This window comes from Arthrobacter glacialis, from assembly GCF_002909415.1.
In the GTDB taxonomy this organism is placed as follows: Bacteria; Actinomycetota; Actinomycetes; order Actinomycetales; family Micrococcaceae; genus Specibacter; species Specibacter glacialis.
This window is the reverse complement of record NZ_PPXB01000001.1, coordinates 114367-172037: the sequence shown is the minus strand read 5'-3', so window position 1 is coordinate 172037 and position 57671 is coordinate 114367. Positions and strand designations below refer to the sequence as shown.

The window sequence follows — 57671 nt, the reverse complement described above, 5'->3', positions numbered from 1 at the left end:
TCCCGCACACCGTGGGCAAAAGTTTCGGCGTAGTCGTTCTGCCAGCGGAACGGCGGGTGCACCACCACCACCTCAGCACCAACGTCAACAGCCATCTGGGCCGATCGCTGGATCTTGTTCCAGGCACTGCCCCACACCTGCTGGGTGAGCAGAAGTGTGGGTGCGTGGATGGCCAGGATGGGCTGGTCGTAGCGTTCGGCCAGCCTGGTCAGGGCGGCGGAATCCTGGCTGTCACCATTGTGCGTGACAAGGACTTCCACGCCGTCGTAGCCCAGATCAGCCGCCACGGCAAAGCCGTCATGCACTGAAAGCGGGTACACCGAGGCGGTGGAAAGTGCCACGGGAATGTGGGCCCGCGGGGCGCTGTTAGCTGCCGCCTGGTTGTGCTCCGCAGGCGAGTCTTTCGGTGTTTGAGTCATATCCGCCTACTTAGTTTTTCGAGTTCATCAGCTTGGCAACGTGGGCTGGCGGGTCCAGCGGGCCGTCAAAAACCAGCTGGTCCAAACGCCGCAGGATCAGTCCTTCACGCAGGGCCCACGGGCTGATCTGCATGGTTGTCACACCAAACATCTCCATGGCCGTCTGCGCCACCAGCGCCCCCGCCAGCACTTGCTGGGCCCGTGGCGCGGAAACTCCTGGCAGGTGCAGCCTGTCCGCCGAGGACATGGCCGACAACCGCTGGGACCACAGCCCCAGATCACTCATGTGCAGTTCGCGGCGCACATAGGGTCCCATGGACGACGGCGCGGCCCCCGTGATGCGTGCTAGCGCCCGGAACGTCTTGGAAGAGCCGGTGACGATGTTGGGCGGGCCGAGCAGTTTTGTGGCTGCGACCGGCTCCCGGAGCGTGGCTTTGATGTGTTTGCGCAATAGTTTGATGCTCTTGGCCGTGGGCGGATCCTCGGCGAGCCATTCCCGGGTCAGCCGCCCTGCTCCCAAGGGTACTGAATGGGCCTGGTCAGGGAGTTCATTCTCGCCTTGTGAGATTTCAAAGGAGCCACCTCCAATATCCAAGTTCAGGATGGTCCCGGCATCCCAGCCGTGCCAACGGCGCACGGCAAAGAACGTCATGGCCGACTCTTCTTCACCCGTGAGCTCAGTCAGGCGGACAGTTGTCTCATGCTGCACCCTATCCAGCACTGCCGCACCGTTGGTGGACTCGCGGATGGCTGAGGTGCAGAAGGCCAAAAGGTCCTTGGCCTTGTGTTTGGCGGCAAACTCCCATGCCTCCAAGATGAACTCAATGAGCTCGCTTTGGCCCTCATCGGTGATGTTGCCTTGCTCATCAAGATGCGCCACCAGGCTCAGCGGCCGTTTGTGCGAGGCATACGGGACGGGTTTAGCCCCCGGTCGTGCGTCAACAAGGAGCAGGTGAACGGTGTTGGAGCCAATGTCGAGCACGCCTAATCTCATATGCCCATTATGGGGTGGCGGGTGGAAAAGCAAAAATGTTCCGTCTCGGGCACGGTCATCACGAGGCGCACGGGCAACGCCCCGGTACCGGCGATGCTGGCGTGGGGCAGAGCAAAGGCCGCCCGGCGTGCAAAGCAATAGTTGAATTGCCTTGCACGCCGAACGGCCTGTGTCTTTAGGTGCTGCGCGGTTTACTTATGCATTCCCGCACGGCGTCGGTTGCTCATGAGAACAACTGCACCAAGCAGAGCCATCAGTGCAGCGCCGCCCCACAAAGCTGTGGCGCGGGTGCCTGTGTTGGCCAGACCGTCCTTGGTAGAGTCCGACGACGTTGCAGCGGCGGAACTCGTTGCCCCACCAGTGGCGGTGGTTGCTGCGGCGCTGGCCAGGACAGTGAAGACTGCCTCAACCACACGCTTGGACGTTTCGCCGCTGAGCGTAACCGTGTGCTCGCCCACAGTGAAGTTGGCTGGCACATTCCAGGTGAAGGAAACGTTGCCGCTGGCATCAGCCACGCTCACACCCAGATCCACGGGATCGCTGTGAACGGTTCCGCTGACTTTCTCGCCGGGCAGGAAGCCTGAACCGGTGAAGGTTAGCGCCTGGCCCTGCTGAACATCGTCTGCCTCAACAGAGGCCGGCGGAGCCGTGGTGGCAGGAGCCGTGGTGGCAGGTGCCGTTGTCGCCGGAGCCGTCGTGGCTGGAGCCGTCGTGGCTGGAGCGGTCGTGGCTGGAGCCGTTGTTGCCGGAGCCGTCGTGGCTGGAGCCGTTGTTGCCGGCGCAGTGGTGGCCGGCGCCGTCGTAGCCGGAGCCGTCGTAGCCGGAGCCGTTGTCGCCGGAGCGGTCGTGGCGGGAGCCGTTGTCGCCGGAGCGGTCGTGGCGGGAGCCGTTGTCGCCGGAGCGGTGGTGGGAACCACAGTCGAGTCAGCCGCGTCAACAGTCAACTCAGCCAGGGAGGTCCACGGCTGGCCCGACTGCTCGGACAGGGCCTTGACGGTCACGAACTGGCCCTTGGCGGGAGCAGCCAAAAGGACTGTCTGCATGGTGGAGACATTTGCGAAGGTTCCCGAGGCAACCTTTGTTCCCACTTCAGCCGCGGTATTGCTGACGTAGATCTCGTAGTCCTTGATGCGGCCGTTGATGGCGCCCGAGGATGTGCCCTGGCGTGGCAGTGCGTTGATGGCGCAAATGCTCATCTCCTTGCCAAGGTCGACCTTGATGGTGTGCGGCAAGGGCGCGTTGGAAGGCGTCCAGGCTGTTCCCCAGAAGGTGTTGGGGTTGCCGTCAATGGCGTTGGAACCGGGGGTGATTTCGCCTCCGGCGTTGTTGAAGTTGTCAACCACTGCACCAACGGGGCGCAGAGGGGCAGCCGAGCAGGTCAGCAAGCCTGAGGCGCTTGAGTTGCTGACGCGTGATTCAGCACCAACCTTGTAGGTCGTGGATGCGGAGACAGTAAAGTTTCCAAAGGCTGTTCCTGCCGACGGCGTTGCCGTGAACGTTGCCGTTTTAGCAGTTCCGGCGGCAACATCGCCCACGGGGAACGACGCCGGGGAAATGGTCCAGCCAGCAAGAGGCGCCGGGGTGACAACGGCAGCTGTGATGTTGGTGGCTGTCCGGTTGTCCACAGCAACTGTGATGGTGGCAGGCGATCCGGCCACTGCGCGGGCCGGAGCCGTGACGGTGGTGGAGACTTCGCCTGTCAGCGTGAAGACGCTGGCTGCGAGGACGTCGGCGGCCTGCTGTGTCAGTGCTCCTGCTGCATTGACGCTCAGCGGCATCTGGGTGATGGCGTTGCGGATCTTGTAACCGTTGCCAACCTTGATGACTTCCCACTTTTGCAGGTTGTTCACGTTGCGGTTAGCCGTGGTGCAGTCGGACAACGACGGCGCCAGGTCCTGCTGCATGGGGGCTCCGAGCCAGAGCACCCCGCCAGCCATGGCTAGGCACTTGCCGTTGGACGCTGTCAGCTTGTAGTAGTGGTCAGTGGTTGCTTCAAGCATCCAGGTCTCACCGGCTGCGGTAGCTACGCTCACGCCTGCTCCGCTGACGTTGACTGACTTGCCGGCTGTGGAAAGCGTGTATCCGCCGTTGCCTACGGGAGTCCTGTCATAGCTGTCATAGCCGGGTACACGACCCAGGTTGTTGGTCAGCGTGCTGAACTTGGCGAAGTCGGCTGTGGGCTTGGGGCCGCCCCACGTGGCCTGGGCCAGGAAGCGGGTGGTGGCGAAGAGCTGCTCTTCAACCATGGATTCGGTGGCAGCGGCTGTGTCATCGGGCCAGGCTGTAAGTTTGGCGCCAATGACCTTGCCCTTGCCGGGAACGTCGGTCACAGTGGTGCCGCCGTCGAAGGTCTTAGGGGTCCAGCCTGAGTTCCACAGGTTGGACAGATTCACGTTGTAGGCGCCGGGGCGGTTGAAGTAGAGTGCCTGGGCGGAGTTTTGCACATCATGGCCGGCATCGAGCAGGGCTTGGGGCTTGGGGGTGCCACCGGCGTTGTACCAGTGCTCCACCACAATGTCCTTATCCAGCGGGATGGTGCTGGACGCCGGGACGCCGTCATTCCAAATGCGCAGCTTCTTGCCCTGGGCCTTGACGTGGGCGTTGACCTTGTTCATGAACCAGATGAACACGTCTCCGGGTCCTGAACCGGCCGGGAAGATTGCAGGGTTGGCTGCAACGAAGGCCGCAAACTGCGGATAGTTGGCGTAGCTGTCGCCCATCATGTATTCGTCGCCACCCATGTGCCAGTAAGGCTGATCCGGGAACGCTGCAGCGTACTCGTCGGCCAGCTTGGTGACCATGGTGAAGGCCTCGGGCTTGCTGATGTCGAGCTGGTTTTCCTTCTTGTTCCCGCCATTGTTGACCAGCTGCAGCTCGGGGTAGTTGTAGAGCCACGGACGCATGTGCCCGGGAGAGTTCACTTCAAGAACCAACTCAATGTGATACTTTTTGGCCCACGCGGAAATCTGCGCAGCCTCGGCCTTGGTGTAGTAGGACCAGAAGTTCGCCTTGGGGTAGGCGTCGGACTTGAGCTTGGTTTCCAGCCACAATTGGTTCAGCTTGTTGTAGGCCATGTCCTTCATGGTGCGTTCCAACGACTCCATGGAGATGTTCATCTGGCAGGCGCACAGGCCAACGCCGCGTTCGGCGTACTGCGGGACATCAATGGAGCTGCCCTTGTTGACAGTATTGCCCTGGGTCAGCAGCTGCAGGATGGTCTGGGCGCCGTAAAAGGCGCCCGCGGCCTTGGCCCCGGTGACCTTGATGGTGTTGCCCACCGTGAGCTCGTAGCCTTCTTCACCCAGCACCGCACTGCGGTTGGCATCCACGGCGACTTCAATATCACCGGCAATGGCTCCGGTGGTGCCCGTTGTGACGGTGCGCCCCAGCACGGCCGTGAGCTGCGCGGCAAGTTCGCCCGTCAGCGTGGCGTCGGCACCGATCACCTTGGCACCGGCCCCCAAGGTGAACTGGCCGGTGGCGGATGTCCAGGTGGTCAGTCCGGGGATGGTTTGCGGCGCTCCGGCCGGTGTCAGCGGGACTGCTCCGGACGGTGCAGCAACTGCCAGCACGGCCGGGGCAAGTGCGGGCGCAACAACTGCGTTGGCGCCTGGCAATGCTACGGCGGCGGAAGCTAGGGTCAGTGCGGCCGCGGTTAGCGCGGCAACAACGGCTCTACGGCCGGTACGATGGCGAATTTTCATATCTCCCCGTGAAAGCTGGAATGGTCTTGGTGGGCAGCAACGCCATGCCGTGAAGCTCACCACCACATGATGTGATGGGGCGCACAGTGAATGGGCTACGTGAGCTATGTTACGGGTCTCATTGGCGAAAATCCATATGTTACCGATCTCATTTCTAGGCATTCGCACATTTTCAAACATTTTCGAAAGTGTAGCGTCACCGTATGCACCTCGACAAACGCCAACAGCCCCAAACACCGGGTGGTGTTCGGGGCTGTTGAATGGTGCGGTATAGCTACTTTTTAGCGGGCGCCTTTTTCTTGGCCGGTGCTTTCGCCGCAGGCTTCTTGGCAGGCGCCTTGGCGGTTCGCTTGACGGGCCCGCGCTCACGCTTGTCGGCGAGCAGCTCAATGGCGGTTTCCCGGGTCAACTGCTCCACCTCAGTTCCACGCGGAACAGTGATGTTGGTGACACCGTCAGTGATGTAGGGGCCAAAGCGGCCTTCCTTGACCACAATGTTCTTCCCGGAGACGGGGTCCTCACCAAACTCAGCGAGCGGCGGTACGGCCGTGCGGGCGCCACGCTGCTTGGGCTGAGAGTAAATTTCCAGCGCCTGCTCCGGCGTGATGGTGAAAATTTCTTCCTCAGTACCGATGGAACGGGAGTCCGAACCCTTCTTCAGGTAAGGGCCAAATCGGCCGTTCTGAACCGTAATCTCAACACCCTCGGCGTCGGTGCCCAGCACGCGAGGCAGGCTCATGATGGCCAGCGCCTCATCCAGCGTGACAGTGTCCACAGTCATGGTCTTGAACAAGGAACCGGTGCGCGGCTTGGCCTTGACGGGCTTCTTTGGCGGCTTCGGCTTGCCGTTCTTGTAGTACTCGATCGGCTGGTTGGCGATCTGCTCTTCGGTCATTTCCGGGATGACTTCGGTGACGTACGCGCCGTAGCGGCCGTTCTTGGAAACCACTGTGTGACCGCTGGTGGGGTCAACACCCAGTACGCGTTCCTCGGGTGCTGCTGTGTCCATGAGTTCCTGCGCCTTGGCGGGCGTTAGCTCGTCGGGAGCCAAGTCCTCGGGGACGTTGGCGCGGGCTGCCTCAATAATTTCCCCGGTCTTGGGATCCACAGTGGGAACTGTGCTCTCCAAGTACGGACCAAACTTGCCAACGCGCAGCACCAACGTGTCGGTGATGGGCATCGAGTTGATCTCGCGGGCATCAATCTCGCCCAGGTTGTTCACAATGCTCTGCAGGCCTGCGTCGTGGTCGTCGCCGAAGTAGAAGCGCTTGAGCCACTCCGAACCCTTGTCCTGACCATTGGCGATCTTATCCAGACCCGTTTCCATGCCGGCCGTGAACTCATAGTCCACGTAGTCGGTGAAGTGCAGTTCCAGCAGGCGCACCACGGAGAACGCAATCCAGCTCGGAACCAGGGCCGAGCCCTGTTTGCGGACGTAGCCGCGGTCCATGATGGTGGACAAGGTGGAGGCGTACGTGGACGGGCGGCCAATGTCGCGCTCTTCCATTTCCTTGGTCAGGGACGCTTCGGTGAAACGCGGCGGCGGGGAGGTGTCGTGGCCGTTGGCCGTGACGTCCGCGGCGCTCAGGGCATCGTTTTCCTTGACGTTAGGCAGGCGGCGGTCCGAGTCATCGGAGTCGTTGCGGGACTCATCCCGGCCTTCCTCATACGCGGCCAGGAAGCCCCGAAAGGTGATGACGGTACCGGAGGCCGAGAATTCGGCGTCTTGGCCGTCAGCGGCGCCACCAACAGCCTTGGCGCCCAATTTGATGGTGGCAGTGGAACCCTTGGCGTCAGCCATCTGGGAGGCGACAGTTCGCTTCCAGATCAGTTCGTACAGCTTGAATTCGTCGCCGCGCAGTGCGCTGGCCACCTGTGCTGGGGTGCGGAAGGAGTCACCGGCGGGGCGGATGGCCTCGTGGGCTTCCTGGGCGTTGGAGCTCTTATTGGCGTAAACGCGCTTGGCCGCGGGCACAAATTCGGGGCCGTACAGCTCCGAGGCCTGGCGCCGGGCTGCGTTGACGGCTTCATCGCTCAGCGAGGATGAATCGGTACGCATATACGTGATGTAACCGTTTTCGTACAGTCGCTGGGCGGTTGACATGGTCGATTTGGAGGAGAAGCGCAGCTTTCGGCCGGCTTCCTGCTGAAGGGTCGACGTCGTAAACGGCGGGGCGGGGCGGCGCGTATACGGCTTGTGCTCCACCGAGCGGACGGCAAATGCCACGTCCTGCAAAGCGGTGGCGAGGGCTTTGGCAGCAATCTCGTCCAGGTGAGTGACATTCTTGCCGGTCAGCTCGCCCTTGTCGTTGAAGTCGCGGCCCGAGGCCACACGGCGGCCATCCACGGCAGCCAACTTGGCGCTGAAGGTTTCGCCCGTTTCAGGGGTAAAAGTCCCGGCCAGGTCCCAGTAGTTGGCCGAACGGAACGCCATGCGCTCACGCTCACGCTCCACCACCATGCGGGTCACCACTGACTGCACACGGCCGGCGGAAAGCTTCGGGGCAACCTTGCGCCACAGCACCGGGGACAGCTCGTAACCAAACAAGCGGTCCACCACGCGGCGGGTTTCCTGGGCGTCCACCAGGTCGGTGTCCAGTTCGCGCAAGTTGCCCAGGGCACGCTGGAGCGATTCCTTGGTGATTTCAGCAAACGTCATACGGTACACGGGCACCTTGGGCTTGAGCACCTCAAGCAGGTGCCACGCGATGGCCTCGCCCTCGCGATCCCCATCAGTTGCGAGGTAAAGTTCATCGGCGTCCTTGAGCTGCGCCTTGAGCTCGGCCACCTTCTTCTTCTTATCCGAAGAGATGACGTAGTAAGGCTTGAAATCGTTCTCAAGATCGACGGCGAACTTGCCGATCGAGGACTTCTTCAGTTCCGCCGGAAGCTCCGAAGGCTGCGGCAAGTCACGGATATGACCGATGGAAGCTTCGACGACGAAACCCTCACCAAGGTACTTGGCGATGGTCTTGCTTTTGGCAGGGGACTCTACGATTACGAGCTTTTTGCCAGTCTTGGGCTTGCTTGCTGCTGCCTTGGTGGGCACGGTACTCCTACAGGGAAGGAAAGGGGGACGAACGGCGTCCTCAAGAGCCTAGTTCACCATATTTTTACCGTGAACGCGTATTGCTTGGGAAACTGAGTCCGAAATTTGTTGCCCGACCGCAGCCACCGTTCTTCCCCTGGCAAGGGCAATCGGAGCGGGCTTGTAGGACCTCTGGCCCCAAGATTCTGCCGCAGCGAAGGGCCGCGCCTCAGCGAGCGGGCGGCCCAGCAGCGCCGCCCGCCACGGTTCACTGGTGCCCAGAATCACGGCGCTGTACCGCCGACTCAGCCGAGAGGGGTAGGCCGGGGCACATTAGGCAGGCAGGAGGAATCCGTCCCGGACCAGATTGCGGACATCGTGGCTGAGGCCGCGGGCAAATTCCTCGTCGTCGCGTTCCAGCAGCACAGCGAGGGCGCCGACAATTTGCCCAACGCTCAGATCGCCGTCGCACGCCGAGACAAACCCCGCCAATTCGGTGCTCATGAGGTTGGTGCGGCGCAAGCCGGCACCCTGGCGCAGCAAGATCACGCCGGGGTGTTCGGCGCCGGGCTTTTGGTGGCGTTCCTCCGTGACATCCTCGGCCACCAAGAGATACTCATTGCCAATGTCCGGATGCTGCGCCAACCACTGCTGGCGGTCCAGGGCTGCGGCCAGATGCGGCCCCACGGGCTGTTCAATCGGGTACAGAATTTCTTCACAGCGGGTTTCCGCTGTGGACTCCGCAGCTGCCTCTTCGATTGCCGGCCGGCGCAGCAAGATGTAGCCGAAGCCGATCCCCGTGACGTTGCGGGAGGCGAAATCGAGCAGGTACTCCTCATAAGCGTCGGCGTAGGCCTGCGAATCGCGGCCCTGTGAGGCGTCCTGCAACCAGGTTTCGGCGTAGCCGCCGGGGCTGATTTGTTCACGCTGAATGAACCAGGCCTCTGTGCCCGGTGCCAGCCACTGCGCAGGGCGGGCCGACCACGCTGCCCCCGCTCCGCCGTCGGAGGACTCCTGCGCCACGATCTCCCAATTGCCCAGCATCTGCGCCATGCCGCCGGGATTAAGGACGGTGGGCAGCTCCCGGACCAATGTTTCAACAATGGCGTCGCCAGCCATCCCGCCGTCGCGATAGGTGAACTGATCACTGCTGTTTTCACCTCCGTGCCTCGGGGTAATGACGAACGGCGGGTTGGAAACCACCAGGTCAAAACGCTCACCGGCCACAGGGTCCAGCAGACTGCCCAAGCGCAAGGAGACACGCGCCTGCTTGTTGTCCGGGTCAAAATCGGCGCTGGTCAGCCCAAGCGCCGGCGCGTTCAGGACCAGGTTAAAGCGGGTGAAGGCCAGGGCCCGTTCTGAAATGTCAGTCGCCACAACAGTTTTAGCGTGATGCAGCAGGTGGAAAAGTTGGATGCCGCAGCCCGTCCCCAGATCCAATGCCCGCTCCACCTCACGGCGGATGGTGCCCTGGGCCAGGGTGAGGGACGCCTGGCCGATACCCAAAACGTGGTCCTTGCGCAAAACGCCGGGACGCTGGTGGGCGCCAAGATCGCTGGCCACCCACAGATTGGTGTCCTGCCCGCCCTCTGTCGCTGCGGGCCAACCATAGGGGCGCAGATCAACGGCTGCACGCACCATCGCCTGATCGTGCGCTGACTCCACCAATCCCAATGCGGCCAAGGAGTCAACATCAATGCTGGGAAGGGCCTGCGTCAGCGCCTCCGGCGAAACACTCTGGGCCAGCAGCCACAGCCGGACCACCACGGCCAGTGGCTCGGCGCTGGTGCGCAGCAGCAGCGCCGCCGGCACCGTCTGGTCGCGCCCCAGCGCTTGATGGGCGTCCTCGCCCAGAAGCGCCGCCACACCATCCACGGTGTAGTCAACGGCCAGGAGGTCACGGGCCAAAGCTTCAAGGAGAGCGTCTTTGTCGCTGCGAGGGGCGTCGGGGACGGTGGCGAAATCAGTCATGTACCCAGCTTAACGAGTCCCGGACGGCCCGCCGGTCGAGCTTGTTAGTCGGTGCAGCCCTGCGGGCATTGCAGGGTGTCCGGGGCGCTGGCGCAGTCGGCACAGTAAAGATTGAGGTTGCGGCAGCTGGGGTTTGAGCAGTTTTCAAACTTGTTGCTGGGGTTGTTGCAACGAATACAGTGGCCGATTTCCTTGGCCTCGTCGCTGAATTCCATGTGCATGCGCTTGTCGAATACGTAGAGCGAACCCTCCCACAGGCCCTTGTCCTTGAAGGTTTCCCCGTAGCGGACAATGCCGCCATCCATCTGGTAAACCTCTTTGAAGCCGCGGTTGACCATGAGGGAGCTGAGCACTTCGCAGCGGATGCCGCCGGTGCAGTACGTGACCACGGGTTTGTCCTTGAGGTCGTCGTACTTGCCGGAGTCCAGTTCCTTGATGAAGTCGTGGGTGGTGTCGACGTCGGGGACTATTGCGTTCTTGAATTTGCCGATTTGGGCTTCAAAGGCGTTGCGTCCGTCAAAGAACACCACTTCTTCACCCTTGGACTCTTTGTCCGCAACGAGTTCGTGCAGCTCCTCGGGCTTGAGATGGGTGCCACCACCCACCACACCGTTTTCATCGACCTTGAGTTCACCGGGGGCGCCAAAACTGACTATTTCCTCGCGTGCTTTTACGCTCAGGCGGGGGAAGTCGTCTCCCGCGCCGTCGGACCATTTGATGTCCATGTTCCTGAATCCGGGGTACTCACGGGTGGTTTTCAGGTACTGCTTGAGGTCGTTGATGTCTCCTCCAACAGTGGCGTTAATGCCGTCCTTGGAGATGATGATCCGGCCCTTGAGGCTGAGCTTTTCGCACAGGGCACGCTGCCAGAGCTTGATGGCCTCTGGATCGCTAAGAGGGGTAAAGCCGTAAAAGAGCACAATCTTGTTCATTGACACATGTTAAATCCTACTTTGTGCCACCAAATGGCCCCGATTAAGCGTCACACCCGGGCCGCGGGCATAGGCTGTTCATATGACGGATGGTGCCACGGAACTGCAGCGACATTTGGCTGCATGGTTTACCGCTTGGACGTCCCTGCGCAGCTACCCGGCGAGTGCTGGACCAGGCTACTTGGCAGCGTTGCGGCTGGACCGCAAGGGCGGCTGGGAGTACTTCGTTGCCGCCCCCGATCCTGCTTCATTCGCCACCGTTGCCGCTGAAGTTATCAGGTCTCCCCGGCGGGCCCTGTGCATCATTGGCAGTGATGTGCACGGCTATGTAAAACAAGCCCATCGGGCCGGTTTGGGGATGATTTCCAACTCGGAAAAGTTGATGATCCTGGCCATGGAAACCCAGGACAATCAGGATCCCTTCCTCGGGGACCCCGAGTTGTCACTTGTGGTCAAGAAAATTGGTGGCAAACACAGCGATACGGCATGCCAAGCCCGTTTTTCCGCAGCGATTCTTCGTGGGCAAACCATTCTGGCCACCGGGAAGGTGGGTATTTTTGGCGACTATGCCGTTTTTGATCAGCTGGAAACTCATGCACTGCACCGGCGCCGCGGCTACGGCATGTTGCTTATCAGGACGCTGGCCGCCAGGGCCCAGGAGTATCCGGTCACCACGGGGCTGATACTGGCCAGTACCGACGGGCAGCGGCTGTATTACAAGCTCGGTTGGCGCAGCCTGGGCTCCGTGACGGTTCTGGTGCCCAAGGCGCGCCTGCTGGAGATGGCAGCCAGTGCTTAGCCCGCGTGCCCCGGGCTGAGCGCGGAGCTGAGACTTGGTTGTTCAGCGCCCCCTTTGAGGGGGCGCGCTTGCCTTAGGGCCGAACCAGTGGAGCTGTTGTCCTTGCAGCACGCCCGGCCAGCCGCTTCTTCAAAAAGATCAAGGGCAAGAAGATCGCACCCAGGGTGGTGGTTACCCAGACCAAAAGGGCCGCCATGATCCAGGTGGTAAATCCACTGATGTGCAGCCCGCCAGGGAACATCTGCGCCAACAACAGGGCCACCAAGGTTGAAATCAGGCCAATTCCGCCCAGTGCGGCAGGGACGTAGCGGTTGGTCATGCGGGCAATGAAGGGCGTCAGGATGGACTGGGCCAAGGCAAAAACCACCACTGCCACAAGGAATCCGCTCCATTCAAGGCCAAAATCGGGCAGCAGCCAGGCCGCAACCAAGAGGCCCAGTGCTGAGGTGCCCACGTAAATTGCTGCTCGAATCAGGAAGATGATCATGAGCGTAATTATAGGAACAGGAATTCGCCGTGGACATGACATTTGCTCTTCAACGCATCGATTGTTACCACATGACCTAGCTGGCCATGCGGGCATGACCCTGCCGGAGTCTCATCCGGCATGTCCTGCCCGCATCATGGCGCGGCCACCCGGCAGCATGGCCAACCCATCAACGAGGCACACTGGCCAGCGGTGGCACAATGATGAAGTGTCAACCAACAATTCGCTGATCTCGCTTCTGGGCCGGGGAACCAACCCGCCCCAACTGCAGCATGTGCGCAGGATCCCGGCCCGGCAAGCCGTCAACGAGCCATGGCCGGAATGGGTCCACCCCGACCTGGTCAGCGCATACTCATTGCTGGGTGTTGCCCAGCCGTGGCGCCACCAAGTTCAGGGAGCCAACGCAGCCCATGACGGCCAGCACACTGTTATTGCCACCGGCACTGCCTCAGGAAAATCCCTGGCCTACCAGCTGCCCGCCTTAGACGCTGTCCACAGGGCACAGTTGAGGGTGAACGCAAACCCAGGCCTGTTGGAGACCGAGGGTGCCGTGGCGCTGTACCTGTCACCGACCAAGGCTCTCGCAGCCGACCAGCTGGCGGCACTGACCTCGCTGCACCTGCCCACCCTCCGTGCAGCGACGTACGACGGCGACACGGCCCCGGCCGACAGGCGCTGGATACGCGATCACAGCAATTTCATCTTGTGCAACCCTGACATGCTCCATTTTGGTGTGTTGCCCAACCACACCTGGTGGGCCCGCTTCTTCAAGCGCCTGCAGTTCGTCATCATCGATGAGGCCCATAGCTATCGAGGCGTTTTTGGCTCCCATGTTGCGGTATTGCTGCGGCGGTTGCGCCGCATCTGCGCCCATTATGGGTCCTCCCCCACTTTCATTGGCGCCTCAGCCACCTCGGCTGATCCCGGCACCTCTTTTGCCCGCCTCATTGGCGCCCCTGTCACGACCGTCACCGAAGACTGCTCACCGCACGGAGCCACCACTGTGGCCCTGTGGGAGCCGGAGCTGACTGATTTTGCCGGCGAAAACGGGGCCAAGTCCCGGCGTACAGCCATTGCCGAAACATCGGATTTGCTGGCCAACCTTGTCTCCTCACACGTGCGCACCATCGCCTTCATCAAGTCGCGGCGGGGCGCCGAAACAATCTCCACGGTGACCAAACGGCTCCTGGACGACGTGGACGTCAGCCTCCCCTCTCGTGTTGCCGCCTACCGATCCGGCTACCTTCCGGAGGAACGCAGGGAGCTGGAAAAGGCCTTGCGCGCCGGAGATCTGCTGGGAATTTCGAGCACCTCGGCCTTGGAACTGGGCATTGACATCTCCGGTTTGGACGCTGTTTTGGTGGCCGGCTGGCCGGGCACCCGGGCGTCGTTCTTTCAACAAATCGGCCGAGCGGGAAGGGCGGGCCAGGACGCGCTGGCAGCCTTCGTGGCCAGCGACGACCCCTTGGACACCTTCCTGGTGCACCACCCCGAGGCCATTTTTGACAGGGCGGTGGAGGCCACCGTCTTTGACCCGTCCAACCCGTATGTGCTTGGCCCGCATCTGTGTGCGGCGGCTGCCGAGCTACCCATCACACACCAAGATTTGGCCATTTTCGATGCCAGCACCCCAGCATTGCTTGACCAGCTGGTGGCTCAGGGATATTTGCGCAAGCGCCCTGCCGGCTGGTTCTGGACGCATCCCCAAAGCGCTGCCGCCATGGTGAGTCTTCGTGACGACGGCGGTGGCCCCATCAACATCATTGAGGCTGACACTGGCGCCCTGCTGGGCACCATGGGTTCACCGCAGTCCCACTACCAAGCACACACCGGCGCCGTGTACGTCCATCAAGGGACAAATTACGTTGTTCTTGAACTCAACGAGGCCGAGCACTGCGCACTTGTCCGCCGGGGCACCCCCGACTTTTACACCACGGCCAGGGACGTCACCCAGATTGAGGTGCTCGAATCAAGCAAACATGAGCTGTGGGGGCCCGTCGAGATGCACTTTGGCTCTGTCCAGGTGCGCACCCAAGTGGTTTCCTTTCAACGCAAGGCGCTCATCTCCAACGAGGTTCTGGGTGAAGAACCCCTCGAACTGGAGGCACGGGACCTTTTCACCAAAGCCGTCTGGTTTACCCTGGATAACGCCACCATGCTTGCCGGCGGACTTGTGGAACCGCAATTTCCGGGTGCCCTGCATGCTGCTGAACACGCGGCGATAGGCCTGCTGCCGCTGGTTGCCTCCAGTGACAGATGGGATGTGGGTGGGGTATCCACAGCCATGCACGCCGACACCGGTCAACCAACAATCTTTGTCTATGACGGGCATCCCGGCGGGGCCGGCTTCGCCGAACGCGGCTTCGATATGGCGCGGATTTGGCTGCGGGCCACGATGGAAGCAATTCAGGCTTGCGAATGCCCCTCCGGTTGCCCGTCCTGTGTGCAATCCCCGAAGTGCGGCAACAAAAACAATCCCTTGGACAAAGCCGGTGCCGTTTCGCTGCTCAAGGTCATTCTCAACAACGCTCCTTAGCGGATCCTCATCCCGCCAGTCACGGGGTTGCCGGCTCCGGAGGCGGCCCAGCCCTGGCCTGTCCGTGCGCTGGCCATGGCAGGGGTGCTTGGAAGGCCACTTTCACCTGGACTGAGCCAGTCCCCAAGAGCCTGCATTCCAATAATGTGGCGCCGTGGAGTGCCGACACTTCGGCAGCGATCTGGCAGGGAACGCCCGTGCTGAGCCCCCTGTACGCGTCAGCTGCAGCGAGGGCAGCCAAATCCGCTACTGTTGCAGCCTTCCCTGCTGCGGCGGCGGCTTGGCCCAGCCACAGCACCAAGGCAGTCAGCAAAAGTAGTGCCAGCGCCAGCGCCGCGGCCAACACAGTCCCGGCGCCTTCCTCACCCGTAGTCATGATGCCCACCCCACTGGCCAATGGTGGTGGCCGCGCACAGGGCTGCTGGACTGAACTGGCAATGAGGCGCCTTGACCCACCTCCACAATGATGTTTTCGAATCCATCGTTCCAGTCCCCCGCAGTGGCGCGGATGCCACGATGAGTTGTGTCAAAGCCATGGGCTCTGCCTTTTCAACTCTGGCACTAGCTTGGGCCGACTGCATCCAAGGAACCAGGCCTGACAGAACCCCGTCCACCTTCCCGTAAACAGTGACTGTGGCGTAGGCGCCGGAACTGCTCAGAGAAACGCTGGCCTGCTCCCCTGCCACCCGCGAAACGAGGTCAAGAACCAGGGCCGGAGAGTCACCGCGGGCCAGGGCCCTGGCGCCGGCCCTGGCTCCCTCTTCCAGCCGCAGCTGCAGCATGCCGGCGGATACGCCCAGCAGTAGCATCGCCAAAAGCGCTGTGATGGCTGGCAGGACCACCGCGATCTCCGCCGTCACGGATCCGCGCGTGGCCGTCATGGTGCTGCGACGTCCGCGCTTGGACCTGTGGGGCTGCGCACTGTGGGTCGTGCAGCGGTACGATGATGTCGATTGCATGGCCTTCGTCCCGGCTCTCCGATCTCGGTGGTGTCTAAAAACTCAGGGCCGCACGAATGATGTTGAGCAGGAACCCGCGCACTTCATCGCTTTTGAGAATTACCACCAACAGGCCGGCAAACCCTACTGCCGCCAGTGTGGCTATGGCGTATTCAGCTGTCGCCATCCCTGCTTCCAGGCTCCTGTGGGCCACATGTCTGCCCTCTGCCACCGGACGAATTCTGGTGTTCACGACAGGGCGATTCCTGATTGCTCCGGGAAAGATCTCACGAACGTTCTCGGCGACGAACGTGCCATCTGCGCCGAGGATCTGCCCCTGTGCGGATTCATTACTATTCATCTGAACTCCTTGATATTCCACAACTGCTGTCTGCAGTTTTTGATGCAAATACGTCTTTGAGCTCCGCCGCTGGCGTTGGGAACGTTCAGCGATGTGTGGGCTGGTAGCTCCAAGCCTGCTCCAGTCCCCACGCCCATAAAAGGGCACTTGTGCAATCCGTGGACTAACCCTTCACTGGCTGTGCCTGTGGATGAATGAAGCGGGCCTTCGCAGCCGATTCCTGGCGAACGTCCATGTCACAGGGCTGGAATCATGGCCATCACCACAGGCACCACACCCAAGGCGATGAAGGCTGGCAACGAGCAAAGTCCTAGTGGAACAACGAGTTTGACACCCAAGGCTGCTGCCCTCTTCTCAGCCTGGCGGCTGGCGGTTCGCCGGTACTGCTGCGCCTGGGCATGAAGCAGGGGCGCCGCCGCCGCTCCCGTCAATGCAGCAAAGCTGAGGGCAGTATGGATCTGGGCTACGTCAGGGCGCCCCATGTTTCCCTCCCACGCGTTGTGCCAGGACGCTCCAATCTCCAGTCCTGCCACCACACGCAGCAAACTCTCACGAATGTGCTCCGCCGAAACACCAGCAACCAGGCGCAGTGCGCCCGGCACTGTGAGCCCGGTATCCAGTGCTGTGCCTAGAAGTTCCAGCAGAAGCGGCACGTCCTCTATGCCGGCGGCCGGTTCATCGGACCCGCCGGGTTGTTGTCTTCGATGCTTGCGCCCGGCAACTCCGGGCACCAACTTTTTCGCCTGTGAATTCTGCCAAGTCGGACCTGAGGGATCATGATGACCCTGGGCACGCATCGCAGCCACGGAACTTTCCCCCCAGAGGCACCACGATGCCACCATGGAGAAGGCCAAAACCAGAATTGATCCCGTCATGGCAACCTGCGTATGCGGTGCTGGGATCCACCAGTTATGTTGGCGGTGCGAATTCTCCGAGCTGTGGGCGGAGCCGCCGCTGTGGCGATCATTTTGCTGGACCAAGCCCAACCTGCGAGCGCAAAAGTCACACCAACGGCGAGCACCGTCCAACCAATCGGCCCACCTAGGAGCGCCCCGAGGGGGTCCACCCCCATCGACATCCCGAGACCGAGCCCAATAAAAGGCAGCCAGCTCAACAGGCGCACCGTGGCTCGTGGGCCCGCCAGTGCGGTTTCCCGCAAGGCTGCTGCGTCTTGTTCGGCCTCGATGGCTGCAGCTAGCCGATTCAGAACTCCTGTCACGCCCGCACCGCTGGCCTCACACACCTCAAAACAGGCAGCCAGCTCCAACCAGGTTCTGTGCTGCTCAGCCGTCAGCGCAGCGCCCCGGGCTGTGGGATGCCCACGCTCATTGGCGAGTGCCGCTGTACAGGCCTCACGTATTGATGCAGATGCTGGCAGCCCCAAGGTGCTGGCCCGTTGCACGGCCAGGACCAACAAGATGGTCGCGTCAGCAGGCTGTGGTGGACCGTTGATCCGCAGTTGAGAAAGTGTAGGTGGTGCCTGCGAGGGACCCGTGGACCACAGGTTCCTTCCACTGCCCCCACGCTCGCTTGTTGCACCGTCAGCTCCCACTGTCAGCACGTGGCCTAGCGCTCCCCAGAGAACTGGTCCTGTCCTTCCAGCCGCCAACAGTGACGCCAATTGACGGACCAATCGCGGTAAATCCTCCGGCGGAGCGTGCTTGTTCCGAATACGGGGAATCTGGCGAGTTCTGCCCACGACCGGCGGCTTCCGCCAGGCGGAGGTGTCAAGAGTAAGGAGGATGCCGGCCGCGCACAGCAAGACCAGCATCAGTATTGCCCTCACGGTGGCACCACTCGTTGTGGTCCTGCGGGGGTTAACACGGACGGTACATCAAAGTTTTCGGTTATGCCCAGGCGCCCGGCAAGCGAGGGCCAGCCACTGCCTTGAACAAGTTGATCAGCCAGCTCCGGCCTAGTGACATCAGCTCGAGGCAGTGGTGTTGCCTGGACATGCAGAGTTAGCGCAGGCACCACGGTCAGCTGGCGGTCGCGGAGTTCCACCACAGCAATTTCTGCGGCAACCCTGCGTCCTTGGATTCTTTCAAGATGAATGATGACATCAAGGGCACTGGCGCCCTGCAAATACACTGCCTCAGGGCTCATGGATGCCAGGGCCCCCAGCGCCGTGAGCCGTGCGGGCACGTCACGGGCACTGTTTGCATGAATGGTGCCGCCGCCACCGCTGTGCCCGGTGTTCAGTGCCATGAGCAGTTCCCGGACTTCTCTGCCCCTGCATTCGCCCACTATCAAACGCCCGGGGTTCATGCGCAAGGCTTGACGCACCAACTCCGCCAAATCCACTGCTCCGGCACCCTCTGCGTTCTCGTGACGGGCTTCCAACGTCACCACGTGGGGATGCTCCGGCTCCAACTCGGCAGCATCTTCTATCAGGACAAGCCGTTCCTGTGCGGGGCACAGACCAAGGAGAGTTGTTAGCAATGTGGTTTTGCCGGCTCCTGTGGCCCCACTGATGAGGAAATTCAGCCGGCATTCAATGACCTTCTGCAGGACACGAGCCAGCCTCGGCTCCACGCTTCCCGTGGCCATCAACTCATCCAGGGTTAGAACAGTTTTGTGTTTCATGCGAATGGACAGCAGCGTTCCGGTGGCGGAGATGGGAGGCAGTACCGCATGAACCCGGTAACCGGAGGCAATCTTCACATCCACGCACGGGCTGCTTTCATCCAATCTGCGACCCCCGCTTGCCACGAGACGCACGGCCAACGAGCGCAGCTCCCCCTCATCGGAAAACCGGACCGCGACGCGTTCAGGGCCCATCCCGCGATCAAGCCACACGGAGTCCGGTGCATTGACAAAGATGTCGCTCACAGCAGGGTCCCTCACCAGCGCCTGCAAGGGGCCCAGGCCATTGAGTTCGGCCGTGATCCTGTCCATGGCCACCAAAGATCCTGCGGCACCGAGCAACCGCCCGCTTTCCCGCACGGCAGCTGCCACCTGAAGGTCCGTCACAGGCCCTGCGTGGGCCAGAACTGTCCTGCGAACCACGTCGAGCAGCTCAGCATCCACCAGCTCCGGCCCGGCGGAACTATCCCAGGGGTTCCGGGGGAAGTTCTCGTTGTGTGCTGACGCACTCATGACTGACTCCTGCCCCGGGACCGGCGGGCCAGACTTTTGTCCCCTGCCATCCACTCAAGCGCGCTGGCCACCAGCATCCGTACGCGCCGTCGTCGCAACAACTCTGGGAGTCGCTGCGAGTCCAACGCTGCAGCCACTCCCCGCAGGCGCGGAAACTCGCCCACCAACGGCAGGCCCATAGCATCGGCCACCATGGCCGCGTCGAGGCCCTCCGCCACCGGGCCACGGACCACCACGGCAACCGGCATGGGCGGCAGCGAGTCCATCATCGCCAGCGCAGCCGAAGCAGCCCGCGTTCTTGCCGGGACCACCACAAGCAGTCCATTGCAGTGAACTGCAAAAGTCCTGAAGGCCTCGGGTGTTCGGCCCACGTCAACCAAGACCAGACCAAATGCTCCCTGAGCCGCCCGCATTACTTCAGCCACCGCAGACTGCGCTTGAGGCGGGGCTTGGGGCCCTGCCGTCAGGGGTACCCGGGATTGGTGTGCGGCCACGGGCCGGCTCCCCGCTGAGGCAGGACCCCTCATAGCCACGGTGCCTTCTGTGTCCGGCCGCCCCGTTGAGTCCCACGAGAGGAACGTCAAGGGGCCAACGTGGGGAAGTGCGGCAGCCAGTTGTTCAGGATTGATGGATCCGGAAACGCCCAGCAGTTCCGGCCAGCGCAGCCCCGGAATATCCTGCGCAGACATGGCAGCGCTCAAATCTCCTCCCCACCTGTCACCATCGATCAACAGGGTTCGGGTACCGCGCGCAGCAGCTTCGGCAGCCACCAGCACTGCCAATGTTGAAGCACCTGCCCCGCCACAACCTCCCACAATGCCCACCACCCCAGCCCCCGGAGAGGGACTGTGCAGACACGCCAAGTAGTCGGCCAGCCACTGCGCTGAATCCGGCAAAATGGCTACCCTATCTGCCCCGAGCCGTGCTGCCTGGCGCCACATTTGCCCTGCATCGTGGGCAAACCCCACAACAACGGTTGGACCACGCCAACCGGCGAGTCCCACCTCAACAACCGAATCGACCAGTACCGCCGCAACATCATCCCACTGCACAGGCAACTGCTCCAGGTCCTGCCCAATCAGCAGCTCAACCGCGCCTGCCGCACTGACCCGCCCCACTTCACCCTGCAGTTCCGGCGTGGCCGACAGCAGCAGCACAGTGGTGTCGCGGCGTGGGAGCCAGGGGTCCCCCGCCTTCCCGCGGGGCAGGCTTTTGCTGCTTCTCATAGGACAACTGTGACCATGCAGCGCCTGGGTCTCCAGAGCCCAAGGACAGAATGTGGACAACGGGGCACCATAGGGTGGCTGTGGAGGAATTAAGCAATCCGCCAGTGGAGAATAGAAGCTATGTACGCATTGCTGGCCATAGCCCCCGACAGTCCCACTGTGGTGGTTCAGCTCAGGCACGACGACGGCACGCCCGCCGCCCCCGCCAGGGCCGTGTCCCGAACGGGTCTCGGCGAGCTGGTGCGCAACATTGAGCACGAGCACCGTCCCCGCTGGGTATGGGACCGGGCAGCGCATTGGTATCCGGAGCTGCTGGCAGCCAACGTTCGGGTTGAAAAGTGCCACGATTTGACCCTCTGCCAGAACATCTTGCTGCACTCAGAGTTTGCTGCGACAAGCGACTACCACCGGCAGTTCACCCCCGTACCACCGGAAAACGAGTCCCTCCAGCGAGGAATTTCCCGCGGCGGGATCAACACCGGCCAGGAAAGCTTGTTTGACGCACCCCCGGCCATTGCTGCCCACAGGGCGTGGGACTTGGACACCGTGGCAAAGGAACTTGGGGCCCAAAAGGCCGCCATTCATTCATCCACAAGCCCCTCCCGGCTCACACTTTTACTCAGTGCAGAATCTGCCGGCGCTTTAGTAGCTGCTGAGATGCAATATGAAGGTATCCCTTGGCGGGAAGACCTACATAGGAGGCTGCTGCATGAACTGCTCGGACCCGAACCCAGCATCCACACGCACCCGGAAAAAATGGAAGCCCTGGCAGGGGAACTGCGCACCGCCCTCAACGCACCATCACTGAATCCTGATTCTCCACAGGAGCTGATGCGGGCTCTGCACCGGGCCGGGATCGACGCCAAATCCACCAGAAGCTGGGAACTGATGGAGTTCAAGCACCCTGCCATCGAATCCCTGCTGGCATACCGAAAACTCAGCAGACTTTTCACCACGAATGGCTGGAACTGGCTCGAACAATGGGTTCATGACGGACGTTTCCACTCTGAATACGTGGTGGGTGGTGTGGTGTCCGGCCGCTGGGCATCCCGCGGTGGTGGTGCCATGCAGATCCCGGCACAGATCAGGGGCGCGGCCGTGGCCGATCCCGGCTACTCACTCATTGTGGCCGATGCTGCGCAATTGGAGCCCCGCGTGCTGGCAGCCCTGGCCCAGGACACGGCCATGGCAGCGGCGGGCCAGGACGACGCCGGGAACAACAAGGACTTGTATGCCGGAATTGCGGCGCAAGGATTTGGCGGCGACCGCAGCATGGCTAAAATTGCTTTGCTGGGCGCCATTTACGGCGCTACCTCCGGCGAATCGGGGCGCCTGGTGCCGCAATTGGCGCGCATGTATCCCCGCGCACTGGACTTTGTGGAACGGGCAGCCCGGGCCGGGGAACGTGGCGAACGCGTGAGTACCTACTTGGGCCGCAGCACCCCGCCCACCACCACCGAGTGGCACGACAGCCAGCGAAGCGACTCGGCCCAGGAGCAACGCAGGGCTGAATCGGCGGCCCGCTCCCGTGGCCGGTTTACCCGCAATTTTGTGGTTCAGGGGACGGCTGCGGAATGGGCCTGCTGCTGGTTGGCGGAATTACGACGCCGGTTGCGGGCTCTGCCGGCCGCCTCACCAACCGTCGGCGACAGTCCGGCGGGTGGGGGCGCACCGGCGTTGGTGTTCTTCCTCCACGATGAAGTCATGGTGCACTGCCCGGACGCCTTGGTGGAGGAAGTAACCCAGATTGTGCACGAGTCGTCCAGGGCCGCCACCGAACTGATCTTCGGCAAGATTCCGCTGGAGTTTCCCGTCAACGTCAGTGTTGTCCAGTGCTACGCTGACGCCAAGTGAATCAGGGTGGCTGTACGGCCACCCGCAACGGCAAAAGCAACCCGTGAGAGGCCCCGCATGAGCGATGCCCAGTCAACGCCCGCCACAGCACCGGCCGCACCCCTACTCCGGGCAGCCCGTGGCACGCATCCTGAACAAGTTTTTTGCAACGGCAGCATCCTCACCATGGACGGCCCGGCCCCCAAGTATGTGGAAGCGTTGGTCATCAGCGGCGGCACGATCGTTTTTGTTGGCGACGAATCGACGGCACGGGAGCGTTTCCCCGCCGCCGAACCACGTGATCTGGACGGGGCAGCCCTGCTCCCCGGGTTCATTGACGCGCACAGTCACTTTTCTGCAGCTTTTGACCTTGCCGACAGGGTGAACGTGGGCCCGCCATCCCTGGGCCACTGCACTGACATTGCCACAGTTCTGCAAACACTGGAGGCGTTCAGGGTCAGCCGCAGCATTGGCCCCGGCGAGTGGCTCATCGGTTATGGCTACGACCAGGAGGCCCTGACCGAAAACCGGCACATCACTGTCAACGACTTGGACGCGCTCTTCCCCGACGCCCTGGTCATGTTGGTGCACGTTTCCAGCCACGGCGCCGTCTTGAATTCGGCGGCCCTGCAGTGGGCGGGCATCAATGCCACCACGCAAACGCCCAGCGGCGGTGTCATCGCCCGGCTGCCAGGATCGCAGGACCCGGCGGGGCTGCTCATGGAAACGGCGTATATGAACCTCGTGGTGAGCAAGCTGCCGGTTCTCAGCCCGGGGGACAAGCTTCGCCTGCTCGACGCCGCCCAACAGGACTATGCCTCGCAGGGGTACACCCACGCCCAGGACGGTTTCGTCACTGTGGCCGATCTGGATCTCTACCAATCGGCGGCAGCTGGCGGGCTGCTCTATTTGGACATCGCAGTTCTGGGCTCATTCATGGAAGCGCCCCAATGGTTGGGCAATCCAAAGTACCCCACGGGAAGTTACAGTGACGGATTCAAGATCGCCGGACTGAAAGTTTTGCAGGACGGTTCACCCCAGGGCCGCACAGCGTATATGCGAAGTCCGTACCTGACGGGCGGTTTGGACGGCCAGGCGGATTGGTGCGGAGAGCCCATGATGCCGTTCGAGTCCTTCGCTGCGCTCGTGCAAGGCACCCTCATGCACGGCGTCCAGCTGTACACCCACGTCAACGGCGACGCCGCCATCGACCAGCTCATCCGGGCCGTGGAACAAACAGGAACCACAGCTGCCGACGACTTGCGGACGGTAGCCATCCATTCACAATTCCAGCACCCGGAACAACTGGCGGACTACGTGCGGCTCGGCATCACGCCAAGCTATTTCACCAACCACACATTCTTCTGGGGCGATGTGCACCGCGCCAACACGGGCGAGGGCCGGGCAGCGTTCATCAGTCCCCTCAAATCTGCTCTGGAAAAGGGGTTAGTCGTGTCCAATCACAGCGATTTCCCGGTGACAGCCCTGAACCCGTTCTTCATGATTTTCACCGCCACGAACCGCACCACCCGGTCCGGGAACATTCTTGGCCCGCACGAGCGGGTCAGCGGCTACCAGGCACTGCGGGCCCTCACCACCGGACCGGCCTTCCAACTCTTCGAGGAGCACAGAAAAGGTATGTTGAAAGTTGGCATGCTGGCTGATCTGGTGATGCTCGACGTCGATCCGCTGACGGCAGTTGCCGACGCGGTCAAGGACATTCAGGTGTTGGAAACCATCAAGGAAGACGTGACTGTTTTCAGGCGCTAGATGGGGGCAGGAATTTCGCGGTTTTCATCCCACGGCACTGCCCAGCCCAATTCCTGGAAAACATACGTGAGGATGCCCGCGGTGAACCCCCACACCACCACGCCGTTCACCACAAAAGCGGGTCCCTTGTAGGGAAACCTGCCTCGTTTCAAGACTGCACTGACCCGGTTCTCCGGATCCAGCAGATCCCGCACCGGCACCCGGAAAACCTGCGCTGACTCACCATAGTCAACAACATCCACAGGCGATTGTCGCGCCCACCATCCCACCACCGGTGTCACCAAGAAATTACTGACGGGCAAGGGCACCTCGGGCAGCATGCCCAATACTTCAACCCCTGTCGGGTCAAGACCAGTCTCTTCTTCGGCTTCGCGCAACGCGGCAGCCACGATGGTGGCGTCCGTTCGATCCACTCCGCCACCGGGAAAAGCCACCTGGCCGGGGTGATCGCTGAGCGTGTGTGCGCGTTCAATCAGCAGTACGCCCAAATCGGCCGACACCAACGGCTTTGTTGAGGTGGCTGGTACGTCATCCAAAGCACCAAAGAGCATCAGCACAGCCGCTTGCCGGGCGGAGTCCCTGTCCATGGCTGGTTGCCACAACGACGGCCGTCCGGCCCTCAAGGCTGCCGGCAACGCGGCCGTGGCTGCTGCTTTTTCGGCCAGCGCCGCCAGATCCGCGTAGGCACTCACAGCTTTGATTCCGAATCCCGAGCAGCGCGCTGGAACTCTTGCCTGTACTGCGCGGCCATATCCACATCGGCAAGCATGCGCGCCAACAGATCCTCGGCTCCGGCAGCAAGCTCATATTTGAGCAGTTTGGCAGCCTTTACAGGGTCAACTTCGCCATCTCCATAGGCGGGGCACAAGTGCGCGATCGGGCAGGCTCCGCAGGCGGGTTTGCGGGCGTGGCAAATGCGTCTGCCGTGAAAAACCACACGGTGCGAGAGCATTGTCCAGTCTTTGGGCTCGAACAAGGCAGCCACATCGGCTTCGATCCGCACGGGATCGCTGGATTCGGTCCAGCCAAATCGCCGGGCCAACCGCATGAAATGCGTATCCACGGTGATGCCAGGAACGCCAAATGCATTGCCCAGCACTACGTTGGCGGTTTTTCGTCCCACTCCCGGCAACGTAACCAGGGCTTCCAGGGAACCTGGCACCACGCCGTCGTACTCATCGACAAGGCGCGTGGCCAGCGCGAGCAGGTTCGCTGCCTTGGCCCGGAAGAATCCCGTGGGCCGGATCAGCTCTTCCAGGTCCACGCTGTGGGCCTGGGCCAGCGCCAACGGGTCCGGGTAGCGGGCAAACAGTGCCGGGGTGACGGCATTGACGCGGACATCGGTGGTTTGCGCCGAGAGCACGGTGGCCACCAGCAGCTCAAACGGGTTGCGGAAATCCAGTTCTGCGTGCGCATAGGGGTATAGCTGCGCCAGTTCGCGGTTGATTTTCCGGGCCCGGCGTTTGAGTGCCAGCGTCGATTCCTTTGCCACCATTTCGTTGAGAACTACTGGCTGTCCGAGGCCCGCTCAATGCCCACCAGGTCAAGCAAAATGCCTGTCTTGCCGTGGCTGTCCTGGACCAGAAAACTGCTTCCGCGGTCTTCCAGTGCCAAGATCCACGAGCCGGGTGTCAGCTTGAAAACAAACTGGCGGGTCTTCTCATCAATCACGTTCTGGGGACGGTCAACGGCAAACCAGAAGGGATCAGACACCACGGGGGCGGCGCTGGCCTTGGGGTTTACGGTGGCGGCGATGCTCTCCTTGACGGGAGTAGCGACGGGGGCAGGTGCCGAGGAAACCGCTGCCGGCTCGGCCACCTGGGGGTTCAGCGTGGTCGCGGGTGCTTCCGCGGACTGATCCGCCACGGTGTTCGCAGCGGCGCTCTGACTGCTGGCCTGGGCGGCCGAATGAGCGGAGGTGGCCGCGGCAGCTTGCGCGGCCGGCTGGGCGGTTGTGGGCTGCGCCGTTGTGTGCGCAGTTGTGTGGACTGTCGACTGGGCAGCCGGGGCAGTGCTGCCCGCGGCCGCGATCGTTGCGGACTGGGCAGCTGCGGTGGCTGCAGGTGCCGCGTCGGCCACGGTTTGGGCAGCGGCGCCAGCAGTTGCACCAGCAGCTCCGACGCCTGCTGCAGGGGTTTCCTTGGCGGGGGTGAAAATCTGGCCGGCTGCCGTGTGCCCTGCTGCTGCTTGCGGGGCGTTCCACGCGTGGGGCTGCGAGGTGGTGTGAGCACCGACAGCTGCGACTCCAGCCACAACGCCTGCGGCCGCACCGCTGTTCGAGCGTGAAGCTGCAACGTCATGGGTGGCAACCACGGTCTTGGCGGCCGAGGCGCGCGCAACGGCGGGAACGGCGTCGCGCGCTGCAACATGCGCAGGAACTTCAGGCCGGCCGGCAAAATCCGAGGCCAGCATGGGGATCCACTGTGCGCAAACAGTAGCCGTGAGCAGCACCAGCGAACCCACCAGGCCCAGCAAGTAAGCGATACCGAAGGTGGTTACGGTTCCGGTGAAGAAGAAGAACGTGGCGAAACATGCCACAACAGAAGCAAATTGGTCAATGGACAGCGAACCAATGCGGATCTTGACCGCAGGGCTCAGCCGGCGGACCAGGAACAGAGCGCCCACAGCCAGCGGCAGGATGACGCCGACGCCAATGTAGAACAGTCCAGCAGCATTCCACAGGTTGAAGGTTCCGGCGATGGTGACAATAATCGGCACCAGTGAGGCGATGAAAATTAGTGCAACGGATCCCAGCACTGCCAGGTCGCGAATGGTCAAGGGGCCGGCTACAGCAGTGCTGACCGTTGCCACGCCGGGGCCTGTGGTGGCCGGCGCCGATGGCGTTTGTTGCTCTGTCATGGTCTTACTCCTAAATGTCACGATTACTCCCAAGCCTAGTTACCGCAGAGGGCCAACACTAGCGAGCCACAGCAATACCGGGTAGTAATACACCACACGGGGAGAACTGCCCATGCCTTGGTGCATCGCCGGGTCACGTGCAGTTGAGCGCAGAATCGACCCCACTGGCCCCATTCGACTGTGACGGCAGACACGTTTTAAGCTGGAAAGCGCTACAGTGAAAGCAGGACGACAACTTCTGTCCCTGGCACCCAATCTGCGTAAAGCCATCAGCCCTGTCAAGGAGCTGCGGCGCACTGCGCCATGATTGGCGCTGCCTGGGATGTTAGCTAAGTAGGAATGAAGGGATATTAGATGTCTGAGGTCACCTCACCCGCGGTACACGAGTCCGGGGACGCACTGGAAAATCTCCTCACCGAGAGCCGCCAGTTTCCGCCCAGCGCGGAATTCGCCGCCAACTCCATCGTCAAAGCCGACGAATACGATGCCGCCAACGCTGACCGCCCCGCTTTCTGGGGCAAGCAGGCCCGCGAACTGCTTTCCTGGTCCAAACCGTTTACCAAGACCTTGGACTGGAGCAACCCGCCGTTCGCCACCTGGTTCGAGGACGGCGAAATCAATGCCGCCTACAACGCCCTGGACCGCCATGTGGAAGCCGGCAACGGTGACCGCGTCGCCATCCACTTTGAGGGCGAGCCCGGCGATACCCGCACGTACACCTACGCGCAGCTCACGGAAGAGGTCAAGAAGGCAGCCAACGCGTTTGAGGCGCTTGGCCTGGCCAAGGGCGACCGCGTAGCCGTCTACCTTCCCATGATTCCCGAAGCAGTCATCACGCTGCTGGCCTGTGCCCGCATTGGCGCCATCCATTCGGTGGTGTTCGGCGGCTTCTCGGCCGACGCCCTGCGCTCACGCATAGACGACGCCGAGGCCAAGTTGGTTGTCACGGCCGACGGCACCTTCCGCCGCGGCAAGCCCAGCGCGTTGAAGCCTGCCGTGGATGAGGCGTTGGCAGCACCCGGGCACTCCGTGGAGAACGTCGTGGTGGTTAAGCGCAACGGCCAGGACGTCAACTGGGTTGAAGGCCGCGATCAGTGGTGGGACGACACTGTAGGTACAGCCTCCACCGAGCACACCGCCGTCGGACATGCCGCCGAGCACCCGCTGTTTATCCTCTACACCTCCGGCACCACGGGCAAGCCCAAGGGCATCCTGCACACCACCGGCGGCTACCTCACCCAGACCGCGTACACCCACCGCGCCGTGTTTGACCTGCACCCGGAAACGGATGTTTTCTGGTGCACGGCCGACGTCGGATGGGTCACCGGCCACTCCTACGTCACCTACGCGCCGCTCATCAATGGCGCCACGCAGGTCATGTACGAGGGCACCCCGGACTCCCCGCACCAGGGCCGCTTCTGGGAAATTGTTCAAAAGTACAAGGTCTCCATCCTGTATACGGCACCCACGGCCATCCGCACGTTCATGAAGTGGGGCGAGGACATCCCCGCCAAGTACGACCTCTCCTCGATCCGCCTGCTCGGATCCGTGGGCGAGCCCATCAACCCGGAGGCGTGGATGTGGTACCGCCGCGTCATTGGCGGCAATAACGCCCCCATCGTGGACACCTGGTGGCAGACCGAAACCGGCGCCATCATGATTGCCCCGCTGCCCGGGGTCACCAGCGCTAAGCCCGGATCCGCCCAGGTCCCCATGCCCGGCATCGCCGTGGACGTGGTGGATGAGCTCGGGGCTTCCGTGCCGCACGGGCATGGCGGCTATCTGGTGATCCGTGAGCCGTGGCCTTCCATGCTGCGCGGGATTTGGGGCGACAACGAACGCTACAAGGAAACCTACTGGTCCCGCTTTGACGGCATGTATTTCGCCGGTGACGGCGCCAAATGGGATGACGACGGCGACATTTGGCTTCTGGGCCGCGTTGATGACGTCATGAACATTTCCGGGCACCGCCTCTCCACCACGGAGATCGAGTCTGCTTTGGTCAGCCACCCCTCGGTGGCCGAGGCAGCCGTGGTGGGCGCAGCTGATGAGACCACCGGCCAGGCCGTGGTGGCGTTTGTGATCCTGCGCGGCTCTGCCGTGGAAGACGCTGACATTGTCACCACCTTGCGCAACCATGTGGGCAAGGAAATTGGCCCGATCGCCAAGCCCAAGACCATCCTGGTGGTGCCCGAACTGCCCAAGACCCGTTCCGGGAAGATCATGCGCCGCCTGCTCAAGGATGTGGCCGAAGGCCGCGCCGTGGGTGACTCCTCAACCCTGGCTGACAACACAGTCATGAACCAGATTGCCGAGTCCCTGCGCGCCTAGCTTCTTCACAACTGACCCGCAGAAAACGACGAAAAATCGCTATTTTGACGTGATTTTCGGCGTTTTCTGCGGGTCAGTTGCTTAAGTCGGAAGGGTGGCTGCTCCGGTGGGGCATTATTAACCCATGACCTCAACCACTGCAGCGGACCGCGGCGCACTGCTGATCCTCAACGGCCCCAATCTGAACCTTCTGGGCACCCGCGAACCGGAGATTTACGGCTCAGCCACGCTGGCCGACGTCGAACTTCTCGCCACCGAGGCGGCCACGGCTGCCGGGTTCAGTGCAAGCTGCGTGCAGTCCAACCATGAGGGTGTTTTGCTGGATGCCATTCACGCAGCCCGGGGAACGGCTGTGGGGATCATCATCAATGCCGGCGCGTACACGCACACCTCAGTGGCGCTGCGGGACGCGATTGCCGCCGTCGAACTCCCCACCGTGGAGGTGCACATCTCCAACGTGCACCAGCGCGAGGAGTTCAGGCACCACTCCTACCTGTCAGCCGTGTGCGGCACAGTCATTGTTGGCGCTGGCATTCACGGCTACGAGCTTGCGGTGAGCTACCTAGACAAAACCCTGAATTAGAGGCCTAGAAGGGCCGCTAACCCGTCAACCGACCTTGCAGGACCCTGCGGACACGGCACTGTTGAGCTGGGGCGCGGCCGCGATCACAGGTCCGGCTTCTTCCATGGTCAAGGCGAAGCCAATGTTGTTTTGCGTGGTGGCTTTCGCGAAGATGACGCCCACAACGCGGCCATCGCTATCCAGCAAGGGCCCGCCGGAGTTGCCTGACTGGACGTTGCCAGCCAGCTGGTACACGTTCAGGAGGGATTTTTGCCCGCCGGTGATGTCCGGAACCATCATGGGTCCGGAGGACAGCACAGTGGCCGGGCGCACTTGCAAGGGCCCGCCCAGCGGGTAGCCCGCAAACGCCGCAGCCGTGTTGCTGGGTGCCGTTCCTGCCGCGGGCAGTGGCGCAGCGTCCAACGAGTCCACGGCCAGAATTGCCAGATCCTTCACAGGGTCAAAGAACACCACGCGGGCAGGCAGAACACCTTGGGTCTGGGTTTGCACCACCGGCCGCGCAACGCCGGCAACCACGTGTGCGTTGGTCAACACCCGTCCGGGCGAGACCACAAATCCCGTGCCCGTCTGGTTTTGTCCACACTGGAATGCTGTCCCGGAAATCTTCATGACTGAGGTGGCCGCGTTGTTCCAGGCCGCTGTATTCGTGTCGGCATTGGGTGCCGCAACCTGAACATTGGGTCCGGCCGGGTTCAACAGCGCGGGGATCCCCTCATCCAAAACCAGGGAGCGAATTTGGGCGGCAGCCGCCTTGACCGGATCTGGTGTCCAGGCCTCAATTCTGGAGATGACTTTCGAGTCGCTCAGTTGCTTGGAGACGGCCGGGATACCCAGGTTGGACACGCTAAATGCCAGCATCGATATGACTAGTGCGGCGACAAAAACGTTAAGCACGCCACCCAAAAGCCTGTTGACAGTCCTGATGGAGTCCGATTTCACACGCCGGCCAATGGCCCGGCCAAGGCGCATCCCCAATGCATGGCCACTGGCTATCAGCACCACGGTGGCACCCAACACCATGGCGGTACGCCAACCGGGGCTGGGCGCGAATTGGTTGACGAAGGGCGCAGCAAAGAACGCCGCCACGGCGCCTGCCACAAACCCTGCAAGGCCGCCCAGTCCCACTACAAGCCCGGTTTTCAGGCCGTAGATCAACTGCCACAACAGCCACAGGATCAGCACCGCATCTAGCCAGGAAAAACCAAACACCTATGAGCAGAGCTCCTCGCGGGCTGGGCCCGCCATCATCAAAGTTCGGGCACAGAACGTGTCCCGACTGGACATATTACCGGGGCAAGCCGAGCGATCCCTGAGCTTTCGCACGTCTCAATCTGCCAATATGCTGTCAACGAACGTCTTGAATGCCAAATTGGTCACAAAAACAGAAAAGTTCTGAAACAATCAATATTAGGTCAGAACTGATTAGCTACATACTGCAAGGAGATTTCATGGACATCGAGGTACTACGCCGGGCACCCCTTTTCGCTACGCTCGACGACGAGGCATTCCGCCTTTTGACGGACGAACTGGCTGAGGTGGATCTCTCTCGCGGCGCATCTGTCTTCCGTGAAGGCGACCAAGGCGATCAGCTGTACTTCATCGTTTCGGGCAAGGTGAAGCTGGGACGCACTTCCTCCGATGGTCGCGAGTCCCTGGTTGCCATCTTGGGCCCGGGCGAGCTCTTTGGCGAAATGGCACTCTTCGATCCGGCACCCCGCAGCACCACTGCAACAGCCGTTTCTGAGACTCGCCTGGCCGGGTTGAAGAACGAATCCCTGAACAATCTGCTGCGCAACCGCCCCGAGGTCTCCATGCAGTTGCTGCAGGCCCTGGCCCGCCGCCTGCGCCGCACCAACGACAACCTCTCCGACTTGGTCTTCTCCGATGTTCCCGGGCGTGTTGCCAAGGCCATTCTGGACCTGGCAGACCGCTTTGGCCGACCGGCCACCGACGGCATCTTGGTAGCCCACGAGCTCACCCAGGAAGAGTTGGCCCAGCTGGTCGGCGCTTCTCGCGAAACAGTCAACAAGGCCCTGGCCGAATTTGTCCAGCGTGGCTGGCTCCGTCTGGAAGCCCGCGCAGTTGTCATCTTGGACGTCAACCGTCTGCGCCAGCGCAGCCGGTAGTCCCCACCGCCGGCCCGATAAATCGCTGACGCGATTTCCCGGGAACCTGGCGAGCGTGGGCCCACCCGCAAAAAGCACGGGCCCGGCCACCTAATTAGGTGGCCGGGCCCGTGCTTTTTTGTCACGAGAACCGCTCGTGGACGCGAATGCTGACCTTAGCCGCAAAAGAGCCTGTGTAACCATGCATCTCGCGGCTAGGGTCAGCACAGCCGTCAGAAGCAGTGAACCCGTGCCGTTACCGCTCGCGGCAGGCGCCGCCTTCGGACGCTGTTAACACTTCCAGGCAAAACGCCTCAGGGTCCTCGCCAATGAGCCGCGGCTGGTATTCATTGATGGGGCGCTTGTGGTTCAAATATGCAATGCACCCGCGCGCCGCGGCAATTTTCTCCAGAATGATTTCCACACCGGGCACCACCAGCTCACCGAGCGTCAGCCCAACGGTCAGCGGCTGGCCCACTTCATCACCCAGGGCAGTGGTTTCACGATCCGCCAAAATATCCCCGGCACTTGCCCATCGTCCCCACACACCCTTGCTGGTGAGCAGTGACGCCTGCTGGTTGATGGGTGTGGCAGCGGCAAAGTATCGGGTGTCAAAGCGCCTGTGAGCAAAATCCGGGCTCAACCAGTGACTCAGCGGCTTGAGCAGATCCGTGCGCAACGCCAATCCGTACCGCTCCAGCAAGGCAGCGAAAGTGGTTTCCTGCCCGGCAATGGACTCGCGGGCGCGCATCCATTCGGGTCCGGAAATGTTTTCCACGAGGCTCGACGCATCCGGACCGGCCAACAATATGCCGGTCTCCTCGAACGTTTCGCGAATGGCAGCCACCACGTGACGCTTGGCCAGGCCTATGTCTGCCGTGCCCAGGCTCTTGGCCCACACTGTGGGCGAGGGGCCCACCCAGTCGGTGACGTCGTCGTCCGCGGCCTCAATGGTGCCGCCAGGAAACGCAACCGCACCCAGCGGAGATCCCCCGGGGCGGTACGTCAAAAAAGTTTGCAAACCGCTGGGGCTGTCCTTCAACAGCACCACCGACGACGCCGGCCGCGGCTTGCTGGGCGTGCGGGCACCAAATTCCACCCATGTCTGCGCAGCTTCCCGCTGGTCTGCACTCAGCGGGAAACGGCGCTTGCCCATGGGCCGCGCACCCACGGGACTGTTACTGGAATTCGGCAATCAGCTCAACCTCAACAGGAGAATCCAAGGGCAAAACGGAAACTCCGACGGCGGAACGTGCGTGAACTCCGGCGTCGCCGAATACTTCGCCCAGAAGTTCGGAGGCGCCGTTGATGACACCTGGCTGGCCTGTGAAAGATGGGTCCGAGGCAACAAAGCCAACAACTTTAACAATCCGGGTCACCCGGTCCAGGTCACCAATGACGTTTTTGAGCGCCGCAATGGCGTTGATGGCACACGTGGCGGCCATGGACTTTGCGTCCTCAGCTGAAACCTCGGCTCCGACCTTGCCCGTAGCTGTGAGTTTGCCGCCAATAAATGGGAGCTGCCCGGAGGTGTAAACGTGGTTGCCGGAGATGACGGCTGGCACATACACAGCTACAGGGGGGACCACCGGGGGAAGGGTCAAACCCAGCTCGGTCAGGCGTGCCTCAATGCGCGAGGATCCGTGGTTTGATGCGGTTTCCACGGTTACGCCTTCTCTCGTTTAAGGTAGGCCACCAAGCCCCTGCCGTCAGGTCCGGGAACAACCTGGACAAGCTCCCAGCCGTCGTCTCCCCAGCTGTCCAGGATCGCCTTGGTGTTGTGGATAATCAGCGGAATCGTAGAGTACTCCCATTTGGTCATACGTCAAAGAGTATCCCCTGCCGGTAAACTGAGAAAATGGCAGCAAAAAAACACCCCATTTTCGATACCGCCACCACTCTAGGCAAATTGGTCGCCTTCCTGGGCGTCAGCACCATTTGTGGTGTCCTGGTGGCCGGACTCATGGTTCCGGCTGTGGCACTGGCGGGCACAACCACCACCTCATCCATCTCTTTCTTTGATGATCTCCCGGATGAGATGACTGTTGGCACCCCCGCCCTGTCCTCGAAGATTCTTGCTGCCGACGGGTCCGTCATTGCGACTTTCTACGATCAAAACCGTACCGAGGTGGCTCTGGAGAACATTTCCCCGTTCATGAAGAACGCGGTGATTGCTGTTGAAGACGCCCGCTACTACGAGCACGGGGGCATTGACACCCGTGGTTTGATCCGTGCCGTTACCTCCATGGCCCAGGGCGGTGGACGCCAGGGCGCCTCCACCATCACCCAGCAGTACGTGAACAACGTCATCATTCAGACCTACGCTGCCAATGGCGAGAATGACAAGATCAAGCTCGGCTCTGACAAGGGTATCGGCGAGAAAGTGCGCGAGATCAAGCTCGCCATCTCCATGGAGAAGAAATATTCCAAGGACGAAATCCTGCAGGGCTACCTGAACTGGGTGCTTTACGCCAACGGCAACTTCGGCATTGAATCAGCTGCATCCTTCTACTTTGGTGTCCACGCAAAGGATCTCACCTTGCCGCAGTCGGCTCTCCTGGCTGGCGTGGTGAACAGCCCCACCGTTTACGACCCAGTGGCGAACCCCGAGGCCGCAGTTGGCCGCCGCAATTTGGTGCTGGCACACATGCTGGACCAGGGCATGATCGATCAAAAGCAACATGACGAAGCAGTTGCGTCACCCATTGGCCTGAACATCCAGGAGAACCGTCTGGGCTGCACAACGGCCGTCCGTGCTGAGTACTTCTGCGAGTACGTCACCAACCTGATCTCCAATGATCCCGCCTACGGAAAAACTGTGGAGGACCGCGAAAAGCTGCTGCTCCAGGGTGGACTGGCAATCACCACCACACTGGATCCGGGGTTGCAGGATGCTGCACAGGCCCAGCTGCAGAACTTCACACCCATGGAAAACAACCCTGACAGGGTAGGTCAGAGCCTGGTCACAGTGCAGCCTGGCAGCGGCAAGATCCTAGCCATGGCCCAAAACACCAAGCTGGCTCCGCCGGAAGGCCAATGGAAAACCGACTACAACTTCAACGTTGACCGCCTCGACGCCAACGGCAATTCGCTGGGCGGCTCGGGCGGATTTGATGTGGGTTCAACCATCAAGCCCTTTACCTTTGCCGAGTGGCTGAATTCAGGCCACAAGATCAACGAAATTGTCAATGCCTCGGTCCGCAAGTACCCGGCTGGCTTCCAATGGAACAACTCGTGTGGTTCCACGGGCGGAATCTACGACTCCAACAATCCTGACGCCGCGGATGACCTCCAGAATGCAGAAGAAGGCTGGTACCGGAACTTGACGGCGCGTGAGGGCCTCTACAACTCCCTGAACACTGCCACCTTTGCCACAGCCGCAAAACTTGACATCTGCAACATCCAGAAAATGATGACAGCAACGGGAATCCACAATGGTGAGGACCCTAAGCAGCCGTACAATCTGGAGAACGTCAGCTCACTCCTGGGCTCAGGCGAAGTGGCACCGGTGATCATGGCCTCTGCCTTTGCCACCTTTGCTTCCGGCGGCGTCCACTGCGATCCCATTGCCTTGGTTTCAATTTCCAATGCCAAGGGAGATAAGTTCCCGGTACCCTCCGCCAATTGCAAGCAGACGGTAAAGCCTGAAGTTGCCGCAGGCGTCAACTCGGTGCTGGGTGAAGTGCTGGTCCGCGGTTCCGGCTACCAGATTCCGCTGCAGTTCAAGCCCGCAGATCCGCTGCAATACAACTCCGCTGCCAAGACCGGTACCACCAATGACTCCCAGCAAACCTGGACCACGGGCTACACCAAGGGTCTGGTGACCACCTCATGGGTGGGCAGTCCTGAGGAGAAGAACCGTTCCAACAACGGATTGCTGATCGCCAACCAGCGCATCAGCTATGTGGATGGTGCCACCTACGCTGGCAAGGCGTGGCAGGGGTACATGAATCAGGTTGCCGGGTTCTTTGACGTGAGCAGCTTTACACCCCCGCCGGCCAGCATGGTCAACGCCCCCGTGACCGTTGCACCCCAGCCAGCTGCGCCCAAGCCCGCAACGCCAAACTCCGGCGGCTCCGACAAGCCGGCAGACGAAAAACCTGCCGACAACAAAGACAAGAAAGACTAGAGCACGGCTCAGATGTCACGTACACGTACAGCCGGATCCAGCCTCTCCGCGTTGGGAGCAGCGGCGGGGCTCGCCGTAGCCACGGGTGTGGGCGCTGTGGCGTATGGTGCCTTGATTGAGCGCAACTGGTTTGCGATCCGGGAAGAGCGGCTTGCGATTCTGCCGCCAGGTGCAGCGCCTTTCACGGTGCTGCACCTCTCAGACATCCATCTCTCCCCGGGTCAGCACAAGAAGACGCGCTGGTTGAGGGAACTCGCCGCAATTCAACCGGACCTTGTGGTCAATACGGGGGACAACCTCAGCCATCCTGCGGCCATTGCCCCGTTGCTGGAGGCTTTGGGTCCGCTCATGGAGTTTCCTGGCGTCTTTGTGCCCGGTTCCAATGACTACTTCGCGTCGACCTTCAGGAACCCTTTTGCGTACTTTGCCGGGCCGTCCAAGCTTCCCGCTGGAAAAAACCGTGAGCCTGTAGCCCTGGACACCGACGCACTCCATACCGGCTTCGGTTTGGGCGGTTGGGTAAATCTGACCAATAGGGCGCAGTCCATCCCGTTCAACGGTATTCGCTTTGACTTCAGCGGCGTGGATGATCCGCACCTCAATCGCGAACGCTACGCCGGTTGGCCGCGAGGTTCCGTCACCCAAGACAACGCCCCGCACGTGAAAATTGCCGTGGTCCATGCCCCGTATCAACGTGTTTTGGACCATTTCACTGGCGAAGGTGCCGACCTGATCCTGGCCGGACACACCCATGGCGGACAGGTTTGCCTGCCCGGGTACGGCGCCTTGGTCACTAATTGCGATCTGCCCACGTGGCGCGCCAAGGGCCTCAATGACTGGGACGCCCACGGCTTGAGGAGCCCCGTCAACGTCTCAGCCGGCATTGGCACGTCCCGCACAGCACCTTTCCGCTTTGCCTGCCGCCCCGAGGCTGTTGTCCTGACGTTGACAGCCAAAGAGTGACTGCCAAGGATTGACGGCGAAGAACCGACAGCCATAGAGTGGCAACACTCAACGCCGTTATCAATCTTTGGGGACCCGCAGTGAAAAGACATCTGTTTCTTCTGGGAGCAGCGCTGTTGTTGTTGAGCGCCTGCGGCACCACTCCCGGTTCTGGGGGTGGCTCCGGCGGGGCCGCCGGCACAACATCGGATGCCACCGACGTTTCCACGCAGACGCCCGCCCAATGCGCGCCAGTAGCGGGCGGCATTCCCCGCTCGGTGAAGGACTTTGACTGCCTGAACCTCAGCTCAGTGAGCGGCAGTGACTCCACTGGCGAGTTGGCATGGCTGGGCAACGACCCGTTTACTGTGATGACCATGCCTCGAGACGGCGGCGTATCGTTCTCCTCCAAAACTCCCTGCAACACTCTCATGGGCCAAGTTGAAGTCAGCGACACACAATTTGTGGTGGGCTCCAATCTGGCCATGACGATGATGGCTTGCCAGAGCCCCCAAAGTGATTACGAAAAGTGGGTGGTCAAGTTCTTCTCCACACCACTGGACTACACCTTGAACGCGGACTCTCTGATCCTGAGCAACACGGTTGGGACAGTTACTTTCAAGCCCGCAGGCTCCTAGCTGCGGAGCCGCTATGCTCGGCCCAACACCACGATTTCGCGATCACGGCCCCTGTCCGCTATTCTTGAGAGGTTGCTTTTTCAGACCTTCACAGGTCCGGGAAGAGTGGCGGATCGGGGTGTGGCGCAGCTTGGTAGCGCGCGTCGTTCGGGACGACGAGGCCGCAGGTTCAAATCCTGTCACCCCGACCAAATCACAGCAGCGGTATCCACTTCGGATGCCGCTGCTGTTGTTTTATCCCCTGAGGCCGCCATCCCGGGCGCACAGGCACCAACGGGCAGCGGCTCCCAGCTGGCAAGGAGCCGCAACGGCTAAGATGGATCGCATGAGTGAGATTCTTCCCCCCTGCCCTGTCTGCGCCAGCGAATACAGCTACGAGATGGGTGAACTGCTGGTCTGCCCAGAGTGCGCCCACGAGTGGTCTCCGGTGGAGGACGGCAACTCGGAAGAGGCTGCGCAGGAAACTGTGGTGAAGGACGCCGTGGGCAACATCTTGATCGACGGCGACACTGTCAGCATCGTGAAAACCATGAAGATCAAGGGCAGCCCCCAGGACCTGAAGATCGGCACAAAAGTACGCAACATTCGCCTGATTTCCCCTGTCAATGGGCATGACATCGACGCCAAAGTAGACGGTTTTGGCCCCATGAAACTCAAGTCCAGCGTAGTCAAAAAGGTCTAGTCCAGCCCAACTTTTTTTAGACAGGATGTTTGGGTGAGTTCATGGTTTGAAGCGCTGCCGGCCTTTGTCGTGGCGTTGTTGATGCTCGCCCTGCCCGGCGGCGCAGTTCTACTGGCTCTGCGGGTGCGCGGTCTCATGGCGCTCTGTTTGGCCCCTGCAGTGTCGGTGTCCGTCATTGGCGTCAGCGCCGTGGTGGCTCCGCTGATCCATTTGCCCTGGAACGTGGCGGTGGTGCTCTTGGGTACCGCCGTCGCCGCTGGAGCCGGCTGGATGGCCAGGCGCTTCATCCCAGCCCTCAGCGCTGTCTCGCCTGCGCACTCCCCTGCGCAGGACCATAAGGCCAACACGGGGGTCGGCGCAGCAGCCGCAGGCGTTCTCGTTGCACTGGCGATGACGACGGCGATTCTGACGCTCGTTGCCAGCAACCCCGAACAGTTCACGCAGGGCTACGACTCCGTCTTTCACCTCAACGCCACAGCGTATGCCGCGGAAACCTCCAACGCGTCTTCCTTCGCCATTTCCGGGTTCATCCTGCCCACTGTGAAGACAGTTTTTTATCCCGGTGCCTGGCATGGGCTGGCGAGCCTGCTGGCCATTGTCACCGGTGTCAGCATCCCCGCGGCAACAAACATCATGTGGTTGGCAGTGGCGGGCGTGGTGTGGCCACTGAGCTGCGTCTTTTTGACTCGCGTGCTCTTTGGCACGGGGCGCACACTGCTCATTTCGGCAGCCGTTCTGGCGGCTGCCTTCCCCGCCTTTCCATGGCTTTTGCTGCAGTACGGTTCCGCGTACCCCAACGCGCTTTCCAATGCCTTGGTTCCCTTGGGGATTGGCTTGGTGTTGTTGATTATCAGGCCGTCAGCTCACACGGGCCTGCATCCCGCCCAAGCCTTGGCGGTGGTGGTGCTGTTCATGCCGGGGGCCGTCATGGCCCAACCAAACGGAATTTTCAGTATCTTGCTGGTCTTGACTCCGCTCTTGGCCTACCTGATTTTCGCGTGGCTGCGCACTGGCTTTAGACGTTCACGACGTCACGGCTGGAACCGTTTGGGCCTACTCATCCTGGTCACCGCCGTGGCAGCCGCCGCCATGCTGGCCGTACCGCAAATCCGCAGTCTTTTTGGCTACACCAGCCCGGCATTCCTGTTCTTTCCGCTGGCCCTGCTGCGAAACTTCACCCATGCACCGGCCCCCATCTGGTTCCCGGCCCTGGCACTGACGGCCCTGGTCCTGCTGGGTGTGCGCGCCGGATTCCGCAGCCCCGGGCTGAAGTGGCTGGCACCGGCACTCGTTTTGGTGGCTTTCACCTACCCTCTGGCCACCGGCACCAATGCCAGCCTGGCCAACATTGTCATGGCTCCCTGGTGGGACAACCCGGAACGCATTGCCGCCCTCATGCCATTGCTTGCTGTGCCGCTGGCGGCTCTGGGCATGGTCAAGCTGGTGGAATGGCTGATCGGCAGATTCCCAACATTCTTCATCCGCACTGGCTTGCGGGAGACCAAGGGCAGGGCGACGACGGCGGCCGTTCTCGTCGTCGTGCTTGCCTTCTCCAACCCGGGCCTGTGGCAAATCAGGGACCAGGTGGGCGTGATGTACCGCGTCCCCGCCGAGCCTGATGGTCTGGCGCAGGTGGACGCCCATGAGTTGGCGTTGATTCACAGGCTCGGAAATTACACCACCAAAAACGACGTCATCGCCAATAATCCTTACAACGGATCGGCCTTGGCCATGGCGCTGGCGGGGAGTCGAATGCTGTTTCCGTATAGCTCGCAGGGGGATTTGAACCCCGATCTTTACACGCTGCGTTTTTGGCTCAACCGTGTGGGCAGCGATCAAGAAGTATGCTCGGCCGCGAAACGCCAGGGCGTCACGCATCTGCTGGATTTTGGCACCGACTACATCCCTGCGTTTAACGATCCGCGTTCGCTCTATCCTGGAATCACGCTGGCACCCGATTCCGATGCCTTCACCCTGGTGGCCAGCGAAGGGCACGCCAGACTGTACAAGATGACACTTTGCGGCGGAGTACCTATCTAGAAGGACAGCAGCAGCCACTTTTTGACACTTTTGTCATGTTTTCCGCTCCGTTCCATTGTTGACGCCGTAGAGTGTAGCCAACGGTGGCATGCGGCAAGCAAGGAGCAAGCGAGTGGGCAGTAGTTTTGGTGATCGACTCAAACAGGAACGTTTGTCGCGTCAACTCACACAGGCTGAACTGGGCGGTGAGCTCTATTCGGCAAGCTACATTTCCCTGCTGGAGAACGCCCACCGTGAGCCAACGGCTGACATCATCAAACAGTTGGCCTCGCAACTTCAAATGGCCCCTTCTGCGATTGCCGAGTGGGTTCAGGCATCCTCCCCGGCGGAAAGCGAATATCTTCGACTGTCCCTGTGTGCCCGGCAATGCTGGGACACCCGCGACTACCTGGGCGCGGCCAGCAATGCCAAAGCTGCTGCCGATTTGGCCTGCGCCAACCAGAATCCGGTCATCTGGTGGAACATGACTTTCCTGAGCGCCAACTCATTGCTGCGCAACGGCAACCATGCGCAGGCCATTGAGGTGTTGATAGCGCTGTTGAAGCACCCGCTGACAACTGCCAGTGATCCTCTGTCGCTCCGTGCACATCAGGTCATGGCTGCGACCATGCTGGCTCAAGGCTCTCTGTCTGAGGCCATCCAGCACGCCACCGCCGCAGTGGAAATCGGTTCCGGTGACAGCGCCGAAGAATTCAGTGCCTATTTGATGGCGCTTCAAACACTTGTTGGCGCACTCACGGAAGCCGGTCGTCTTGACGAGGCTTGGACACACACACTGATTCTTGCCGATTCCGTCACGGATTCCACCCCCGATCAGATGGCCGGGGAAATCCACTGGGTCATTGGCAACGTTGCGTTTATTCGCCAAGACATCCGGGTGGGCTTGGAACACCACGCGAAGGCAAGCCGCCTTCTGTCCCCTGCCGCCGACCTTGCCCGGTGGGCCCAGTTCAACAAGGCAACAGCCTGGGTGCGGCTCATGGCGGGCGTGGTGGAGCCCGCCACCTTGCAGGCCATTGAACGCAGCGAACTGGCTCACTCCGTGGTGGGGGCAACGGCCTCGGAGACCCTCGAAGTCTCATTGCTTCGGGCCCGGTGGCACTACCTCAATGGCGAGTTGCCTCGGGCATTGGAACTTTTGGCCAACATTGAAGCCAACAAGGAGCAGCTGGCTCCTCATATTGCCGGCGATTCAGCCTTGTTGCTGGGCAGTGCATTGAAAGCCGCTGACAGCTCTGCCCAGGCGCTGGAAGCGTTCACCAACGCCAGAGACAGGTTCGTTCTGGCCGGAGCCGCGGACAGGGCTGCCGTGGCCCAGGAAAACATCACCGAACTTCAAGGTTCCCCCCGCTGAGGCTCCCGGCGCGGCCCAACAAAACTGGCCCGCATAAAACGGCGAAAATCATCCAATTCGGAGCGATTTTCGTCGTTTTCTGCGGGCTAGTTGGAAAAGCTAGATGAAGGTTGCGCCCGTCAGGCGCTCGTACGCTTCCACGTAGCGGGCCCTGGTGCGTTCCACGACGTCGGCCGGAAGGGTTGGCGGCGGCGTATCCGAGGCCTTGTCCCAGCCCGATTCTTCACTGGAGAGCCAATCGCGCACATACTGCTTGTCAAAACTGGGCTGGGCCTGGCCCGGAGCCCACAGTGCCGCATCCCAGAAGCGTGAGGAATCAGGGGTCAGGACCTCGTCACCTAAGGTGATGACGCCGTCGGCCGGGTCTGTGCCAAACTCCACCTTGGTGTCAGCCAGGATGATGCCTCGTTCGCGGGCAATTTCTTCCGCCCGGGTGTAAATCTCCAAGGTCAGGCTGCGCAACGCTTCGGCGTCGTCGGCTCCCACAGTTTCCACCATGGTCTCGAAGCTGATGTTCTCATCATGCTCACCCACCTCGGCTTTGGCCGACGGCGTGAAGATGGCCGGCACCAGGCGTGAGCCATCCACCAACCCGGCCGGCAGCGGCAGGGTGCAGACAGTTTGTGACTGGCGGTACTCGATGAGTCCGGTGCCTGTCAGATAGCCGCGGGAAATGCACTCGATGGGGAACATTTCCAGACGCTTGCACACCATGGCGCGGCCGGCAACCTCCTCCGGAACGCCGGTTTCAACCGTTGCTGCGATCACGTGGTTGGGCACATCGAGCTGCGCAAACCACCACAGGCTCAAACCGGTCAGAATCCGCCCCTTGTCAGGGATCTCGGTGGCCAGGATGTGATCGAAGGCGCTGATGCGATCGCTGGCAACCACCAGAACCACGTCGCTGCGTCCGGCGAAGGGGGTCGCAGCAGACGCGACCGCCGTTGCGGCCGGCTCGTAAAGGTCACGAACCTTGCCCGAGTAGATGTGGGTCCATCCGGGCAGGACGGGGGCCGCGGGGATTGCTGAAGCCATGATTTTCTTGTCCTTAAGCCTGTGCCGAGGTGTTTGTCACGGTGATTTCTCCACGGGCAGCCTTGGCCGCAATGTCATTGCGGTACTGGCCACCTTCTAAGGAAATCTCCTCAATGCCGGCATAGGCACGCTCGCGCGCATCCACCAGGTCAACGCCCAAACCAACCACAGCGAGCACGCGACCGCCGGCGCTCACCGTGTATCCGGCGTCGTCGGCGGCGGTGCCCGCATGCAGCACGTGCACGCCGTCGAGCCGGTTGGCCTTCTTCAGCCCACGGATCCGGTCCCCTGTACGGGGAGCATCGGGGTAGTTTTCGCTGGCCAAAACCACAGCCACGGCCGTTTCAGGCAGCCAGCGCAACTCATCGATGTCTGCCAGCTGGCCCTTGGCCGCCGCCATGAGGACACCGCCCAAGGGGGTCTTCAGACGGGCGAGGACTGCCTGCGTTTCCGGGTCGCCGAAGCGTGCGTTGAATTCAATGACGCGGGTGCCGCGGCTGGTCAGCGCCAACCCGCAGTACAAAACACCCACAAAGGGTGTGCCTCGGCGGGCCATCTCATCAATGGTGGGCTGGGCCACGCGGTCAATGACTTCCTGAACCAGGCCGGCGGGGGCCCACTCGAGCGGGGAATATGCACCCATGCCGCCGGTGTTGGGGCCTTCGTCGCCGTCGAAAATGCGCTTGAAATCCTGGGCAGGAGCCAACGGGACAACGTTGTGGCCGTCGGCAAGGACAAACAGGGAAACTTCGGGGCCGTCAAGGAACTCTTCGATGACAACAGTGCCGCCCACATCAAAGCAGGACTGGGCATGGGCCAAGGCTTCGGCGCGGTCATTGGTAACCACAACCCCCTTGCCGGCGGCCAAGCCGTCATCCTTGACAACATAGGGGGCACCAAAGGTGTCCAGTGCGTCGGCAGCCTCGTCGGCGTTGACAGCAACCTTGGCCATGGCCGTGGGGACCTGTGCCTCCGCCATGACAGCCTTGGCAAACGCCTTGGACGCTTCCAGCTGTGCGGCTTCCTTGCTGGGGCCAAAGACAGGAATTCCGGCCTCGCGCACGGCGTCGGCAACACCTGCAGCCAAGGGAGCCTCGGGCCCCACAACAACAAGGTCGCTTCCAAGCCTCAACGCCAGGGCTGCAACAGCGGCTGGATCGCTGGCGTTGAGCGCATGCGTGGGCACAATGGCTGCGATGCCGGCATTGCCGGGGGCAGCGTGTACCTCACTGACGTTGGGGTCGCTAAGCAACGAGCGGACAATGGCATGTTCGCGGCCTCCGGGGCCAATCACTAGAACCTTCACCCCTCAAGGGTACTTGCCCGAGCGCCCCGAGCCGTAAAGTGTCACATGAGCGGATTGGCCCGCAACTCAGGCTGGCTCCGTCCGAGGAATCTACATACCCACCCATGAAAGCCGGAAACAGTCAATGGGCAGCTCTGACATCGGCGCCATGGCGGCGTTCTACACGTAATGTGACTCGAATCGCCGCCCGTTCATTGCCCGCGTTTCCGCTACTTGATAGCTTGACGATTGGAATTGCCTGAAATATCTCTCCTATGAGGGCAGCGGCGCCCCGCGCGCATCCACAAGCACACACTAGCTCTCTTCACCCCGGTCTCTTCAGGTCAACTCTTCAAGGGGATTTACTTCATGCAAGCATTCACGCGCGGCCACTTAAAGCGCGGGGGTGCGGCCTGTGCCGCAGCCGCCGTGCTGATCGGCGGAACATTCACCGCCGGAGCCGCCTCAGCAGCGCCAGCGCCAACACCAACACCCAGCCCTGTGGTCACCACACCCGCAACCGATGCTGCCCCCGCTGCCGGGGCCGCACTTCCTGGCGGCCTGGCCGAGGCGCTTGAGCGCGACCTTGGCATGAGCCTTGCGGAATTCAACGCCCAGGGCGCCCTTGCAACCCAGGCTTCAGCGATCCAGGCACAAGTTTCCAAGGTTGATCCAACAGCCGTTGTCACCCTCACGGGCGACACCATCGCCGTCCAGACCTCAGCCGCCGGAGTTGCCAAGGCGGCCGCCGGCAACAGCAAGGTCACCGTCACGGCAGCCACCACATCAATCGTGTCCAGGAATGCGACAAACGTGGACGCCCTGTTCGCCGACTACGTCTCCACCTTCGGTGCCGAGAACTTGTTGTCAGTGGCGCTCAATGCCAGCGGCGAATTCATGATCCGCACCGGTGAGCCGGAGAATGGCCTGCCGGTGGCGACGCCGGCATTTACCAAAACGCTGGAGCCCTCCATAGCGGACTTTGCAGCGAAATACGCCAACGTGGTGGTTGAAGACGCCAGCGGCCCCGCCAAGCCCACCTTCGAGGAGGGCGATCCCTTTGACGTGGTCAACGGCCAGGGGTATGCCGCCTTCGATGCTGCCAAAACCAAGGGCGGGCTTTGCAGCACCGGCTGGAACGGTTTCACCAAGGGCGGGGAGCCGGCCATTGTCTCGGCCGGCCACTGCACCATGGATGGATTTCTAACTGACGCATACCTGACCAACCCAATTTTCGACAAGGCGGCAACAGGGGATCCCGCAGTTCGACCCCGGCTCCTTGCCCCGCTGGGCACCATGGGCTTCTCCCAGTTCGGCGGCCCGGGCAACAGCACCACCACCACCGACCCTGACGGGTGGCACGCTGGCAGCAATATTGGCACCGACGTCTCTGTCATTGACGGCCTCCCTGAAAACTTCACCCAGGCACCCAAGGTAGCCAAGTGGACCGGCGCGGCAACATGGGCTGTCCCTGAGCAGGTCTCCACCGACTCCACCAATATCAACGTCACGGCCGTTGCCTCACCCGTGCTGGGAGCGCCCGTGTGCAAATCGGGCCGCACCACCGGCTGGACGTGTGGATCAGTTGACGAAATTGGCGCCTACGCCGTTGCCGGCATCAACTATCCCTCCGAACAAAATCCCAATGGAGACCCATTGGACATCCGCGCCGTTCGAGGTTTCGCGTCCTTCACCAGCACCATCATGAACGACCACGGCGATTCCGGCGGTCCCATCATCTCGGGCACCACCGCAGTGGGCATCACCAGCGGCGGCGGCCAGATGAACGACGGCACGTTCGTTGCCATTGCCGCCGACCTAAAAACCGCTTTAGCCGCCACTGATGGCTACACGGTCAAGATCTTCCTGGAAGCACCCAAGGTCACCACCACATCACCCGTCTTCCGCAAGGGCACCGTCACGGGCACTGTTGCAGGTGCACCGGCCGGAACCACGGTGTCCGTCACTTTCGGCGATGAGGATCCTCTCAACGCGGCAGTGGAATCAGACGGCACCTGGAGCATCGCCGCACCGAACAAGTTCGGCACCTTTGCCGTCACAGCCCAGGCCAAGAACGGTTTCAGCACCTCAGCACCCGGTGAGTCCTCCATTCAGGTCATCAAGGAGACCCTGGCCGCCCCGGCCATCACCTCCCCCGTGGACGGCAGCAGCGTTGGGGCACCTGTCACCGCCATCACCGGAACCGGCAAGGCTGGCGCCACGGTTGAGTTGTCGGGCGATGTCACCGGCACCGCTGTTGTTGGCGAAGACAGCAAATGGTCATTCACGCTGCCGCAGGGCCTGGATGACGTCAGCGTATACCGTGTGAATGCGAAGCAGACCCTGATTGATTGGAACGACTCCTCGGCCACAACCAGCTCCTTCACCGTGGCGCCGGCGGCGCCAGTCATCACCTCGCCGCGCAACGGCCAGGAGTTCGTCTTCAACCAGGGACCGCAGGTCATCTCCGGCACCAACCTGGAACAGGCCAGCGTTCAGGTTACTGTGAACGGCAAGAGCTACACAGCCGTTGTGGAGGGCACCACCTGGAGCGTCGCACTGGCTAACAAGCTGACCAGCGGCAGTTACTCAATCACGGCCGAGCAGCAGTGGGGTGACTTCCGGTCCCTCACGGCTGCGTCCACCGTGACTGTGCTCGCTGAACCCGCGCCGCCGGCAACACCAGAGTCCACAGCGCCCCCCACCACCCCGGGAGCCACAACGTCACCTACGACGGCGCCGATCGTGGCGCCTTTGGCCGCTGACGACCTGGCCAACACGGGGGCCTCAAGCTCCCTACTGATACTCGGTGGAGCCGGTGTGCTGCTGCTTCTGGGCGGTGCAGCGTTCCTGCTGATTCGCCGCCGCAACGCGCGCTAAAAGCAGTAGGCTGTAATACAACAGCTGTAACAACATAGGCAGTGGGTCCCGTTCTCAACGAATGGGACCCACTGTGCTTTGGACAACAGCGACTTTATACAACGGCTTTAGGCCCACAGCAACCTTGGGTCACAACGCCAGCCATCGAGACCAGCACCAGAAAAGGGGGAGGCACCATGAACAGCAAGGCAATCGCCGCAGTTGTCCTCGCAGCCACCATGAGCGGAGCCCTGGGCATGAGCGGATGTGGATCGCCACCGGTTCCGCCAACGCAAACCCCTTCCCCAGCAGCCAGCGATGCCGACACCGATGCCCTGCTGGCGCTCAATGAAAAGCTGCGGTCCCAGCTTGGTGACTCCTATTCCGATTCCTGGATTGAAGCCAATAAACTGCATGTTGCCGTGACCAACCAGGCTGCCGCAGACCTCGTGACAGCCGCCGGCGCCGTGGCGACGATTGTCACGGTGGACGCCGCAGCGTTGGAAGCAGCCCTGCAGGCCGTCGCAACCTGGCGCGCCACGCTCCCCGCCGAACAGGGCGCAGCCATTCACAGCATCATCCCGGACGGCCGGACAGGAACCTTGACAATTTCCGTTGCCATCGAGCAGCTCGAGGCGGTCACCAAAGCCGTGGCGGAGGACAACCCTGCCGGGGCGATTGCTGTGATCGTCAAGGAATCCTCCGGCCTGCCAACACCTCTTTAATCGCTAGGATGTCACCATGATCCATACTTTCCGGGCGCACGACGCCGTTGAACTCGCCGTCCTGGAACGCAGCGGATTTGTTGAGTCCGTCCACATCGGCTCGGCAGTTGTGGTGGCCGGGGACGGATCGGTAGTCACGGAGCTGGGGGACATCAACGCGCCCATCTACCCGCGCTCAGCCATGAAGCCGTTCCAGGCCCTGGCCGCGATGCAGTCCGGTGTTCCGCTCCGTGGAGCCCAGGTGGCCATCGCGGCAGGAAGCCACACGGGTTCGTTGGAGCACATGGATGTGGTCTCCGGCATGCTCAAGGCGGCCGGCTTGAACGAAACACATCTGGGCTGCCCCGCAGCGTGGCCCCGCGATGCCGACGCCCGCGCCTGGCTGGTGCGAACCGAACGCGGCAAGTCCAAAATTGCCATGAACTGTTCCGGCAAGCACGCGGCCTTCCTCTGGGCCTGCACCGAGAATGGTTGGGACACCGCCGGCTATTTGGAACCAAACCACCCCATGCAGCGCGCCGTGCGCACCGTGGTGGAAGAGTACACAGGCGATTCGGTGATGCACACGGGCGTTGACGGCTGCGGCGCTCCCGTCATGGCCGTCACGTTGACTGGTTTGGCGCGCGGCTTCAGCACTCTCGCCAAGGCGCCTTCGGACAAGTTCGCCAACGCCCGGGCCGCCACCATTGCAACGTCCATGCTGGACTACCCGTGGGCCGTGGAGGGCCACGGGCTGCCCAACACTGTTGTCATGGAAGAGCTTGGAATTCTGGCAAAAATGGGGGCCGAAGGCGTGCTGGCCATGGCCACACCCACTGGCGCCAGTGTGGCCGTCAAGGTCTTGGACGGCAACGGCCGGGCAGCCACCTTGGTGGCCCTGACACTCCTGGCCGCCGCTGGCGCACTCGACATTCCGGAGGTGGCCACGGTGTTGGCCCGCGTGGTTCCCCCCGTCATGGGCGGAAACAGCCCGGCCGGCAGCCTGCGCCTGGGCCGAGCCGTCAGCGTACTTCTCGACTAGCGTGGGCCCATCCGCACCCATCCACGCCCTCCAAAACACAACCCGCACAACCACGAGCAAGGAGCAGGACATGAGTGCCCGGCGTCGTATAGATATTGCCGATGGCCAGGCGGCTCTGGTCGCGTGGCAAAACGGGGACACCGCCCGGGCTGTCACGGCCACCGCCGTCCGCTACTCGCTGGAGGAATTGGCTGCACGGGCGCCCGGCAATTCCGTGGAGGTGCGGGTGCCACCCTTCGGCGTGACCCAGTGCATTCCCGGTCCACGGCACACTCGTGGCACGCCGCCAAATGTTGTGGAGTGCGACGCCGGCACCTGGCTAGCGCTGGTGACCGGCCAGACCGCCTGGGCTGACGCCGTCGAACACGGCCAGGTGGCAGCATCCGGGCTGCGCGCTGACCTGTCCGCCGAGCTACCCCTTCAGCGACGCTAAAAAGCGTCCCAGCCTTGTTGCCAGCTTGGGCAGGTACGCTAGAGGCATGACTTCCCAGCCTGAATCCGCTTCCGGAGAGCCCCGCAAACTGACTGTGCGCCGCGCCCCGAAGTACGTCCCGTTCATGATCGCCGGCGCCCTGGCCGGCATTGTGACGGCAGCCATTTTCGCCTCCGTCACCCCGCCCAACGAACAATTTGAAACATCAAGCATTTTTGGCTTCTTTGCCGTGCTGATGGTTCTGCCCGGCGCGGGACTTGGCGCCATTGTGGCACTGGTGCTGGACCGCGCCAGCACCCGCCGCAGCAAAACGCTGTTGGTGACGTCCCTGCCGGATGATGACAGCAACGCCGACGGCGAAACCGCCTAGCCACAACCCGCCACCGGCAGCAACATAACGCACGTCACAGTAGGTCGTGGTGCGCGTCATTACATGAGACAATTTTCAGGTGGCACGCGGAGACGGAAAACTATCCCATGATCTTTTACCCGGCGAAAAGGGACCTCAGGACGCTTGTGGCGTTCTGGGCATCTGGGCACCCGGTGAAGAGGTTGCAAAACTAACCTATTACGGCCTGTATTCACTACAGCACCGTGGTCAGGAATCGGCTGGCATCGCAACAAGCGATGGCAAGCGAATCAGTGTATACAAGGACATGGGACTCGTATCCCAGGTCTTTGACGAACCCACACTGAACACCCTGACGGGGCACATGGCTGTGGGCCATTGCCGGTACTCCACCACGGGCGCAGCCAACTGGGCCAACGCCCAGCCCACCCTCGGTGCAACCGACAGCGGCACTGTGGCCCTGGCACACAACGGCAACCTGACCAACTCTGCTGAACTGCATGAGATGGTCATTGCCAAGTACGGCGTCCCCACCTCAGGTGAAATGGCACAGGGCAACACCACCGACACAGCCTTGGTCACCACCTTGCTGCGCGGTGAAGAAGGCCGTTCCCTGGAAGAAACAGCCATGGAACTGCTGCCCAAGATCCACGGCGCATTCAGCTTCGTCTTCATGGACGAGCACACCCTGTACGCAGCTCGCGACCCGCACGGCGTCCGCCCGCTGGTCCTTGGCCGCCTGGACAGCGGCTGGGTGGTCGCCTCCGAGGGTGCCGCCCTTAACACCATTGGCGCCACACTCATCCGTGAAATCGAGCCCGGCGAATTCATCGCCATCGACGAGGACGGCGTGCGCACCCAGCGCTTCGCACCCGCCACCCCGGCCGGCTGCGTCTTTGAATACGTCTACTTGGCCCGCCCGGATGCCACCATTGCCGGCCGTTCCGTGTACGAGTCCCGCGTGGAAATGGGCCGCCAGCTGGCCCGCGAAAACCATGCCGAGGCTGACCTGGTCATCCCGGTGCCGGAATCCGGCACCCCTGCCGCCATTGGCTACGCCGAGCAGTCAGGCATTCCCTTTGCACACGGGTTCGTCAAGAACGCCTATGTGGGCCGTACCTTCATCCAGCCCAGCGACACCCTGCGCAAGCTCGGCATCAAGCTCAAGCTCAGCGCCCTGGAATCAGTAATCCGCGGCAAGCGCATTGTGGTTGTGGATGACTCCATTGTCCGCGGCAACACCCAGCGCGCAGTGGTCCGCATGCTCAAGGAAGCCGGCGCCGCCGAAATTCATGTGAAGATCTCCTCCCCGCCCGTGCGCTGGCCGTGCTTCTACGGCATCGACTTTGCCTCACGTGCGGAATTGATTGCCAACGGTGCAGCCATTGACGAGATCGGCAAGTCCATTGGCGCCGATTCGCTGGCCTACATCTCCGAAGACGGCATGATCGAAGCCACCCTGCAGCCGCGCGAGCGTCTCTGCACGGCCTGCTTCACCGGCACCTACCCCATTGAACTTCCCAGCAGCGACCGTTTGGGCAAAAACCTGCTCGAACGCACCAATGCTGGCAACTCCACCACCTCCACCGGTTGCGATCCGGGACCTGACTCGGAAATGGAAAACCTCCTGACCGACCAGGACCGCACAGCAGCTGACGGTTCTTAAAGCATTCCAAGAAAGAGACGCCATGACCAACGCCTCCAATGATTTGCCAGCAACGGGAATCACCTACGCCAGCGCCGGTGTTGACACCGAAGCAGGCGACCTCGCCGTTGAATTGATGAAGGAAGCTGTCAAGGCCACCCACGGCCCCAACGTTGTTGGCGGTTTCGGCGGATTTGCCGGCCTGTACGACGTCTCCAAGCTCCTGACGTACAAGAAGCCGTACCTGGCCACCTCCACCGACGGCGTGGGCACCAAGGTTGCCATCGCCCAGGCCATGGACATCCACGACACCATTGGTTTCGACCTGGTGGGCATGGTTGTGGATGACATTGTGGTGGTTGGCGCCGAGCCGCTGTTCATGACCGACTACATTGCCACCGGCAAGGTTGTCCCCCAGCGTGTGGCTGACATTGTCCGCGGCATTGCAGCTGCGTGCAAGGTTGCCGGCACCGCCCTGGTGGGTGGCGAAACGGCCGAGCACCCGGGCCTGTTGGCTCCTGATGAGTACGACGTCGCAGGTGCTTGCACGGGCGTCGTCGAGGCTGACTTGCTGCTGGGTCCGGAACGGGTCCGCGCCGGTGACGTCATCATCGGCATGGCATCCTCCGGCCTGCACTCCAACGGTTACTCCCTGGTGCGCCGCGTCATCAACCACGCTGGCTGGGCCCTGGACCGTCAGGTTTCCGAGCTTGGCCGCACCTTGGGCGAGGAGCTCCTTGAGCCCACCCGCGTCTACGCCGCCGACTGCCTGGATCTGACCCGCTACCTTCCTGTCACCCAGGAAAAGGCAGTTCACGGTTTCAGCCACATCACCGGCGGCGGTCTGGCCGCCAACTTGGCACGCGTACTCCCCCAGGGCCTCATCGCCACGGTGGACCGTTCAACGTGGAGCCTGCCGGCCATCTTCAACCTGGTCTCCCAGCTGGGCAACGTGCCGCTGGCCGACCTGGAGCGCACCCTGAACCTTGGCGTGGGCATGGTGGCAGTGGTTTCCGCTGACGCCGCCGACGACGCCGTGGCCCGTCTGAACTCCCGCGGCCTGCCGTCCTGGGTCATGGGTACTGTCACAGCCGAGGCATCGGATTCAGATAAGACCGGTTCCGATTACACCCAGGGCGCCAAGGGCGTTGACGGCGGCGCTGTCCGCCTGGTGGGCAACTACGCTTCCTAGTTACTAAGTTCGACGGCGGTCCCCACCAAGTGGCGCGGGCCGCCGTCGTGCTTTAACTTCACTCACGAAAAATGCCGCCGCTCCCGCTTTTTGCCACAGGTAAACCTGCGGCATTTTGCGGGAGCGGCGGCATTTCCAAAACTGGTTTTAGCGCAACAAAATCCCCACACGACGCTTCAGCATTTTTGGCTGCGCGTCATGCAGGGTTTGTTGCGTTTGGTGTCTAAACGGTCCTAGCCAATGCGGCGGGAGTCCACGTCGTCGTCGTCCTCAAACTGATCTGCATATTTATCTTCATATGCCGAATAATCCGGTTCTGCAGGAACCTCGATTTGCTGGCTCGGGGCTCGCCGAGTTGTTCCACCGAGCTCTTTCTGCAGAGCTGAATAATCAGTGTTCGGGGAGTAATACTTAATGTCCCGAGCCTGCTTGGTTGCCTTCGCCTTTTGACGGCCGCGCCCCATGGCGTGACCCCCTTTTTACACTTGGACCGGAGGTGGTCGCTCGGGCTAAGAGCGAGGCTCCGGAATATTCGGTCAATTTGTCGTACTCATAGATTACATGAGTTCTGGAGCAATCGCGGCAGGCATGGGCTGTTCTGCCCATAGCCAAACATCAAATTTGACGCTGCGGCCACCCAATATTCGATAGAGTCAGCTGTAGGCGGAGAATTTGTTCCGCAATGACGGCTCTTTTGCGGCCAGCACGAAGACGAAACACTGTGTCAGCCACCAACTTCAGTCCATCGATTTTGCGTCAGATCCTTAACGCAGCACGGAAGGTTTAGTACCCATGAACGAAAGCAGCGACGCCAACGGTCAGGGCGCTGAAGAATTCCCCACCCCCACGTCCGGCGAGCCTGAGACAGGCAGTGCCGAAGCGACGCTTTCCGGCACTGACTACAAGTTTGCCGAGCCCACGCTGGGCGACGCCGCGATCAGCGAGGACGTCGCTGAAAGCGTTGACCTTGAAGCCGCTGAAGCCGAGGCCGCCGCAGTGGAACACGAGGCCGAGCTGGCAGCCCGGGGTGTCTCCTCCGGTCTTGGCGAGGACCTCCCCGGCACCCCGGCAGCCAGTGAGCCCGACTGGGACTCCGCCACCACTGTTTTGCGCACCGATTTTTCCCAGCCGCCGGTAGCCACCAACCCATGGACACAGCCCGCGCAGGAAGCCGCACCCGAACAGCCTGCAGCCACGGAGCCCGTTGCGGCCCCGGCTGTACCTGAAGCTGACCTGCCGCCCGCTCCGGAGGCTGCCCCGGGGCAGTTCGACGCCGGAGCTGGCGCACCCCACACGGACCCTGCCCAGGACGCCGCAGCGGCGACGACTCTTGGCCACAGCGTGGACGATGGGCACGGCTGGCACCGCCCGGAAACGCAGTGGCAGCAATCTGCCACGCCTTGGCAGCCTAAGGCCGGTGCCTGGCAGTCCCCGGCACAGATTGCCCGTGGTGAGGCCGATGCCGCAAGCGCAGCTGCTGCTGTCGGAGGCACGGATGCGGCCGCATCGGCCGGACAGCCGGAATTCACCCAAGCCATCCCCGCAGTTCCGCCTGTCCCGCCTGCGGCCACTGCACCCGCTGCGCCGTACGGCCAGCCTGCCCAGGCAGCGCAGCAGCCCTACCAGTCCAGTCAGCAGCCAGGAGTTGCCTCCCAGTTTGGCTCGGCCACGCCTTCCGCTCCGCAAGGTTCCGCCGCGGGCGCCCAGCCGCCCTACGGCCAGGCACAGCCCCCGTATGGTCAGCAGCCCGCCCAGTCCGGCGCCCAGCCGCCCTACGGCCAGGCACAGCCTCCCTACGGTGCACCAACACCCTTTGGCCAGCCGGCAACCCCGGGCGGACAACCCCCGTACGGCGCGCCCGGCATGCCCCCAGTACCCGGCGGCCCCCAAGGTCCCCAGGGCCCCGGTTTCCCCGGCGGCCCCCAAGGTCCCCAGGGCCCCGGTTTCCCCGGCGGCCCCCAAGGTCCCCAGGGCCCCGGTTTCCCCGGCGGCCCCCAGGGTCTTCAGGGTCCCGGCGGCAGTGGCGGCGGAAACGGCAAGAAGAAGCTCTTCATCATTTTGGCCATCGTGGTCCTCGCCGTTGTGCTGCTGGGTGTTCTGGTGACACTGCTCATCGGATTCATCACCTCCAGCTTGAACAATGCCGGACCCGCCCCGGCACCGACCACGCAGTCGCAGGAATCCCCGAGTGACGACCCCAGCAGTGAGGACGTGGATCCGGGCTTAGATGTGGTGGTGCCGCAAGCATCACCGCTGGACTGGATTCAGGGTGACTGCCTGCGCGACTTCAAGGGCGTTTCCGCAGCGGCTGATGTTGTGCTGTGCAACAGCCCGCACTCGGCGCAGCTCGTGGGTACGTTCTACTACGGTGACGACGAGACGTTCCCCGGCGGTGACGCCCTGAAGGCCAAGGCTGCCGAGATTTGCAAGGACGTGCAGCTGACCACCGAGGCGGAGAGCATGAAGGACTTGAAACAGCTCACTGCCTACCCGTCCCAGTCGACCTGGGACGACTCCGGTGATCGTCGCGTGGACTGCCTCATCCAGGACACCAGCGGCAACAACTTGTTGTCCTCGTTGACCAAGTAGCAACGTCTTAAAAAGCTGAAGGGCTGTGGGATTCGGAAATACACTTCCGAATCCCACAGCCCTTCTGTTTGCCCTAGCGGCGGGCGTCGGCGGGCGAGTCTGCCGGAACCCGGCTCACGCTCAAGCCGGAACTGCTGGGCGATTCCATGTCCAACTCATCAAAGACGGCCGCGGTGTCCACCAGAACCGTGTCGCCGTCGGCCACGGTGCCAGCCAGGATCTCCTTGGCCAGGCGGTCGCCAATCTCGCGCTGCACCAGCCGGCGCAACGGCCGGGCGCCGTAGGCGGGGTCGTAACCCGTCAAGGCCAGCCACGCCTTGGCGGCGTCGGTGACCTCCAGCGTCAGGCGGCGTGAATGCAGCCGCGTGGACAGCGCCTGCACCTGCAGGTCCACAATGTGGGATAGCTCTTCCACACTAAGGGCGTCGAACATGACAATCTCATCGAGCCTGTTCAAGAACTCAGGCTTGAACGATGACTCCACCACGCCCATGACAGCCTTGCGCTTTTGCTCATCGGACAGGTTCTGATCCACCAGGAACTGCGAGCCCAGGTTGGATGTCAGCACAATGATCACATTGCGGAAGTCCACTGTGCGGCCCTGCCCGTCGGTGAGCCGGCCGTCGTCGAACACCTGCAAGAGGATGTCAAAGACTTCCGGGTGCGCCTTCTCCACCTCGTCAAGCAGCACCACCGAGTACGGGCGACGGCGCACGGCCTCAGTCAGCTGGCCGCCCTCGTCGTACCCAACGTAGCCCGGAGGCGCACCCACCAGGCGGGACACCGAATGCTTCTCGGAGTACTCGCTCATGTCGATGCGGATCATGGCGCGTTCGTCGTCGAAGAGGAAGTCGGCAAGAGCCTTGGCCAGCTCCGTCTTTCCCACACCTGTGGGGCCCAGGAACAGGAAGGATCCCGTGGGCCGGTCCGGATCGCTGATGCCGGCCCGGGCACGGCGGACCGCGTCGGAGACAGCCGTCACGGCCTTGGACTGGCCAATCAAGCGCGAACCCAGGACCTGCTCCATCTGCAGCAGCTTCTGGCTCTCACCTTGCAACATACGCCCGGCAGGAATTCCCGTCCAGGCAGAGATGACCTCGGCGATGTCGTCGGCCGTGACTTCCTCCGCGACCATCAGGTCAGCCTTTTCAATGGACTCTTCTTCCGCGGCTGCGGCCTCCAAGTCACGCTGCAACGCCGGAATTTCCCCGTACAACACCCGGGAGGCTTGCTCCAGGTCGCCGTCGCGCTGGGCCTTGTCCGCAATGGAACGCAGCTCATCCAGCTTGGCCTTCAAGTCACCAACCCGGTTCAGGCCCGCCTTCTCTGCTTCCCAGCGGGCGTTGAGCCCGGCCAGCTCCTCCTTCTTGTCAGCCATGTCGGCGCGCAATGCCGCCAACCGTTCCACCGATGCGGCGTCCGTTTCTCCACTGAGAGCCAGTTCCTCCATGGTCAAACGGTCGACGGCGCGGCGGAGCTGGTCGATTTCTTCCGGTGCGGAATCGATCTCCATGCGCAGCCTGGACGCCGCCTCATCCATCAGGTCGATCGCCTTGTCGGGCAGCTGACGACCGGTGATGTAGCGGTTGGACAGCGTCGCGGCGGCAACCAGGGCGGAGTCGGCGATGGCCACCTTGTGGTGCGCCTCGTAGCGTTCCTTCAAGCCACGAAGGATGCCGATGGTGTCATCGACGCTGGGCTCGCCCACGAACACCTGCTGGAAACGGCGCTCCAGCGCAGGATCCTTTTCGATGTTCTCGCGGAATTCGTCCAGCGTGGTGGCACCAATCAAGCGCAGCTCGCCACGGGCCAGCATGGGCTTGAGCATGTTGCCCGCATCCATGGAGCCCTCGGAAGCGCCCGCGCCGACCACCGTGTGGATCTCGTCGATGAACGTGACGATCTGACCGTCGGAGGCCTTAATCTCCTCCAACACAGCCTTCAGCCGCTCTTCAAACTCGCCGCGGTATTTGGCCCCGGCCACCATGGCAGCCAGGTCCAGGCTGATGAGCGTTTTCCCGCGCAGGGACTCCGGCACATCTCCAGCCACCATGCGCTGGGCCAGACCTTCCACCACGGCCGTCTTGCCAACGCCGGGCTCACCGATGAGCACGGGGTTGTTCTTGGTGCGGCGGCTGAGGACCTGCATGACGCGGCGAATCTCGGAGTCTCGGCCAATGACGGGGTCCAGCTTGCCCGAGCGGGCAATGGCTGTCATGTCCACCCCGAACTTTTCCAGCGCCTCGAAGGTGTTTTCCGGATCGGGTGAGGTGACCTTGCCGTCGCCTCTAACGGAAGGCAGCGCGGCGTCCAACGCAGCCCGGGAGGCACCTGCCTGGCGCAGGGCGTTTCCTGTTGCTCCGGCGTCGTTCGCGAGACCCAGAAGGAGATGCTCGGTGGAAACGTAGCTGTCTCCCATGGACTCGGCGGCCTGCTGGGCAGCTTGCACGGCCATCAAGGTGTTGCGGCTGAGCTGGGCCTGGGCAACGGAAGTGCCCGACGACGACGGCAGCTCGCGGATCGCGGCGCTGGCGGCGACGCTGACAGCGTCCGGATCAACTGCGGCGGCCCTCAGTAAAGCGACAGCAACGCCTTGGCGCTGATCCATCAGGGCCTTGAGGAGGTGCGCTGGCTCCACGGTGGGATTGCCGGCGGTGGAAGCGTTCATGGCAGCGGAGGAAAGAGCCTCCTGGCTCTTTGTGGTGAATTTGGCGTCCAAGAGGGGTCCTTTCGTTGTGTGTCAACAATGTGTGGCGACTCAGCTCCTACAAAGTTGAG

At 62.1% G+C, this 57671-nt stretch carries 45 protein-coding genes and 1 tRNA gene (1 of these 46 running past the window's edge); 22 read left to right on the top strand and 24 right to left on the bottom strand.

The window, feature by feature from the left end:
* From CVS28_RS00775 to trhO, 6 genes are all read right to left on the bottom strand, one after another.
* Nucleotides 1–419 carry the 5' end (the start) of a sugar phosphate isomerase/epimerase family protein gene (locus CVS28_RS00775; RefSeq protein WP_103463865.1) on the bottom strand. 436 nt of this gene lie to the left of the window's left edge, so the window shows 419 of its 855 coding nt (coding positions 1–419); the start codon lies at nt 417–419; its stop codon lies beyond the left edge, outside the window.
* Nucleotides 420–429: 10 nt separating this feature from the next.
* On the bottom strand, nt 430–1413 hold the full coding sequence (locus CVS28_RS00770; RefSeq protein ID WP_103463864.1) for a Ppx/GppA family phosphatase: 984 nt from the start codon (nt 1411–1413) through the stop codon (nt 430–432).
* A gap of 191 nt (nt 1414–1604) precedes the next feature.
* Nucleotides 1605–5117 (bottom strand): family 20 glycosylhydrolase, encoded by a 3513-nt coding sequence (locus CVS28_RS00765; protein ID WP_165788019.1) that lies wholly within the window; start codon nt 5115–5117, stop codon nt 1605–1607.
* A 274-nt stretch (nt 5118–5391) separates the two neighbouring features.
* Complete coding sequence (gene topA / locus CVS28_RS00760) at nt 5392–8166, bottom strand: type I DNA topoisomerase (protein ID WP_103463860.1); 2775 nt, start codon at nt 8164–8166, stop codon at nt 5392–5394.
* Nucleotides 8167–8478: 312 nt separating this feature from the next.
* The gene (locus CVS28_RS00755; protein WP_103480318.1) at nt 8479–10116 is read right to left on the bottom strand and encodes a DUF7059 domain-containing protein; all 1638 of its coding nucleotides are present in this window, start codon (nt 10114–10116) and stop codon (nt 8479–8481) included.
* Between the two features lie 44 nt (nt 10117–10160).
* On the bottom strand, nt 10161–11054 hold the full coding sequence (trhO, locus tag CVS28_RS00750) for an oxygen-dependent tRNA uridine(34) hydroxylase TrhO (RefSeq protein WP_103463858.1): 894 nt from the start codon (nt 11052–11054) through the stop codon (nt 10161–10163).
* 76 nt (nt 11055–11130) lie between these two features.
* Between trhO and CVS28_RS00745 the strand changes: the two genes are divergently transcribed.
* On the top strand, nt 11131–11847 hold the full coding sequence (locus tag CVS28_RS00745; RefSeq protein ID WP_103463857.1) for a GNAT family N-acetyltransferase: 717 nt from the start codon (nt 11131–11133) through the stop codon (nt 11845–11847).
* Between the two features lie 73 nt (nt 11848–11920).
* On the opposite strand, the gene CVS28_RS00740 is transcribed toward CVS28_RS00745, so the two are convergent.
* The gene (locus tag CVS28_RS00740) at nt 11921–12334 is read right to left on the bottom strand and encodes a phage holin family protein (RefSeq protein WP_103463856.1); all 414 of its coding nucleotides are present in this window, start codon (nt 12332–12334) and stop codon (nt 11921–11923) included.
* A gap of 208 nt (nt 12335–12542) precedes the next feature.
* Between CVS28_RS00740 and CVS28_RS00735 the strand changes: the two genes are divergently transcribed.
* Nucleotides 12543–14870 carry a DEAD/DEAH box helicase gene (locus CVS28_RS00735; RefSeq protein WP_103463855.1) on the top strand — a complete coding sequence of 776 codons (2328 nt, stop codon included), beginning with the start codon at nt 12543–12545 and terminating at the stop codon, nt 14868–14870.
* Nucleotides 14871–14889: 19 nt separating this feature from the next.
* Here the strand turns inward: CVS28_RS00735 and CVS28_RS00730 are convergent, their stop codons facing one another.
* From CVS28_RS00730 to ssd, 6 genes are all read right to left on the bottom strand, one after another.
* Complete coding sequence (locus CVS28_RS00730) at nt 14890–15246, bottom strand: Rv3654c family TadE-like protein (RefSeq protein WP_103480317.1); 357 nt, start codon at nt 15244–15246, stop codon at nt 14890–14892.
* Nucleotides 15233–15829 (bottom strand): TadE family type IV pilus minor pilin, encoded by a 597-nt coding sequence (locus tag CVS28_RS20050; RefSeq protein ID WP_243399611.1) that lies wholly within the window; start codon nt 15827–15829, stop codon nt 15233–15235. The genes CVS28_RS00730 and CVS28_RS20050 overlap by 14 nt, the downstream gene beginning before the upstream one ends.
* Before the next feature lie 34 nt (nt 15830–15863).
* Nucleotides 15864–16169, bottom strand: a complete 306-nt coding sequence (locus CVS28_RS00720) for a DUF4244 domain-containing protein (RefSeq protein WP_103480316.1) — start codon at nt 16167–16169, stop codon at nt 15864–15866.
* 236 nt (nt 16170–16405) lie between these two features.
* Nucleotides 16406–17044 (bottom strand): type II secretion system F family protein, encoded by a 639-nt coding sequence (locus tag CVS28_RS00715; protein ID WP_103480315.1) that lies wholly within the window; start codon nt 17042–17044, stop codon nt 16406–16408.
* A 907-nt stretch (nt 17045–17951) separates the two neighbouring features.
* Complete coding sequence (locus CVS28_RS00705; RefSeq protein ID WP_103463819.1) at nt 17952–19268, bottom strand: TadA family conjugal transfer-associated ATPase; 1317 nt, start codon at nt 19266–19268, stop codon at nt 17952–17954.
* Nucleotides 19265–20494, bottom strand: a complete 1230-nt coding sequence (gene ssd, locus CVS28_RS00700; protein WP_103480313.1) for a septum site-determining protein Ssd — start codon at nt 20492–20494, stop codon at nt 19265–19267. The genes CVS28_RS00705 and ssd overlap by 4 nt, the downstream gene beginning before the upstream one ends.
* A gap of 120 nt (nt 20495–20614) precedes the next feature.
* Here ssd and CVS28_RS00695 point away from each other — a divergent pair, with 120 nt between their 5' ends.
* Nucleotides 20615–22348: a bifunctional 3'-5' exonuclease/DNA polymerase gene (locus tag CVS28_RS00695; RefSeq protein ID WP_103480312.1), complete on the top strand. Its 1734-nt coding sequence runs from the start codon at nt 20615–20617 to the stop codon at nt 22346–22348.
* Nucleotides 22349–22405: 57 nt separating this feature from the next.
* Complete coding sequence (locus CVS28_RS00690) at nt 22406–24097, top strand: amidohydrolase (protein ID WP_103480311.1); 1692 nt, start codon at nt 22406–22408, stop codon at nt 24095–24097.
* On the opposite strand, the gene CVS28_RS00685 is transcribed toward CVS28_RS00690, so the two are convergent.
* The 3 genes from CVS28_RS00685 to CVS28_RS00675 are packed head-to-tail and all read right to left on the bottom strand — an operon-like array spanning nt 24094 to nt 26956.
* A complete protein-coding gene (locus tag CVS28_RS00685) occupies nt 24094–24789 on the bottom strand; it encodes an NUDIX hydrolase (RefSeq protein WP_423716370.1) in 696 nt (231 codons plus the stop codon). The two genes, CVS28_RS00690 and CVS28_RS00685, sit on opposite strands and share 4 nt — an antisense overlap.
* Nucleotides 24786–25592, bottom strand: a complete 807-nt coding sequence (nth, locus tag CVS28_RS00680; RefSeq protein ID WP_103463815.1) for an endonuclease III — start codon at nt 25590–25592, stop codon at nt 24786–24788. Before nth ends, CVS28_RS00685 begins: the two co-directional genes overlap by 4 nt.
* 11 nt (nt 25593–25603) lie before the next feature.
* Nucleotides 25604–26956: a hypothetical protein gene (locus CVS28_RS00675; RefSeq protein ID WP_103480310.1), complete on the bottom strand. Its 1353-nt coding sequence runs from the start codon at nt 26954–26956 to the stop codon at nt 25604–25606.
* A gap of 354 nt (nt 26957–27310) precedes the next feature.
* Between CVS28_RS00675 and acs the strand changes: the two genes are divergently transcribed.
* Nucleotides 27311–29287 carry an acetate--CoA ligase gene (acs, locus tag CVS28_RS00670; protein ID WP_103480309.1) on the top strand — a complete coding sequence of 659 codons (1977 nt, stop codon included), beginning with the start codon at nt 27311–27313 and terminating at the stop codon, nt 29285–29287.
* 124 nt (nt 29288–29411) lie between these two features.
* Nucleotides 29412–29870, top strand: coding sequence for a type II 3-dehydroquinate dehydratase (aroQ, locus tag CVS28_RS00665; RefSeq protein ID WP_103463812.1), 459 nt, complete (start codon nt 29412–29414; stop codon nt 29868–29870).
* Nucleotides 29871–29894: 24 nt separating this feature from the next.
* On the opposite strand, the gene CVS28_RS00660 is transcribed toward aroQ, so the two are convergent.
* Nucleotides 29895–31079, bottom strand: coding sequence for a MarP family serine protease (locus CVS28_RS00660; RefSeq protein WP_103480308.1), 1185 nt, complete (start codon nt 31077–31079; stop codon nt 29895–29897).
* 239 nt (nt 31080–31318) lie between these two features.
* Here CVS28_RS00660 and CVS28_RS00655 point away from each other — a divergent pair, with 239 nt between their 5' ends.
* Nucleotides 31319–31996 (top strand): Crp/Fnr family transcriptional regulator, encoded by a 678-nt coding sequence (locus CVS28_RS00655; protein ID WP_103463810.1) that lies wholly within the window; start codon nt 31319–31321, stop codon nt 31994–31996.
* Between the two features lie 235 nt (nt 31997–32231).
* Here the strand turns inward: CVS28_RS00655 and CVS28_RS00650 are convergent, their stop codons facing one another.
* From CVS28_RS00650 to sp36, 3 genes are read right to left on the bottom strand one after another with little or no spacing between them, the layout of a single operon-like run.
* The gene (locus CVS28_RS00650; RefSeq protein WP_103480466.1) at nt 32232–33131 is read right to left on the bottom strand and encodes an NUDIX hydrolase; all 900 of its coding nucleotides are present in this window, start codon (nt 33129–33131) and stop codon (nt 32232–32234) included.
* A 22-nt stretch (nt 33132–33153) separates the two neighbouring features.
* Nucleotides 33154–33639 (bottom strand): RidA family protein, encoded by a 486-nt coding sequence (locus tag CVS28_RS00645; RefSeq protein ID WP_103463809.1) that lies wholly within the window; start codon nt 33637–33639, stop codon nt 33154–33156.
* 2 nt (nt 33640–33641) lie between these two features.
* Nucleotides 33642–33797, bottom strand: a complete 156-nt coding sequence (sp36, locus tag CVS28_RS19550) for a Sp36 family protein (protein ID WP_165788018.1) — start codon at nt 33795–33797, stop codon at nt 33642–33644.
* Nucleotides 33798–33833: 36 nt separating this feature from the next.
* Between sp36 and CVS28_RS00640 the strand changes: the two genes are divergently transcribed.
* The 7 genes from CVS28_RS00640 to CVS28_RS00610 all read left to right on the top strand — a co-directional run bounded on the left by CVS28_RS00640 (nt 33834) and on the right by CVS28_RS00610 (nt 41760).
* Nucleotides 33834–36104, top strand: coding sequence for a transglycosylase domain-containing protein (locus tag CVS28_RS00640; protein ID WP_103463808.1), 2271 nt, complete (start codon nt 33834–33836; stop codon nt 36102–36104).
* 12 nt (nt 36105–36116) lie between these two features.
* Nucleotides 36117–37067, top strand: coding sequence for a metallophosphoesterase (locus CVS28_RS00635; RefSeq protein ID WP_103463807.1), 951 nt, complete (start codon nt 36117–36119; stop codon nt 37065–37067).
* Nucleotides 37068–37147: 80 nt separating this feature from the next.
* On the top strand, nt 37148–37684 hold the full coding sequence (locus CVS28_RS00630) for an META domain-containing protein (RefSeq protein ID WP_133159019.1): 537 nt from the start codon (nt 37148–37150) through the stop codon (nt 37682–37684).
* Between the two features lie 114 nt (nt 37685–37798).
* Nucleotides 37799–37875, top strand: a tRNA-Pro gene (locus CVS28_RS00625).
* A 134-nt stretch (nt 37876–38009) separates the two neighbouring features.
* The gene (locus CVS28_RS00620) at nt 38010–38366 is read left to right on the top strand and encodes a zinc ribbon domain-containing protein YjdM (RefSeq protein WP_103464099.1); all 357 of its coding nucleotides are present in this window, start codon (nt 38010–38012) and stop codon (nt 38364–38366) included.
* 33 nt (nt 38367–38399) lie between these two features.
* Nucleotides 38400–40406 (top strand): DUF6541 family protein, encoded by a 2007-nt coding sequence (locus CVS28_RS00615; protein ID WP_103480306.1) that lies wholly within the window; start codon nt 38400–38402, stop codon nt 40404–40406.
* A 112-nt stretch (nt 40407–40518) separates the two neighbouring features.
* Complete coding sequence (locus CVS28_RS00610; RefSeq protein WP_165788017.1) at nt 40519–41760, top strand: helix-turn-helix domain-containing protein; 1242 nt, start codon at nt 40519–40521, stop codon at nt 41758–41760.
* Nucleotides 41761–41859: 99 nt separating this feature from the next.
* Here the strand turns inward: CVS28_RS00610 and CVS28_RS00605 are convergent, their stop codons facing one another.
* Together CVS28_RS00605 and purD are read right to left on the bottom strand one after the other, a co-directional pair.
* A complete protein-coding gene (locus CVS28_RS00605; RefSeq protein ID WP_103480305.1) occupies nt 41860–42795 on the bottom strand; it encodes a phosphoribosylaminoimidazolesuccinocarboxamide synthase in 936 nt (311 codons plus the stop codon).
* A gap of 13 nt (nt 42796–42808) precedes the next feature.
* Nucleotides 42809–44101, bottom strand: coding sequence for a phosphoribosylamine--glycine ligase (gene purD / locus CVS28_RS00600; RefSeq protein WP_103463802.1), 1293 nt, complete (start codon nt 44099–44101; stop codon nt 42809–42811).
* A gap of 348 nt (nt 44102–44449) precedes the next feature.
* Between purD and CVS28_RS00595 the strand changes: the two genes are divergently transcribed.
* The 7 genes from CVS28_RS00595 (at nt 44450) to purM (ending at nt 52304) form a co-directional block, all read left to right on the top strand.
* Nucleotides 44450–46960: a S1 family peptidase gene (locus tag CVS28_RS00595; protein WP_103480465.1), complete on the top strand. Its 2511-nt coding sequence runs from the start codon at nt 44450–44452 to the stop codon at nt 46958–46960.
* Nucleotides 46961–47136: 176 nt separating this feature from the next.
* Nucleotides 47137–47664, top strand: coding sequence for a hypothetical protein (locus CVS28_RS00590; protein WP_103463801.1), 528 nt, complete (start codon nt 47137–47139; stop codon nt 47662–47664).
* Between the two features lie 16 nt (nt 47665–47680).
* Nucleotides 47681–48685: an asparaginase gene (locus tag CVS28_RS00585; RefSeq protein ID WP_103480304.1), complete on the top strand. Its 1005-nt coding sequence runs from the start codon at nt 47681–47683 to the stop codon at nt 48683–48685.
* Between the two features lie 70 nt (nt 48686–48755).
* Nucleotides 48756–49118, top strand: a complete 363-nt coding sequence (locus CVS28_RS00580; protein WP_103463799.1) for a sterol carrier family protein — start codon at nt 48756–48758, stop codon at nt 49116–49118.
* 46 nt (nt 49119–49164) lie between these two features.
* Nucleotides 49165–49488 carry a hypothetical protein gene (locus CVS28_RS00575; protein ID WP_207767417.1) on the top strand — a complete coding sequence of 108 codons (324 nt, stop codon included), beginning with the start codon at nt 49165–49167 and terminating at the stop codon, nt 49486–49488.
* A gap of 79 nt (nt 49489–49567) precedes the next feature.
* Entirely contained in the window at nt 49568–51133 is a 1566-nt protein-coding gene (purF, locus tag CVS28_RS00570) for an amidophosphoribosyltransferase (RefSeq protein WP_103463798.1), read from the top strand.
* A 22-nt stretch (nt 51134–51155) separates the two neighbouring features.
* Nucleotides 51156–52304 (top strand): phosphoribosylformylglycinamidine cyclo-ligase, encoded by a 1149-nt coding sequence (gene purM, locus CVS28_RS00565; protein ID WP_103463797.1) that lies wholly within the window; start codon nt 51156–51158, stop codon nt 52302–52304.
* Nucleotides 52305–52537: 233 nt separating this feature from the next.
* Here purM and CVS28_RS00560 read toward each other — a convergent pair whose 3' ends face one another.
* Nucleotides 52538–52768: a DUF3073 domain-containing protein gene (locus tag CVS28_RS00560; protein ID WP_103463796.1), complete on the bottom strand. Its 231-nt coding sequence runs from the start codon at nt 52766–52768 to the stop codon at nt 52538–52540.
* 328 nt (nt 52769–53096) lie between these two features.
* On the opposite strand from CVS28_RS00560, the gene CVS28_RS20045 reads away from it, so the two are divergent.
* Nucleotides 53097–54893, top strand: a complete 1797-nt coding sequence (locus CVS28_RS20045) for a hypothetical protein (protein ID WP_243399610.1) — start codon at nt 53097–53099, stop codon at nt 54891–54893.
* 73 nt (nt 54894–54966) lie between these two features.
* On the opposite strand, the gene clpB is transcribed toward CVS28_RS20045, so the two are convergent.
* Nucleotides 54967–57612, bottom strand: a complete 2646-nt coding sequence (clpB, locus tag CVS28_RS00550; protein WP_103480303.1) for an ATP-dependent chaperone ClpB — start codon at nt 57610–57612, stop codon at nt 54967–54969.
* Nucleotides 57613–57671 lie beyond the last annotated feature (59 nt).

Excerpts from the sequence above, each read along its gene's own strand:
- CVS28_RS00770 (WP_103463864.1), bottom strand. The coding sequence starts at position 1,413 with ATGAGATTAGGCGTGCTCGACATTGGCTCCAACACCGTTCACCTGCTC.
- CVS28_RS00765 (WP_165788019.1), bottom strand. The coding sequence starts at position 5,117 with ATGAAAATTCGCCATCGTACCGGCCGTAGAGCCGTTGTTGCCGCGCTA.
- CVS28_RS00755 (WP_103480318.1), bottom strand. The coding sequence starts at position 10,116 with ATGACTGATTTCGCCACCGTCCCCGACGCCCCTCGCAGCGACAAAGAC.
- CVS28_RS00745 (WP_103463857.1), top strand. The coding sequence starts at position 11,131 with ATGACGGATGGTGCCACGGAACTGCAGCGACATTTGGCTGCATGGTTT.
- CVS28_RS00740 (WP_103463856.1), bottom strand. The coding sequence starts at position 12,334 with ATGATCATCTTCCTGATTCGAGCAGCAATTTACGTGGGCACCTCAGCA.
- CVS28_RS00730 (WP_103480317.1), bottom strand. The coding sequence starts at position 15,246 with ATGACTACGGGTGAGGAAGGCGCCGGGACTGTGTTGGCCGCGGCGCTG.
- CVS28_RS20050 (WP_243399611.1), bottom strand. The coding sequence starts at position 15,829 with ATGCAATCGACATCATCGTACCGCTGCACGACCCACAGTGCGCAGCCC.
- CVS28_RS00720 (WP_103480316.1), bottom strand. The coding sequence starts at position 16,169 with ATGAATAGTAATGAATCCGCACAGGGGCAGATCCTCGGCGCAGATGGC.
- CVS28_RS00715 (WP_103480315.1), bottom strand. The coding sequence starts at position 17,044 with ATGACGGGATCAATTCTGGTTTTGGCCTTCTCCATGGTGGCATCGTGG.
- CVS28_RS00705 (WP_103463819.1), bottom strand. The coding sequence starts at position 19,268 with ATGAGTGCGTCAGCACACAACGAGAACTTCCCCCGGAACCCCTGGGAT.
- ssd (WP_103480313.1), bottom strand. The coding sequence starts at position 20,494 with ATGAGAAGCAGCAAAAGCCTGCCCCGCGGGAAGGCGGGGGACCCCTGG.
- CVS28_RS00695 (WP_103480312.1), top strand. The coding sequence starts at position 20,615 with ATGTACGCATTGCTGGCCATAGCCCCCGACAGTCCCACTGTGGTGGTT.
- CVS28_RS00690 (WP_103480311.1), top strand. The coding sequence starts at position 22,406 with ATGAGCGATGCCCAGTCAACGCCCGCCACAGCACCGGCCGCACCCCTA.
- nth (WP_103463815.1), bottom strand. The coding sequence starts at position 25,592 with ATGGTGGCAAAGGAATCGACGCTGGCACTCAAACGCCGGGCCCGGAAA.
- CVS28_RS00675 (WP_103480310.1), bottom strand. The coding sequence starts at position 26,956 with ATGACAGAGCAACAAACGCCATCGGCGCCGGCCACCACAGGCCCCGGC.
- acs (WP_103480309.1), top strand. The coding sequence starts at position 27,311 with ATGTCTGAGGTCACCTCACCCGCGGTACACGAGTCCGGGGACGCACTG.
- aroQ (WP_103463812.1), top strand. The coding sequence starts at position 29,412 with ATGACCTCAACCACTGCAGCGGACCGCGGCGCACTGCTGATCCTCAAC.
- CVS28_RS00655 (WP_103463810.1), top strand. The coding sequence starts at position 31,319 with ATGGACATCGAGGTACTACGCCGGGCACCCCTTTTCGCTACGCTCGAC.
- CVS28_RS00650 (WP_103480466.1), bottom strand. The coding sequence starts at position 33,131 with ATGGGCAAGCGCCGTTTCCCGCTGAGTGCAGACCAGCGGGAAGCTGCG.
- sp36 (WP_165788018.1), bottom strand. The coding sequence starts at position 33,797 with ATGACCAAATGGGAGTACTCTACGATTCCGCTGATTATCCACAACACC.
- CVS28_RS00640 (WP_103463808.1), top strand. The coding sequence starts at position 33,834 with ATGGCAGCAAAAAAACACCCCATTTTCGATACCGCCACCACTCTAGGC.
- CVS28_RS00635 (WP_103463807.1), top strand. The coding sequence starts at position 36,117 with ATGTCACGTACACGTACAGCCGGATCCAGCCTCTCCGCGTTGGGAGCA.
- CVS28_RS00620 (WP_103464099.1), top strand. The coding sequence starts at position 38,010 with ATGAGTGAGATTCTTCCCCCCTGCCCTGTCTGCGCCAGCGAATACAGC.
- CVS28_RS00605 (WP_103480305.1), bottom strand. The coding sequence starts at position 42,795 with ATGGCTTCAGCAATCCCCGCGGCCCCCGTCCTGCCCGGATGGACCCAC.
- CVS28_RS00595 (WP_103480465.1), top strand. The coding sequence starts at position 44,450 with ATGCAAGCATTCACGCGCGGCCACTTAAAGCGCGGGGGTGCGGCCTGT.
- CVS28_RS00590 (WP_103463801.1), top strand. The coding sequence starts at position 47,137 with ATGAACAGCAAGGCAATCGCCGCAGTTGTCCTCGCAGCCACCATGAGC.
- CVS28_RS00585 (WP_103480304.1), top strand. The coding sequence starts at position 47,681 with ATGATCCATACTTTCCGGGCGCACGACGCCGTTGAACTCGCCGTCCTG.
- CVS28_RS00580 (WP_103463799.1), top strand. The coding sequence starts at position 48,756 with ATGAGTGCCCGGCGTCGTATAGATATTGCCGATGGCCAGGCGGCTCTG.
- CVS28_RS00575 (WP_207767417.1), top strand. The coding sequence starts at position 49,165 with ATGACTTCCCAGCCTGAATCCGCTTCCGGAGAGCCCCGCAAACTGACT.
- purM (WP_103463797.1), top strand. The coding sequence starts at position 51,156 with ATGACCAACGCCTCCAATGATTTGCCAGCAACGGGAATCACCTACGCC.
- CVS28_RS00560 (WP_103463796.1), bottom strand. The coding sequence starts at position 52,768 with ATGGGGCGCGGCCGTCAAAAGGCGAAGGCAACCAAGCAGGCTCGGGAC.
- CVS28_RS20045 (WP_243399610.1), top strand. The coding sequence starts at position 53,097 with ATGAACGAAAGCAGCGACGCCAACGGTCAGGGCGCTGAAGAATTCCCC.